General features: G+C 42.7%; 39 protein-coding genes (1 of these 39 running past the window's edge). 15 read left to right on the forward strand and 24 right to left on the reverse strand.

Translation table 11 applies throughout. The annotated features are described in order from the left end of the window. Positions 1-363 precede the first annotated feature (363 nt). From AC27HD_RS17455 to AC27HD_RS17475, 5 genes are all read right to left on the reverse strand, one after another. Complete coding sequence (locus AC27HD_RS17455) at positions 364-1,371, reverse strand: YhdH/YhfP family quinone oxidoreductase (protein WP_032096155.1); 1,008 nt, start codon at positions 1,369-1,371, stop codon at positions 364-366. Between the two features lie 108 nt (positions 1,372-1,479). Continuing rightward, positions 1,480-2,166 carry a 3-keto-disaccharide hydrolase gene (locus AC27HD_RS17460; RefSeq protein WP_032096154.1) on the reverse strand — a complete coding sequence of 229 codons (687 nt, stop codon included), beginning with the start codon at positions 2,164-2,166 and terminating at the stop codon, positions 1,480-1,482. Between the two features lie 30 nt (positions 2,167-2,196). After that, entirely contained in the window at positions 2,197-3,291 is a 1,095-nt protein-coding gene (locus AC27HD_RS17465) for a hypothetical protein (RefSeq protein WP_052010179.1), read from the reverse strand. 116 nt (positions 3,292-3,407) lie between these two features. Beyond that, positions 3,408-6,170, reverse strand: a complete 2,763-nt coding sequence (locus tag AC27HD_RS17470) for an alpha-L-rhamnosidase (protein WP_032096153.1) — start codon at positions 6,168-6,170, stop codon at positions 3,408-3,410. A 21-nt stretch (positions 6,171-6,191) separates the two neighbouring features. Beyond that, on the reverse strand, positions 6,192-7,901 hold the full coding sequence (locus AC27HD_RS17475) for a sulfatase family protein (protein WP_032096152.1): 1,710 nt from the start codon (positions 7,899-7,901) through the stop codon (positions 6,192-6,194). 355 nt (positions 7,902-8,256) lie between these two features. On the opposite strand from AC27HD_RS17475, the gene AC27HD_RS17480 reads away from it, so the two are divergent. The 6 genes from AC27HD_RS17480 to AC27HD_RS17505 all read left to right on the forward strand — a co-directional run bounded on the left by AC27HD_RS17480 (position 8,257) and on the right by AC27HD_RS17505 (position 18,274). Then, the gene (locus AC27HD_RS17480; protein ID WP_235207759.1) at positions 8,257-9,681 is read left to right on the forward strand and encodes a BNR repeat-containing protein; all 1,425 of its coding nucleotides are present in this window, start codon (positions 8,257-8,259) and stop codon (positions 9,679-9,681) included. A gap of 53 nt (positions 9,682-9,734) precedes the next feature. Continuing rightward, a complete protein-coding gene (locus tag AC27HD_RS17485; RefSeq protein WP_032096151.1) occupies positions 9,735-11,141 on the forward strand; it encodes a sulfatase-like hydrolase/transferase in 1,407 nt (468 codons plus the stop codon). 27 nt (positions 11,142-11,168) lie between these two features. After that, entirely contained in the window at positions 11,169-12,608 is a 1,440-nt protein-coding gene (locus tag AC27HD_RS17490; protein WP_487107427.1) for a BNR-4 repeat-containing protein, read from the forward strand. A gap of 91 nt (positions 12,609-12,699) precedes the next feature. After that, on the forward strand, positions 12,700-13,941 hold the full coding sequence (locus AC27HD_RS17495) for a glycoside hydrolase family 88/105 protein (protein ID WP_487107429.1): 1,242 nt from the start codon (positions 12,700-12,702) through the stop codon (positions 13,939-13,941). A gap of 83 nt (positions 13,942-14,024) precedes the next feature. Continuing rightward, the gene (locus tag AC27HD_RS17500; protein WP_487107431.1) at positions 14,025-16,814 is read left to right on the forward strand and encodes a family 78 glycoside hydrolase catalytic domain; all 2,790 of its coding nucleotides are present in this window, start codon (positions 14,025-14,027) and stop codon (positions 16,812-16,814) included. A gap of 41 nt (positions 16,815-16,855) precedes the next feature. Then, complete coding sequence (locus AC27HD_RS17505; RefSeq protein ID WP_487107433.1) at positions 16,856-18,274, forward strand: sulfatase family protein; 1,419 nt, start codon at positions 16,856-16,858, stop codon at positions 18,272-18,274. 48 nt (positions 18,275-18,322) lie between these two features. On the opposite strand, the gene AC27HD_RS17510 is transcribed toward AC27HD_RS17505, so the two are convergent. From AC27HD_RS17510 to AC27HD_RS17535, 6 genes are all read right to left on the reverse strand, one after another. After that, complete coding sequence (locus AC27HD_RS17510) at positions 18,323-18,817, reverse strand: YgjV family protein (RefSeq protein WP_487107435.1); 495 nt, start codon at positions 18,815-18,817, stop codon at positions 18,323-18,325. 71 nt (positions 18,818-18,888) lie between these two features. Continuing rightward, positions 18,889-20,271: an NAD(P)(+) transhydrogenase (Re/Si-specific) subunit beta gene (locus AC27HD_RS17515; RefSeq protein WP_487107437.1), complete on the reverse strand. Its 1,383-nt coding sequence runs from the start codon at positions 20,269-20,271 to the stop codon at positions 18,889-18,891. 13 nt (positions 20,272-20,284) lie between these two features. Then, positions 20,285-20,569 carry an NAD(P) transhydrogenase subunit alpha part 2 gene (locus AC27HD_RS17520; RefSeq protein ID WP_487107439.1) on the reverse strand — a complete coding sequence of 95 codons (285 nt, stop codon included), beginning with the start codon at positions 20,567-20,569 and terminating at the stop codon, positions 20,285-20,287. A 2-nt stretch (positions 20,570-20,571) separates the two neighbouring features. Beyond that, positions 20,572-21,729, reverse strand: a complete 1,158-nt coding sequence (locus AC27HD_RS17525; RefSeq protein ID WP_487107441.1) for an NAD(P) transhydrogenase subunit alpha — start codon at positions 21,727-21,729, stop codon at positions 20,572-20,574. Positions 21,730-21,905: 176 nt separating this feature from the next. Next, positions 21,906-22,220 (reverse strand): L-rhamnose mutarotase, encoded by a 315-nt coding sequence (gene rhaM / locus AC27HD_RS17530; RefSeq protein ID WP_487107443.1) that lies wholly within the window; start codon positions 22,218-22,220, stop codon positions 21,906-21,908. Between the two features lie 3 nt (positions 22,221-22,223). After that, positions 22,224-23,132 carry a DUF4861 family protein gene (locus tag AC27HD_RS17535; protein ID WP_487107445.1) on the reverse strand — a complete coding sequence of 303 codons (909 nt, stop codon included), beginning with the start codon at positions 23,130-23,132 and terminating at the stop codon, positions 22,224-22,226. A gap of 339 nt (positions 23,133-23,471) precedes the next feature. On the opposite strand from AC27HD_RS17535, the gene AC27HD_RS17540 reads away from it, so the two are divergent. The 5 genes from AC27HD_RS17540 to AC27HD_RS17560 all read left to right on the forward strand — a co-directional run bounded on the left by AC27HD_RS17540 (position 23,472) and on the right by AC27HD_RS17560 (position 31,949). Next, a complete protein-coding gene (locus AC27HD_RS17540; protein ID WP_487107447.1) occupies positions 23,472-26,540 on the forward strand; it encodes a TonB-dependent receptor in 3,069 nt (1,022 codons plus the stop codon). A 471-nt stretch (positions 26,541-27,011) separates the two neighbouring features. Continuing rightward, on the forward strand, positions 27,012-29,951 hold the full coding sequence (locus tag AC27HD_RS17545) for a TonB-dependent receptor (protein WP_487107449.1): 2,940 nt from the start codon (positions 27,012-27,014) through the stop codon (positions 29,949-29,951). Positions 29,952-30,272: 321 nt separating this feature from the next. Beyond that, positions 30,273-30,614, forward strand: a complete 342-nt coding sequence (locus tag AC27HD_RS17550) for a helix-turn-helix domain-containing protein (protein ID WP_487107451.1) — start codon at positions 30,273-30,275, stop codon at positions 30,612-30,614. Next, positions 30,607-30,960, forward strand: coding sequence for a HipA N-terminal domain-containing protein (locus AC27HD_RS17555; protein WP_487107453.1), 354 nt, complete (start codon positions 30,607-30,609; stop codon positions 30,958-30,960). The genes AC27HD_RS17550 and AC27HD_RS17555 overlap by 8 nt, the downstream gene beginning before the upstream one ends. Beyond that, positions 30,957-31,949, forward strand: a complete 993-nt coding sequence (locus tag AC27HD_RS17560; protein WP_487107455.1) for a HipA domain-containing protein — start codon at positions 30,957-30,959, stop codon at positions 31,947-31,949. The genes AC27HD_RS17555 and AC27HD_RS17560 overlap by 4 nt, the downstream gene beginning before the upstream one ends. 67 nt (positions 31,950-32,016) lie before the next feature. Here the strand turns inward: AC27HD_RS17560 and AC27HD_RS17565 are convergent, their stop codons facing one another. Together AC27HD_RS17565 and AC27HD_RS17570 are read right to left on the reverse strand one after the other, a co-directional pair. Beyond that, positions 32,017-33,435, reverse strand: coding sequence for a sugar porter family MFS transporter (locus AC27HD_RS17565; protein WP_032096136.1), 1,419 nt, complete (start codon positions 33,433-33,435; stop codon positions 32,017-32,019). Between the two features lie 11 nt (positions 33,436-33,446). Further along, positions 33,447-34,679 carry a XylR family transcriptional regulator gene (locus tag AC27HD_RS17570; RefSeq protein WP_487107457.1) on the reverse strand — a complete coding sequence of 411 codons (1,233 nt, stop codon included), beginning with the start codon at positions 34,677-34,679 and terminating at the stop codon, positions 33,447-33,449. Between the two features lie 173 nt (positions 34,680-34,852). Here AC27HD_RS17570 and xylB point away from each other — a divergent pair, with 173 nt between their 5' ends. Together xylB and xylA are read left to right on the forward strand one after the other, a co-directional pair. Continuing rightward, on the forward strand, positions 34,853-36,313 hold the full coding sequence (gene xylB / locus AC27HD_RS17575) for a xylulokinase (RefSeq protein ID WP_487107459.1): 1,461 nt from the start codon (positions 34,853-34,855) through the stop codon (positions 36,311-36,313). 72 nt (positions 36,314-36,385) lie between these two features. After that, the gene (xylA, locus tag AC27HD_RS17580) at positions 36,386-37,705 is read left to right on the forward strand and encodes a xylose isomerase (protein WP_487107461.1); all 1,320 of its coding nucleotides are present in this window, start codon (positions 36,386-36,388) and stop codon (positions 37,703-37,705) included. A 79-nt stretch (positions 37,706-37,784) separates the two neighbouring features. Here xylA and AC27HD_RS17585 read toward each other — a convergent pair whose 3' ends face one another. Further along, on the reverse strand, positions 37,785-38,099 hold the full coding sequence (locus tag AC27HD_RS17585) for a cupin domain-containing protein (RefSeq protein WP_487107463.1): 315 nt from the start codon (positions 38,097-38,099) through the stop codon (positions 37,785-37,787). Between the two features lie 53 nt (positions 38,100-38,152). Further along, the gene (locus tag AC27HD_RS17590; protein WP_487107465.1) at positions 38,153-40,312 is read right to left on the reverse strand and encodes a multiheme c-type cytochrome; all 2,160 of its coding nucleotides are present in this window, start codon (positions 40,310-40,312) and stop codon (positions 38,153-38,155) included. A 221-nt stretch (positions 40,313-40,533) separates the two neighbouring features. On the opposite strand from AC27HD_RS17590, the gene AC27HD_RS17595 reads away from it, so the two are divergent. Then, on the forward strand, positions 40,534-41,172 hold the full coding sequence (locus AC27HD_RS17595) for an RpiB/LacA/LacB family sugar-phosphate isomerase (protein ID WP_487107467.1): 639 nt from the start codon (positions 40,534-40,536) through the stop codon (positions 41,170-41,172). A gap of 51 nt (positions 41,173-41,223) precedes the next feature. Here the strand turns inward: AC27HD_RS17595 and AC27HD_RS17600 are convergent, their stop codons facing one another. The 9 genes from AC27HD_RS17600 to AC27HD_RS17640 form a co-directional block, all read right to left on the reverse strand. Further along, positions 41,224-42,588, reverse strand: a complete 1,365-nt coding sequence (locus AC27HD_RS17600; RefSeq protein ID WP_269520661.1) for a TrkH family potassium uptake protein — start codon at positions 42,586-42,588, stop codon at positions 41,224-41,226. Then, the gene (locus AC27HD_RS17605; protein WP_487107469.1) at positions 42,588-43,241 is read right to left on the reverse strand and encodes a potassium channel family protein; all 654 of its coding nucleotides are present in this window, start codon (positions 43,239-43,241) and stop codon (positions 42,588-42,590) included. Before AC27HD_RS17605 ends, AC27HD_RS17600 begins: the two co-directional genes overlap by 1 nt. Positions 43,242-43,245: 4 nt before the next feature. Next, complete coding sequence (locus AC27HD_RS17610; RefSeq protein WP_487107470.1) at positions 43,246-43,938, reverse strand: response regulator; 693 nt, start codon at positions 43,936-43,938, stop codon at positions 43,246-43,248. Then, positions 43,935-44,936, reverse strand: a complete 1,002-nt coding sequence (locus tag AC27HD_RS17615) for a sensor histidine kinase (RefSeq protein ID WP_487107472.1) — start codon at positions 44,934-44,936, stop codon at positions 43,935-43,937. Before AC27HD_RS17615 ends, AC27HD_RS17610 begins: the two co-directional genes overlap by 4 nt. Positions 44,937-45,090: 154 nt before the next feature. Then, positions 45,091-48,258 (reverse strand): TonB-dependent receptor, encoded by a 3,168-nt coding sequence (locus AC27HD_RS17620; protein ID WP_487107474.1) that lies wholly within the window; start codon positions 48,256-48,258, stop codon positions 45,091-45,093. A 503-nt stretch (positions 48,259-48,761) separates the two neighbouring features. Next, positions 48,762-50,948 (reverse strand): sulfatase, encoded by a 2,187-nt coding sequence (locus AC27HD_RS17625; RefSeq protein ID WP_487107476.1) that lies wholly within the window; start codon positions 50,946-50,948, stop codon positions 48,762-48,764. A gap of 532 nt (positions 50,949-51,480) precedes the next feature. Continuing rightward, the gene (locus AC27HD_RS17630) at positions 51,481-51,828 is read right to left on the reverse strand and encodes a hypothetical protein (protein ID WP_487107478.1); all 348 of its coding nucleotides are present in this window, start codon (positions 51,826-51,828) and stop codon (positions 51,481-51,483) included. 295 nt (positions 51,829-52,123) lie between these two features. Next, entirely contained in the window at positions 52,124-53,263 is a 1,140-nt protein-coding gene (locus AC27HD_RS17635; protein ID WP_487107480.1) for a DUF1501 domain-containing protein, read from the reverse strand. A 2-nt stretch (positions 53,264-53,265) separates the two neighbouring features. Next, positions 53,266-54,564: a DUF1800 domain-containing protein gene (locus AC27HD_RS17640; RefSeq protein ID WP_487107482.1), complete on the reverse strand. Its 1,299-nt coding sequence runs from the start codon at positions 54,562-54,564 to the stop codon at positions 53,266-53,268. A gap of 325 nt (positions 54,565-54,889) precedes the next feature. Here AC27HD_RS17640 and AC27HD_RS17645 point away from each other — a divergent pair, with 325 nt between their 5' ends. After that, on the forward strand, positions 54,890-57,671 hold the 5' portion of the coding sequence (locus AC27HD_RS17645) for a TonB-dependent receptor (protein WP_487107484.1). The gene runs 248 nt beyond the window's last position; the window shows 2,782 of its 3,030 coding nt (coding positions 1-2,782); the start codon lies at positions 54,890-54,892; its stop codon lies off the right edge, out of view.

The following is a 57,671-nucleotide window of genomic DNA, read 5'->3' on the forward strand; positions in this document are numbered from 1 at the left end:
CGGATAAGCTGACGTTTGTTATCTGCTTACTAAAAGATTCCAATTTGCTCACAGCTGCCAATAAATTTGCAATAAGCTCTTAACGTCTTCGGTATTGTCTGAAGCTGAACTTCGCAAATTAAGATACGCTGCTAAGACTCAGAAGTGGCAGTAATGATCGTAAAGTCGCTGTAGTTGTGATCATTTCATTAAAAATGAAGCAATAATAATTCTGATGTAGCGAGGAAACCACCGATCGGATTCACCGAAATACCTCGATGGTAAACGCACTTCAGGCAATTCTTTTCATTGATAAATCGTCAACCATAGTTTCGGCGCTACCCGTTAAAGCGATTGTGCAGCAATCAGCTTTCTTTGTTGAGTTCACGCGTCTTTTAAATTCACAACATAGCGCCCAACTACTTGTCCGTTAAAAAAACGGTCGAGGTACTCTGGCGTATCGTGTAACGATATTTCTTGATAATAGCTTTCTAAGTTAGGCAGTTTCATGTCGGTCGCTACGCGCTTCCAGATATGTTGCTTGTCTTCAAGTGGAATATAAACCGAATCTACGCCTAATAAAGAAACTCCTCTCGTGATAAATGGGATCACACTCATCGCTATTTCAGGCGATGCAGCAAGGCCGACAGACGCTACTCCACCACTAGGTTTAACCTGCTTGAGTAGACCGGTTAAGTAATCCCCTCCAAGAGTATCAATTGCGTGAGCCCATTTGGGCTTTCCAGCAACCTCGTCTTTCACTTCCAGTACAACATCTCTATGAAGAACTTCACTGGCACCTAATGACTTCAGTTTCTCAGATTGTTCAGGTTTACCTGAAAAGGCAACAACGTCATAGCCAAGGTGAGAGAGAAGGGCAATACTAATGCTGCCAACACCTCCCGTCGCGCCTGTTACACCCACGTGGCCATCACTTGGCTTAGCCCCCATCTTTTCTAACTTTTGAATACACAGTGCCGCTGTTAATCCACCTGTGCCATAAATCATGGCTTCTTTTAGCGTTAACGAATCTGGGCAGGCGACGGCCCATTTAGCTGGGATAGCTATTTTTTGGCCAAGGCCTCCAGGTGTATTCATTCCCAAGTCGTAACCAAATACAAGAACCTTATCACCCACACTGAACGTACCCGACGTATCATTTACTACCACACCTGCCGCATCGATACCGGGCGTGTGTGGAAAGTTTTGGCTAATACGCCTGTTGCCACTGGCTGACATAGCGTCTTTGTAGTTTAAAGACGAATAATGTACATCTATCAGCAATTCATTTTGTGGAAGTTGGCTAATTTCTCGTTCTACGATTTTTTTGCTAAAAGTATTATCGCTGTGCTCTTCAACAAGCAAAGCCTTAAACGTGTTCGCATTACTCATTACTTTTCTCCATAAATACTGTAAAAACCGCCTGCCGGTGCCTTCAACTTATAGTCGCAGAGATACTAAATAAAAGTAGCAGCGCAACTACTTACGTATTTCAATTATTTACAAAGTAGTAATCGTAATGTTCCTAAAGCGCACAATATTACTTTCATCTCTGCTTTCTTTATAAGCTTTACTACCGTGGTGCTGAAATGCAATGACACCCTTGCTGTCTTTTACATCTTTAACATGGGTGGTTAGTATGCCATTAATAAAAATTTTTATGTCGGAGCCCTTGCACACGATTTTGACCTTATTCCATGCCAAGTGACTATAAGCTTCACCTTGTTCTTTGCTCCACTCACCTAAGAAGTTAGTAACAAAGTCTTCGTCAGGATAAGAACGGGTAGGGTGGACTGGGTACAACCATTTTCTGCGACCCTGATCGAAGAATCCTCCTGTCCACTTTCTTTCACTGGGGTCGATATCTACTTGATAGCCGACAATTTGTTTACCTTTGTCGGTTTCAATAATTTGTCCTCGAAAAATAATGCCCGAATTACTGTATTCAGAGGTGTCAGGCATTTTAACTTCTGCTTCAAGGATAAAGTCTTCGTAAACCTTTTGGGTTGAAAAGAACCAGTTTTTTTCGGATATCAGATGTAACTCACCATCAACAAACCTTGCTTCACCGTCATCGTATACGTTGTTGAAGTTAGATAGTGACTCATCTAACAAAGGCTGAGTTGACGAGCATGCGCTCAACATTAAAAGCGCGGTAAATACACTGAGTAATTTGGGGTATTTCATTATGAACTCTCTAGTAAGTGCGTAAATAAACTATTCATGAAACACCAGCCCGCGCCACCTGCCTCTTGCGTAAGCTGTGCCGTCATTCTCTGGTATCTTTCCATTGGTCACTGCTTTCGCTTGAACCGTGATGATGTCGCCCGGTTTCAACGTGAGTGGACCTAGGTCAAAGTAGTTTTCCTGATAATCAATCGTAGTTTCTTGGTTAGTGAAATTACCGATTTCGTTGTCATTCAATAGCACTCTGTAAGACGATTCCCCGTCAATTTCACCGACGGTTACCAATGTCACTTTTTTAAAGGTACGACTGGTTTTGTCCTTCTTTTCCCACATTTTTTTTGGCACTTCAAGTTTGGCAGTAGCCCACACATTCCTGTACTGTGTTTCTCTAGCATCAATACCTAGTGCACTATTTTTTTTGTCGTGATAGAAAGGGACGTCGCCAACTGACTTAAAGGTTTGGTGAGCGTTTAAGATGAGACTATATTCTTCTATGCCAACAAAGGTTTCTTTCAAGGACTGGGCTGAGGCATATCGCCTAGTCTCATTTGGCCCAACGCCTTTTGGCTTATAATCCGCGTGTTGAGTCAGAATAATTTTGTCTAACTCGAACCCATCTTCGCGCATAGATATTGTGACGTTGTGTATTCCACTTTCAGGTATATCTAGCCAAATCGTGTTTGGTTGTCCGCAGTGATTGTCTTTTGCTCTTTGATTAGAAGACCATGTCCATTGATGTTTGCCTTCGCATAGCTGAAGTCTTTGGCTGCTCGAGGGCCATGTGTTATTCAGCCCTACATGTAATCCATTATCTTCGCTTCCCGAGCTGAAGGCCCTCGCCCAAACGAAGTACTTACCCGGAGTGTCAAAATAGACAGGATAAGTTAAAACAGCCATCTTACCGGGTTCGCCGGAAAAGTTGGTGCCATGCACTAAAGGCTCGTTATGGTTTGTTCTCGTATCAGGCAATAGTTCAATATATGCATTGTTACTAGCACCCTCCACATGGATTTTGTCACTATCTGCAAAGCCATGGGTGCTATCGCTTTTTCGATTAAACACAATCCAGCGTCTTGTACTTGCGTTGTGTTGAGAAGAGTAATGCTCTGCTTCTATTACGGCCATTTTGTTTTCTGTGACAATAATGGAGTCGTTCACGCTTGCTAGGCTATTCGGTGTAATAAAGAGCAAGAAACATGAGCAAGCTGAAATGTGCCACTTTCTTATCAATTGGGATGTTATCACTGTGCGCCACCGTGTTTTTCATCAATAATCAGTTGGAATTGATACTGGCCAGCCTTTAGGCCCTTCCACTTTTTAATAGGCTCATTTTTTGCGTTTGTAGCCGCGACAACTGAATAATGCGCGGGTGGAACGAACTCAGCGCTAATATTAAACGGAACGGTCACCGATACATCAAAACCGTCACTCGTCATTGTCCAACTTACATCGATATCTCCGCTAGGCGTAGGTATAGAGCCTTCAGCAAAGCCGAGTTTCGATGTGAGCTGAGGTGAAATTATTGCTTTTTTAAAGCCTGGCAACTGTGGCTTTACCCCAAGAATACCCTCATAAAACCATCTTGAAATAGTGCCGTAAGCGTAATGATTTAACGAATTCATACCCTGTGGGTTAAATCCCTCTTCTAACGAGTATGAATTCCATCGTTCCCAAGTGGTGGTAGCGCCATTATTAATTGAGTAAAACCATGACGGGTAGGTTTCTTTAAACAACAACTCATAGACTAAGTCGGTACGTCCAGCCTCTTGCAGAACATCTGCAAGTAATGGCGTACCGAGAAACCCTGTTCTTAAGTGTGTGTCGGCGCTCTGAAGTAAAGAAATTAGTTTAGTTTGTGCAATGTTCACTTCGCTTTGAGGAAGTAGGTCAAATGCCAGCGCAAGCAGGTAGGCCGTTTGTGTTTCTTTGCCTTTTATTACGTTTAGATCTTCATCAAAAAATTCCGCTCTAAATGCTTTTGCTAGTGTCTTTTGCTTAACTTCATAGCGCTTTGCATCTTCATTGAATCCGAGCTCTAGTGCTGTTTTTCTCGTGAGCGCTACAGAGCGAGCAAAGAATGCTGTGGAAATAAGTGAGAAGTCAGTATCTCCCCGGTTGGCGCCTTTCCCTTCTGCTTCGGGGTAGGGTTGTAACCAATCGCCAAAGGTCATCATGCTTGAGATATTGTTTTTAGCTTGGCTGTCATGATAGTTAATCCAAGACTTCATGGATGGGTAGCTATCTTCTAAAATCTTTTGATCGCCAGTCATCATGTAGAGCTCCCAAGGCAGGATTGTGGCAGCATCCCCCCATCCCGACGACGTCCAGTTTATCCACTTTACAAAGGGCACATAAAGTGGAACAAACCCATCTTCGGTTTGCTCTTCACGCAAACTATTTAAGTAAGCAGACCAGAATCCGTAGACATCAGCCATATACATAGACGGCGCAATAAACGCGTTGGCGTCACCTGTCCAACCCAGTCTTTCGTCGCGCTGTGGGCAGTCTAAAGGAATATCAAAGAAGTTCCCTTTTAGCCCCCAGTTAATATTTTCAAACAGTTTATTTAGCTTAGGGTTGGCGCTTAAAAAGTTATTGTATAAATCAATATCAGAATGTTGAACGTTAGCGACAATCCAATTTTTTACAGGCGCTTTAGTTTCGTCAAAACCCGAAATTTCAACAAAGCGAAACCCGTGAAAAGTAAAAGTAGGAGTGTATTCAGCAATGCCATCTTTAGCAGGAAGGAAATAGTCTGTGGAATGTGCAGAGCGATAGTTATCTGTATAGAAGTCACCTTTGTGTAACGCTTCGGCAAATCGTAGCGTCACTTGTTTACCCTGTTTTACCGGTAACTTGATAGATGGCACGCCGACCATGTTCTGGCCAAAGTCAAAGATGACCGTGTCCTTACTGACTTGTTTAAATGATAGCGGTGTTAATTTGTCCACATTGCGAACCGGCAAATGACGCTTAGGGCGCAAAAGTGTGCCTGGTGTTGATGCATCGGTAATGACTGTCCCCCATTCACTGTCATCATAATCTGGCATCGACCAGCCTTGCATTTCATAAGTTTCGTCGTAACGCTCGCCATCGTAATTACTGGCAAATCGAATTGGGCCAGATTGTGTTGCTTTCCATGAGTCATTCGTCGTAACGAGCCGCGTAGTATTGTCTGAATAGGTGATTTCAAGTTGGGCTAAAAATCGCGGCGGCTTCGAATGGTCGGTTTCCTTCAGATCTGCAATTCTGCCTGAGTACCAACCACCTGCGATAATTGCTCCAAGCGCATTGTCTCTCTTTGTAATCAGCGTGGTTACGTCGTAGGTGAGTGTCTCGATGCGTTTTTCGTAAGGCGTCCATCCTGGGGGCAATGCATCGTTTGCGGTTATATCTTTACCGTTTAGGTAAACCTTAAAAACGCCTTTAGCGGTTACGTATAACCTTGCTTCAAGCACTTCTTTCTCTACAGAGAATTGCGTTCTCAAATATTGCGGTGTCGCCAATGTACTTTGAGAAGGGGAAAGTGAAGATTCTGTATCTTTTGCGCCTATCCACGAGGCTTTCCAGTCAAGGTTCTCGAGTAAACCCATTTCAATGTGAGCCACGTCGCTCCATTGTGATGCTATATTGTTCTCATCCCAAAACCTCACGCGCCAGAATACTTTCTCTCTAGAGGTGATTTTTTTGCCTTTATACTGCACCCAAGACATTGCCGATGATTTTATTTTTTCACTGTCCCATTTATCTGGATTTGTTAATAATCCTTCAGGTGTTGAGGATACCTGTATCTGATAGGCAGATTGTTGGGTCGATTTGCTGTTACTGATAGAGGGCTTCCACGAAAAACGGGGGGAGGCTTCGTAATACCCAAGAGGGTTAACGAACCCTTCACCTACTTTCAGTGAGGTGGGTTTATCGTTTTCAATAACAGAGTGAGAAGAGCAGGAGACTGCAAAGATAACCGTGAGTACGGCAAACCAGAATGTTCTAACAACACACATTTTTCTAATTCCTTTATTTTATTAGTCTGCATCGATAGCTAAGGATGTTGGGGCGCTTTCGATATACCCAGGCCTATGCGCGATGGCTTCTAGGATACCTTGTTTGATCGGAAGTTCTTTTTGATAGATTTGCCAGTGTGGTGATGTCTCATCGTTTTTCATACGATAAGAGATAAAAGCGCCGTTGGTTTCGCTTGTTATTGTAACTTTTCCATTTTGTACTGCTATTTTCGGCGCTTCGGTAGTTGGCTGAGACGTTTTACCGTTCCATAATTTGTCGATAAGCTGACGTTCTTTCATCGATGGTTTATCTCCGATGTCAGCTAACCATAGTTCTAAAGCATCCCCCATTTCTTCTCGCTTAGTTTTGTAGTTTTCAATATACGCAAGGTTAGATAGTTCGTGAGGATCGTTACACACATTAAAAAGTTCATGAGCATCCTTTTCTTTTCGAAACCATTGGCTCTGTGCTTTATTGAGTGCATCATCTTTCTGTAAACGAAGAAGTTCACGCATGCTTGGTATCTTCTCTCTGTAGGCGACAGGGAGATAGTAAGGCTCATTAGGTCGATAGTTTCGAATGTACTTATAACAATTATCTCTTATAGCTCTGATAGTGTCGGTGAAACCGTCAAATCGGTCTGCGGCGGCATAAATGTACTGTCGCTCATTTGATGTATCTAGGAAGGACTGGCCGTGCATATATTCGGGTATGGAAATACCCGCCATAGCTAACGTTGTTGGTGCGAAGTCGACAAATGACACGAGTCGTTCATCGATGGTCCCTGCTTTATACCCCTTGGGAAAGCGAATTATGAGTGGGACTTTCAAGCCGCTATCATAGATGAGTCGTTTTTGCCGAGGCATAGGGCCGCCATGGTCGGAGTAGAAAACAATAATGGTGTTTTCCAATAAGCCATCGTTTTTTAATGCGCTTACTATCGCGCCTATCTGCTTGTCAGTTTCAGCTAGGTTGTTGTAAACCTTCCAAAGGTCATTTTGTACTGTTGGTGTATCGGGTAGATACGGCGGTACGGGGAATCTCGTTGCCTTATCTATGTGGATAGGGGTATTTTCTTTATTCGTTTTGATTCTGTGATCATTAGGCAGAAGTGCAATTTTTTTTTCGTCGCTGGAAAAGTAGTGGCGCTGTTCTAACTTTCTAATGCCGTATGGTTCAAATAGGCCAGACTCATGTGTGGTAGTGAAATTGAAAATGGAAAAAAAAGGTTTATTACTCGGTTTGTTGCGCCAATGAGCGAAAATCCCATTTTCGTCCCAAGCCGTTCTTGGTGCTTTAAATTGGTAGTCTGTTTTATAATTATTAGTTGTGTAATATCCCGCTTCCCGCATCAACTGACTTAACATCTTCGTATTTACAGGGGGCACAGCCTCGTACTTAGGAAGTCCGGTTTCAGCGGTATTAGAAGACGTTCTCATGTTATTTGCACCAAAGCTGTTGGGGTAAAGCCCAGTTGCTAGTGCTGCTCTGCTCGGTGCACATACGCCAGATGTAGAAAAGGCATTATTATAGACAACACCCTCACTGGCTAGTTGTGAGATGTTCGGTGTACTAATGGTATTGTCACCGTACATAGGCAGTAGGGGACTCATATCTTCAATAACAAGCCACAAGATATTAGGCTGCTCAGTATTTGCCGTAACTGAATGGCTTACTATAAGCAACACAATCGCAACGACCTTGGTCAGTTTCAACTTCATGTTGTGCATTGTCGTTCCACCTTTTTACTAATTTTGCTCGAGCAAAGCCTGCGTAAGTATTACTGAAAAACACTTGCGACATCTTATTTTCAGCGTTCCGATGTTAACATTGTTTTAATCATAAATGTAAACAATAAGTCAAATCCAATCTTTATTGTGCCCGTTAGGAATATTCTTGGTTTACAAATAGCGATTACACACATTATTTATTAAATGAAATTGATGCTGTTAAACGCGTTTGAAGCCCTGTTTATGATATGTTTTTTATTCTATCTTATTGCTTTTCAATGACTTTAAAGATGGTAGGGGAATATTTTAGTTTTGCCGGTCACATCTTTTATTTTGTGAGTGAAAAAGATTGTAAATGACCGTTAATTTGTTTAGAGTTATTGAAAATATTAACGACATATTAACGTTTTGGAGTTGTTCAGTGATGCGATTGAAGTCATTGCTACTACGAGCCATTCTCGGCGGGCTCGCTATGTCCTCAGGGGGAGTGGCTGCGCAAACTTTCGATAAAACGGGCTGTTTCGAGGTTGAGGCGATTGATCGAGTTTGGTCAGGGCATCGAGTTGCGTTTGATTATGTTGGTAAAGGCGATCAGCAAATAGTGGCCTATTATGATGCTAGTAGGCAGATGAGTGTCGCTTACAAACCCTATCCAACCGGAAATTGGATTTATCAAAAGTTAGACAGCTACCTGGGGTGGGATAGCCATAATAGTGTAGTGATAGGTCTCGACGAAGAGGGATATATCCACATCGTTGGTAATTTGCACGTTAATCCGATTGTCTATTTCAAAAGCGAAAAGCCATACGATGTCAGAAGCTTAAAGCGCGTCGACTTCATGGCGGATGAAAAAACGGAAAGTCGTATGACTTATCCGGAATTCTTTAATGACGCTGAAGGAAAGTTATACTTTAAGTATAGAAATGGAAGAAGCGGAAGTGGCAATGAAATCTATAACGCCTTTAATGCCCAGTCTGAAACATGGCAAAGGCTACATGACACTCCTTTAGTAGATGGGGAAGGAGAGCGAAATGGCTATTTTTGGGGGCCAGTGCTTGGACCAGATGGATATTTTCATCTTTCATGGGTTTGGAGAGAGACACCCGTAGCAGCCTCTAATCACGATATCTCCTACGCGAAAAGCAAAGATCTCGTGAGTTGGCTGAATTCTGATGGGACTCCAGTGTCACTCCCCATGAAACTTAACAATAGCGAAGTCGCGGTGCCATTACCGCAGTTTTCTGGCATTCTCAATGGTCACACGCCCATCGGCTTCGATAGTAAATCTCGCCCTTTAATTTCATATCAAGCTTATGATGAAAATGGTAACAGCCAACTCTTCGTTGCGCGAAATAACAAAGGAAAATGGAAGAGTTATCAGGTGTCTGACTGGGAAGACTCTCGCCAAGAACTTAATTTAACGGGTGCGCTTCCAACCACTTTAACAGTTAAAAAACCAGCTGTACTTCTTGAAAATGGAGACGTTGAAGTGTACGCCGATTTAAATGGCACCTCCTATGCTTATACCCTTGAAGCAGAGTCACTAAAGGTAAAGTTAGAATCTACCGGACAACAGATTCCAAAAGAACTACTCGCATTCGATACCGCTAATAATATGCCCTTATACACGCGGGCAATGAAACAAATGAACGATAATGAAGATTTCCCAAGCGCTGGAAAACGATTCTACCTTGCATGGGAGGCGCTGCCGCCTAATCGTGATAAAGGTAGAGCTTTCATCCCCCAGCCAACAACATTAACCGCACATTGCCTAAAGTAATTCGCAGACATCAACGTAATCGGTTTAATTTTAAAATTTTATTAGGAAATACCATGAACAAATTTCGGTTTAGTCTCATAAGCGTAATTGGTGCTTTATTCACATCGCTTTCTTCTAGTGTAGTAGCACAAGACAAGCCAAACATAATCTTCATTCTTACTGATGATTTAGGCTTTAATCAGGTCGGAGCCTATGGCAATACCCCAATTAAAACGCCTAATCTCGATGAGCTAGCGTCAAATGGCATTCGCTTCGATCAAGCTTACGCAGGGAATACCGTGTGTTCACCTTCTCGGGTGTCTCTTTTCACTGGAAGAGATGGTCGCATAATGACAAACAACTCCAATACTGTGCAATTAACAGAAATGGATATAACCCTTGCGCATGTTTTAAAACATGGCGGTTACGATACAGCGCTTTTTGGCAAGTATTCTATTGGTTCACAGATGGGGGTGACCGACCCCTTAGCGATGGGTTTTGATACTTGGTACGGCATGTACTCAATTTTGGAAGGGCATCGTCAATATCCTCAAATATTGTGGAAAGACGGGCAAAAGATCCGCATTCGTGAAAATGAAGGCGGTAAAAAGGGTGCTTATGCTCAGGAGTTATTTACTAATCAAGCTATTGACTACATTAAGCAGCCGCGAGAAAACCCTTTCTTTATGATGCTTGCCTATTCTTCACCGCATGCAGAGTTAGGTGTCCCAGAAAAGTTTAGCGAGCAGTACACATTTACAGAAACGCCATATACAGGCATGAAAGGTGGTAATCCAGCTGACAAATACGCGGCTTACTACCCAGAGCCTGTTGACAAGCCTAATGCGACATTAGCGGGCATGGTATCAGCACTTGACCACTACATTGGTCAAATCGTTGAACAGTTAGACGAAATGGGTGAGCTAGATAATACGCTAATCTTCTTTACGTCTGACAATGGCCCGCATGATGAAGGTGGCGCTGATCCTCAATACTTAAAAGCATCAGAACCCTATCGTGGAATGAAGCGAGATTTGTATGATGGTGGAATACACGTCCCCATGATTGTCCATTGGCCAGAGCGCATTAAAGCTGGCCGCACTGATGACACGCCTTGGCTGTTTGCCGATGTAATGCCTACGGTTGCGGAGCTAGCAGAAGTAAATTTGAACATGGTGCCTAGAGTCAAAACTAACGGTAAGTCTATTGTGGGATTGTTGAAAACCGAACCTAATGAGATGGAAGAACGCATTCTGTATTGGGAGTTTTCGAAGCAGGTAGGCGATCCTAACTCTGGCATTATCGGTGATACTTATCAAGCAGCACGCAAAGGGGAATGGAAAGCGGTTCGCTATGGTTTCGATGCACCATTGGAACTATTTAACATTGAAGACGATCCTGCTGAGTTACGTAATCTTTCGAAGAAAAATCCAGGTGTCGCTAGTGAATTTTTAGCGCTGTTTGAAGAAAACAAAGATTAGTGTAAAGCGATGATTAGGAATGACACGATGTTAAAAGGTCAATTTGTACTTAAAAAAACGCAGATAGCACTCAGTGCAGCATTGATGGGCAGTGTATTGTTAACGGGTTGTGTTACTCAAAAGAGTAATACGGAATCTAATGGCCCTAAAGACACGCAGGTCTCATATGTTGAGTATTTTGCTGATAACGCAGTGGGTAACCCCCTAGCGATCGTGCAGCACCCGGCGGCTATACATAAAAATGGAATAACTTACGTATCATATCAAGGCCCAAAAGAAGATCCATTTGTTGCTACCTACAATCACAGTACCAAAGAATGGTCAGGCCCTTTTAAAGCCGGGACTAGCGAGTTAGGCCGTCGTGATGGGGGCAAAAAGTTCGATAACCACGGTAAACCAACCATGCTTATTGATGACGAAGGCTATGTGCATATATTTTACGGGGGCCATGGTGGCCACTCATCCAATGGCAAAAATCCTCTTGGGAATACACACTTTGGCGCGAACAAACACGCGGTTTCTAAAAAACCTTACGACATTACTCAATGGGAAGACTTAGATAACATCACACCGTTTGGGACCTATAACCAAGTCGTTAAAATGGATAATGGTGACATTTATCTATTTTTCCGCCATGGCGCTCACCGCAGCGATTGGGTTTATCAAAAGTCCGTGGATAACGGTCGTACTTTTTCCTCTCCAGTCTCATTTCTTAAGCATAAAAGAAGGACTGACATAGAAGCGGTTGATAGTTGGTACGCGTGGGTCGGAAAAGGTGAGGGCGATAATCTTATTGTGTCATATGACTACCACGTATGCTGGGACGGTGGTGCCGGGATCAATGGACGCGGACATACAACAGAGCGCCACGACGTCTACTTCATGAACTTCAATACCAAAACTAATCAGTGGAGCAATGTAGAAGGTGAGCCCCTAGCCTTACCGGTTACTAAAGAAGTTGCTGATGATAAAACGTTAGCAATGAAGACCGGCGCACTTTGGACGTTTAACGGCACCTCACACCTTGATAATGAAGGTCATCCACATATAGCAATTAACGCTGGTGTCGATAGGGGGGCGAAAACAGGTGGTCCCAAGCAAACAAGGCATGTGTGGTGGGATGGTAAGCAGTGGTTGGGGGGGAATAACATTATCGAAGGGTATCAAGGCGTGTCTCGTGGCGACTTTAGGGTGACAGATCCCAGCGATATTCGCTATTTAGTCACCTATGAAAAAGAGGGTGATGCCGTTTTGTCTTGGTGGGATAGCGACGAAGATGGGAATGCATTTTCAGAGGGTTCCACCGTACTTAGAAAAAACAATGCAACTTTCGCTATTTCGGCGCTTATCGAGAATGCTCATCCTGAAGCACAGATGCTGGTGGCTGAAAAAGAGAGTGATGAAAATATAAAAATTTATTTGGTGGGTGAAGATGGCCCGGTACCAAGAGCGCTGAACAATCTTTAATCATTAAAAAATTCGGCTATGTAAATCATTATTCATATTTCTTTATCAGGAAATATGCACCTAGCCGCAATAATTAGTTGAGAACGAATATATGAATCACACAAAACTGAAATTATCCGCTGTAGCGTTGACATTGGCGTTAGGGTTAAGTGCATGCTCTGGTGAGTCACCTGAAAAACAAGTGCAGAGTGCTGAATCTGAGCGAATGAAAGCGGTAGATGTAGACAAGAGTATGTCGATGCAAAGCATTGAATCTACGGCAAAGCGAATTGGTGAAAGTGCTGCGAATTGGCAAATAGCGCAATTTGGTAACTTGGATTATATTCCTGAGTCTCATCGTGCAAAGTCAGAAAATGCGAAGTTTTGGATCCAAGCTTCATTCTATATTGGTTTAACACGGTGGATTGACGCTACAGACGACAAACAGTTAGAGAGCTTCGTCAAACAAGTTGCAGAAAAAGAAAACTATGAACTTATTCTTGAGCGACCATATCATGCAGATGATCATGCTATTGCTCAGACTTATCTTTGGTTAGCGGAACGTGCTGGTGTTCAAGAGGCCTACATGCCTACTAAAGAAGTATTCGATATGATCTTAAGTAAGCCTCCTCAGGTTGGGTTGAACATGGGAGATTCTGAATCGAGCTCTGGCAAATATCACTTAGAAGGGAACTGTCAACTCCGATGGTGTTGGGCTGATGCTCTGTTTATGGCTCCTCGTGCTTGGGCACAAATGACCAAGGTTACTGGCGACCCTAAATACCTTGAATATGGAAACAAAGAATTCTGGGCTGCCGCTGATTATCTATTCTCTGATGAGTATGGCTTGTTCTTCAGAGACAGTCGATACTTCGATGCAAAAAGTGATAACGGTGAGCCAGTTTTTTGGGGACGTGGAAACGGTTGGGTTTTCGCTGCTATTCCTATGATCATAGAAGAACTACCTGAGGGGCATCCTTTTAAAGACCGCTACATCGAGCTTTATAAAAAGCACGCTGAAGGGCTTATGGCGCTTCAAAAAGAAGACGGCTATTGGCCTGCGTCATTGATGGACCCTGATAAAGTGAGAACACCTGAAGTAAGTGGTACCGGTTTTATTACCTTCGGCTTAGCGTGGGGTGTAAACAATGGGATTCTCACCGACCAGCGTTCAAAAGATGTTGTTGAAAAAGGCTGGAGTGCCATTACAAAAGCGGTGACTGACGATGGGCGGGTGAATTGGGTTCAACATGTAGGAAAGAGTCCCGACCCCGTAAAAGAATCTGATTCGCAGCTATATGGAACAGGTGCGGTGCTATTGGCGGCCTCTGAAATGCTAATTTGGAATAAGTAAAACGGTTTTACTGCTGCCTCTAGTCTAGACGTTTTAGCTAGGGGCTTTTTTTTGCAGCATTTCTTTACTACAAGGAATTTGTCATGCGTTCTTTTCTATACGGTCTTACCTTCGTTGTTTTGATGCTTACTGGTTGCAACGTCACTTCTCAATCAGCTACTTCCCGCGCAACTGCCTCTTATCCCACTAATTTATCAGTAGAAGGGTTGAATGAGCCATTAAACATACACGCTGCTTCTCCGTCACTCTCTTGGCATTCAAATGTTGATGAGCAAACACATTATCAGATAGCAGTGGCAAGTTCTGTCTCCCTGTTGCAAAACGTGGCGCCTGATTTATGGGACAGTGGAAAAGTTCCAACTTCACGTTCACTTAACATAATGTACGATGGAGAAAAGCTTAACAGTAGGCAAAAGGTATTTTGGAGAGTAAGAGTATGGTCTGCGCAAGACCCTGACGTTTCTGCGTGGAGCGAGATTGCTGCATGGGAGATGGGTCTTACCGACAACGCTGATTGGTCTGCAAAGTGGATAAAAGCGAGTCAACGTGCGACTGCAGAAGTGACTCCACAGGTTGAACAATGGGTACAATATGCAGCTAGCGCGCAAAATAAAGAGAAAAAACGTTCAGACTATATTGTAGAACAATTAAGAAAGCAGCCAACCGCAGGTTTATATCGCCATGAGTTTGGCATTAGAAAAAAGGTTGTGAGTGCTCGCCTTCATAGCACAGCTGCTGGCTACTACGAAATGTATATTAATGGCGAGAGTGTTGACTCCCGAATCATGGATCCAGGGCAGACTGACTACGAAGAGCGTATTTTATATAATACAGATGCCGTTGAGAGTCTATTGAAGCAAGGAAATAATGTTATTTCAGCGCATCTAGGTAGCGGGTGGTACAACGAAGAAATAGCCTTTTCATCGCCAACAAAAAACCTCACTTACGGCGAGCCAAAATTTATCGCTCAATTGGAAATCAACTTTGACGACGGCTCATCTCAGTTCATCTCAACGAATGAAAAATGGAAATATCATCCATCGCCCGTCTTAAAAGAAGGCCTATTTTCAGGGGAGCTGCATGACCAACGAAGACATGTTAATAAATGGCAAACAGCAAGCGATGCTGTTCTATCCTCTGACTGGCAAGACGTTGAAGTGTTATCCGTTTGGCCAACAAAAAATCTTGAGCCTCAATTAATACCGCCGGTCAGGCTTAAAGATAAACTGCAGCCGGTTCGTATACTGTCCCCAAAACCGAATGTGTGGGTGTTCGATTTCGGTCAGAACTTTACAGGCGTACCCGAGCTTAATATTGAAAAGTTAAATCTTAATTCCGGCCAGGGGGTTTACTTGCGATACGCCGAGTGGATTGATTCAGAGGGAAATATCAGCCAAAAAAGCGGAGGTGCTGCACCTAAGTTAAAGCAGGCTGATGGTTATATTGCAGCAAAGAAAAACCCTCATTTGTGGCGCCCAACATTTACATGGCATGGATTTAGATACGTAGAAATAACAGGTCTCAATAAACCGCCATCTTTAGAGTCAATAAGCGCTTACTTAGTACGAAGTGATATCCCAGTTAGCGGGCAGTTTTCAAGTTCAGACGAATTAATTAATAAAGTACATAAAATGGCACTGTGGGGCTATCAAAGTAACCTGATTAGTGTGCCATTCGACTGCCCTATAAGAGAGCGAGCTGGCTGGACAGGTGATGCTCACGCCGCACTTATTACCGGAAACTACAACTTTAATATGGACAATTTTTGGGATAAGTATCTTGGTGACTTTAGAACTTCGCCTTTCATTGCCCCTACGGTTGTTCCTGGTAGGCGAGCCCACGGAGGCAAGTTTGACTGGGCTGTTGCAGAAGTCATCATCGCGTGGGAACACTATCGCCACCATGGAGACAGGTCTCTTCTTTTGAAACAATATGAGAGTTTAGAAGAGTATATGACTGCCGGCATTAAAGAGCTGGATAACAACATGATTAGATCTGGCTACGGAGACTGGTGCGATCCAGTCGTTAAGCCAGGAATGTCTCGCGTTGGTGGTCGCTGTAATCCACAGCACACTAGTCATATTATCACTAGTTCTGCATTGTTCGCCCATTCCGCAGATCTCATGTCTAAAATATCTGAAGCTCTTTCAATGGATGAAAATACCAAACGCTATGGTGAACTATTCGAACGTTTAAAAGAACAGTTTCATTCCGAAATGTTTAACGACACATCAGGACACTATGGGAGTCAAACTGCGGATGCGATGGCCCTGGAATTTAAATTGGTACCCAATGAATTACGTCAATCGGTCGCGGATAAATTAAATGATGATGTTGTTAATAAGTGGTCTGGTCACGCCTCTGTCGGCGCTTTAGGTCAAACATACCTTTACCGAGCGTTGAGCGACCATGGATACGTTGATACGGCCTTCAATATATTCAAAGCAGAGGGCTACCCTGGCTACTCCTATTTAATTAATGAATTGCACGCCACTACGTTGTGGGAAAGAAAGGGCGGTTTTGTTAATAAAGAAGTACTTACGCTAGATGATGCGCCCGGACGTTCTCTAAATCATCCTTTCCATGCGGGATACGATGGGTGGTTTTTCGAAGGCTTAGGTGGTATTCGACCATTGAGTGACAGTGTTGGATTTCAACACTTTATGCTCAAGCCTGTTTTTCCATCAAATTTGGAATCCATTGATACCAGCTATACCACCGGCTATGGCGAAATTAAAAGTAAATGGCAGCGACGGGATAAAAGCGTTGTCTGGGATTTCGTTATCCCCAAAAATACAAAGGCAACGGTGTACCTTCCAGGCGGTGCTCCAAAAATCTATAAACCAGGCAACTATTCACTAGTGGTTAAGTAGTGTTATTTAGACTTCACGGTTAACAACAACAGGATTCGAAAATGCTAAAACGGAATAAGAAAACGAAGAGCCAGTTAAGTGTGATTGTGGGCTACGTAGCTGTACTTTTATCACTTGCAGGATGTGTGAGCAAACCCGAAGAGACAATGTTGAAAGCAGAGCCTTTACAAAGTACTCCACCCAATATTCTGTTAATACTATCTGATGATCATGCGTGGAACGATTATAGCTTTATGGGGCACGAAATTGTTCAGACGCCAAACTTGGATAAGTTAGCACAAGATGGCGTAACGTTTACTAAAGGTTATGTACCTACCTCACTTTGTCGGCCATCATTAGCGACAATAGCCACAGGTCTTTACGCGAGTCAGCACGGTATTACAGGTAACGACCCGTCGCGAGAAATTTCTGGTGGGAAAGAGGGGAATGAGTACCTTCAGCAGCGTTCAGACATTATTGCCAAAATCGACGACGTACAAACACTCCCAGACCTGTTAAGAGAGAAAGGATATGCCTCTTTACAGACAGGGAAGTGGTGGGAAGGAAGTTTTCAGCGCGGTGGATTTGATGAAGGTATGACCCGAGGCTTTCCTAGCCCAGGAGGGCGCCACGGTGATGAGGGTTTGAAAATTGGCCGCCAAGGTGTAGATACCATCACTGACTTCATCGACCGAACAAACGAGGCCGATAAGCCGTTTTTTGTTTGGTACGCTCCGTTTATGCCGCATTCCCCACATACTCCCCCAAAGCGAATACTATCGAAATACGCAAAATACGACTTACCGGAGTCCATTGCTAAATACTATGCGATGATCGAATGGTTTGACGAAACGAACGGCCAGTTATTTGACCATCTTGAGAAGCGTGGACTAACTGACAATACCTTGATTGTTTACGTTTCGGATAATGGCTGGGTAACTAATCCAAAGCAGACGGACAGATTCTTGCCGCAGTCGAAACAAAGTCCCAATGAAAGTGGTGTACGCACACCAATTATTTACTCATTACCCAACTCATTCAAATCGGAATTCAGACAGGAAAGAGTCAGTAGTATAGACATTGTGCCCACCATCTTAGGCGCAGTAGGGATTTCTGTACCTGAGAAACTGCCAGGTCTTAATCTCTACGATAATTTGACTTCTGGAGAGGAGATAGAAAGAGAGACCATCTTTGGCGAGGGCTTTGCGCACGATATGGATGATTTAGACGATATAGAGTCAACACTGCTCTATCGCTGGGCAATCAATGGTGATTGGAAGCTGATCGTGAGTTACGACGGTAAGAATGTCAGTTATCAAAAGTATCACGATAAATTCTTAGTTGGGCCAAGACTTTACAATCTCGCTGACGATGAGTTCGAGCAAGTTAATCTAGCTAAGCAGTATCCAGACAAAGTGAAAATGTTAATGAATGAAATTAAGGGTTGGTATTCATTGGAAAAGCGAAATGTCATCCAATAGGTAATTCTGTGGCCTGTAGGTGCTTACTTACAGGCCATTCTAATTCTCTTATTTAAGATCTTTTTGTAGCCGATAAATCGTGATGCTGTTCGCGATTATTACACTCACTTCAAGCAAAACCCCGCCAACAGAGCCCAAATAGACATTGTTTGTAAGCCAAAAGAATGCACCACAAATAAATAGTTTTCTCATTAGGATGCCGTCAGCATAGAAAATTGCATAGGTCCCAAAGCAAGCACCGAAAATAGGGCAGAGGTCTATAGGCTGGTGGACGTTGAATGCACCCCACACAATATTTATTACGATAAATAAAGCGCCAATATATCTGTGATTGGCTTTTATCGAGATGATAGTACGAAAAAAATTTAAAAAATTCGCTATGGTCCCAGTTACCGAGCCTAAAAAGAAAAAGTGTGCGGTTTGAAATGAAAACATCACTATCAAGCTTAGCTTTAATTTGATGTCGCTTTTGTGGGTAAAGGAGTAAGTAGCCACTAAAAAGGCAAGTACGCCAAATATCTGACCGAGCAATTCATAAGACATGATAATGATGTACTCTTAGGAAGAATAAAACTGGGCTCAAAAAATACGCACGAGCCCAGAAGCTGTGTGACTTAATCGCCAAATTCTCGGATTAAGCTGTTGATTGTTTCCTTGGCGTCACCCAAAATCATGCGGGTGTTATCTTTGAAAAATAGCGGGTTGTCCACTCCGGCAAAGCCTGCATTTGCCGAACGTTTTAACACGAATACTGTTTTGGCTCGGTATGCTTCAATAACAGGCATACCGTATATTGGACTACCTTTCATTTCTTTTGCTGCAGGGTTGACTACGTCATTAGCGCCGATGACGATAACGACATCATAATTTTCCATGCGGGGATTTACATCATCCATTTCGTAGAGCTGATCGTATGGCACGTCTGCTTCTGCAAGGAGTACGTTCATGTGGCCTGGCATGCGCCCTGCGACGGCGTGAATGGCATAGTCTACGGAACATCCATTTTCCTCTAATAACGTATGCAACTCTCGCACTGCATGCTGAGCTTGGGCAACCGCCATTCCATAGCCAGGCACTACCAGTACCGCCTGAGCTGCTTCTAGCACATAGAATGCATCTTGGGGCGATAAAACCTTAATTTCGCCCGTGATCACTTCACCTTGTTCAATGGGTTTTGAAAAGCCGGATAGTAGAACATTCATCAGCGAGCGGTTCATGGCTTTGCACATGATATTAGTTAATATTAGACCAGATGCGCCAACTAACAGGCCTGTTACTATCAAAATGGTGTTACCTACCGCTAGACCGGCTGCGGTTGCTGCAATACCTGAATAGCTATTGAGTAATGCAATAACAACCGGCATGTCAGCACCACCTATTGATATAGTGGCCCAAAGTCCGAAGCTTAATCCTATAGCAATGATTATGTATAACCATAAGGTATTAGCGGGATCGGTAACAAACATATAGCCGACGAGGACCATTGCCACTAGATGCAAGATACTGAGTTCTCTTAGCCCTGTAAAAATGAGTGCTTTTGATGATAATTTGCCAGAAAGCTTGCCCCAGGCTATTACAGAGCCGGAGAAAGTTACACCGCCGATAAGAAGTGTTAACAGTACCGTAATGAAAACAAAGCCGCTTGCAGTAACAAGCATTTGCTGTGACATGCCGCTTACTGTAGCCCATCCAAGTAATAGCGACGCCGCGCCACCAAAACCGTTGAACAAGGAGACCATTTCAGGCATCTGGGTCATCTGTACACGTTTAGCTTTCCATGCGCCATATAGTCCGCCAACAAGTATCCCCAACGCTATAAAGTGGTAGCTAATTATCTGTTGGTCTAGCAAAGTGACTATCACGGCAATAAACATACCTACTGCTGAGACGAGGTTGCCTTTGCGTGCAGTCGACGGGTGACTAAGTAATTTCAATCCAAAAATGAAAAGCCCAGCAGAGGCTACATAGGCAAGGTTTATAAGTATTTCTAAAGTCATATTTGCCATTCTCTTAGCTATTGTCTTTTTTCTTAAACATGCCGAGCATGCGATCAGTCACAAGATAGCCACCGATGACATTGATGCTGGCCAACGTAACCGCGGCTGTACCTAAAACGGTTGTTAACACGCTATTATCTGCGCCCGAAGCAACTAGCGCCCCGACTAGAGTAATTCCTGAAATAGCGTTAGAGCCTGACATTAATGGGGTGTGCAGTGTAGCCGGCACTTTACGAATTAATTCAAAGCCGAGAAAAGCAGCGAGCAAAACTATAAAGAGTAAATAAATGATTTCCATGATTAAGCGCCCTTGTATGCGTTTATCAGTGTTTCGTTTGTAATCTTTCCGTCATGGGTTACGACAGATGAGGCGAGAATTTCATCATCAAATGACACATCAAAGCGTAAGGGGTCATTTTTTGTGAATTCGTCTAGAAGATTAAACACATTATTGGCATACATGTCGGTTGCAGCTCGTGATACTTCTTCACTCCAGTTTCCAGAACCAATAACTGTGACTTGATTGATAACTGAAATTTTACCTGGCTCTGAACCTTCGACATTACCCCCTGAGAGTGCAGCCATATCGACCACAACGCTTCCCGGCTTCATCAATGAAAGTGTTTCTTTATTAATCAGCACCGGAGGCTTGCGTCCAAACAATTGGGCAGTTGTTATGACAATATCCGACGTGGTTATAGCGTCTTTTTGAGCGTCTGCTAAAACACGTTTTTGCTCATCAGTCAGTTCTTTGGCATAGCCGTCTTTTGTTTGTCCGGTCTCTCCAATATCGACTTTTAAGAATTTACCGCCCAATGATTCCACTTGCTCTGCAACCACGGGACGAGTGTCGTAAGCGAGCACGTTCGCTCCTAATCTTTTTGCGGTTGCAATTGCTTGCAACCCAGCAACGCCGGCACCGATTACAAAAACCTTTGCAGGCTTAATAGTGCCTGATGGAGTCATCATCATTGGTAATATTGAAGGAAGGTAGTTCGCTGCCTTCATCACCATAACGTAACCTGCGAGACTTGCTTGTGAACTAAGCGCATCCATTTTCTGTGCTCGAGAGCTGCGGGGGATCATTTCTACCGAAAGAGTCGTTAAATTGGACGCCGCCAGTTTGCTAACAAGCGGTTGTTGAAAAAACGGGTCTATATGGCCGATAACGAGTGTGTTGGCTTTCAGTGTCGTAACTACATGTTCACTAGGGCTATTTACACATGCTAATACGTCAACTTCGCCAGCAATGTCGTTGGATGTGGCAACGATCTTGGCACCTGCTTCCTCAAAATCGCTGTCTGTATAATGCGATAGTAAGCCAGCGTTACTTTCTAGGTAGACGGCAATACCTTTTCGAACGAGTTTCAAAACGGTAGCAGGGGTAGCGGCGCATCGCCGTTCAATGTGCTCGTGCGATGACGATTGCTGAGCTTCGTTTAAAATTAGGATTTTCAACTATATCTCCTTTCCTAAAACATTGAGGAGAATGAGAAATCTCATTCAGTATACTTTTCTGTCGTTTACTGATGCGTTTAAATGAAACCCTACTGGAGCGTCGAACAAGAGTATGCGGCCGGTGTCGATATTATTGTTGGATTGACACCGAAGCTACTTTCTTTACTAAAGGGATTTTAGTCTAAGTGAAATACGCGTTTGAGATCCGTCGTCACAGGAGAATTGTCCTCATGGGTATCCATTATATCTGCCATATAGTTCCACCATTTTTTTACAATAGGCTTAACGGGTAAATCATCCATTGAATGATTGTCGTCCCGTTTCAAAACCGCAAAAAGCTTGTTTGAGCTCTCCTCATAAAAAATGCTGTAGTCTGAGACTCCGGCTTCTTTCAGCTGCACAGCGAGCTCTGGCCATATCTCATCGTGGCGTTTTTCATATTCTTTTTGGAAGCCAGGTTTCAGCGTCATTACGAATGCAATCTTTTCCATATTTTATCTACCAAAATTGCTAAGGTAAGTCTGCCATTGCGCTGTGGTTGTTATTTCACCTGCACCTTCCCAGCCATAACCTGCGTGATAATTTAATGACCCATCAGACGACGATTGCGTTACTAGCCAAATATGACTGTTGTCTTTTATTTTAGATGGGGTATGAATGATTTTTCTCACTTTAGCGGGATCTATAAGTGCGCCAGTGCCCAAACCTTGACCGTCTATTATTTCCCACGCAGCAACCCAGCCATCTTTCTCGCTTTGATAAACTGTTGCGTTTTCATCGTGCGTTGCTACTCCTATTGCAATAGGAATTGAGGCAGGCTTACCGTTAAGTGAAAACGTAGAGTCGACTTGATACATCCTAGAGCCAAGCGTTAGCGAAACGCTCTTCTTTTCGTTTACCAGTCCAATGGGTGTTTCAAACTCGTAATAGAGGATGAACCGTACCTCTTCCGCGTTATTTTCAAGTATTTCATATCGCGTAAAGCTGTGAGCATAGTAAGGCGTTTCATTAATCCAAACCGCAGAACCGCCAACGCCCCGACTTATGCCCGTGTGGTATGGGTCGTAGCCTTCACCACGGTCTTCATGATAAGACTTACCTGCAAAATGCATGGCGTACCACTTGTCTATAATCGAATAATCGACTTTTTTGAGCCAAGCGTCGACGCCGCTTGCATGGCCGGCTAGTGGGGCTGCTGGTCCGTACACTCTGAATGCGACTTTATCATTTTCCCATGCAAAGTCATCACGCCTTTGTGGGACAAACTTTGCGTATGACTTTACCTTCGTTTGTTCGACATTACTTTCATTAACCTTAGCCACTGAAGTCTCAGATGAGCAGCCAATTGTCGCTAGCCCCATCAGCATTGAAAGTGCAACACACGTTTGCTTATGATTAAACATTAACATCTCCTGAAGAACTCGGTCTAAGTAGTATGACAAACCGAGTCTCTAATGAAGCGCTAGATTAACCTTAAAAGCCAATAAATTAGCGCCTTGATTGTTTGTGATGGATATTGCACCAAAGTGACCATTAATGCAACATTATAGGTTGCAGAAAAAACTCCTTAAAATGCTGATTTTAATGTAAGTCAATGAAAATAGATTGTTAGCGCAATAGCTGTCGATTAATTCACACTTCCTAATATTAACCTGTCATTAACAATTTGGTTGATAGTGATTAACTTGTGATCTATTGTGATTGCGTTTTGATTGACAATGATTGTTTAAGGGAGAGTATGGATGTTGAAATTTACTGCTAAAAAATTGCAAGTAGCCGTTGCAGTGTCATCTGCTATTGGATGCTTATCGAGTAATGCCTACGCACAAGACATTGATTCAGCCGCCGATAATCGGAAAGAAACTGAGGTTATCGAAGTAAGAGGTATAAGGAGTGCGTTGGCCAGTGCACTTGCGGAAAAGCGCTCTGCTGATAGTATTAAGGAAGTTATTCAAGCTGAGGATATAGGTAAGCTTCCTGATCAAAACTTGGCAGAAGTATTAGAAAATATTACGGGTGTTCAGATTGATCGTACTGCTGGTGTTGGCACTGGTGTTCAAATTCGCGGTACAAGTGCAAACCGAGTAGAAATAAATGGCGTTTCGACTGTTGGAAGCGGCAATGGCCGTTCAGGTATTAGTTTTGATGATTTGCCCGCAGCACTTATTTCGTCTTTAGAAGTCATAAAGGTTCCGTCAGCTGAAACTATAGAAGGCTCTGTTGGTGGAACAATAAACTTGAGAACACTTCGCGGTTTAAGTCTCAAAGAGCAGTTAATATCTGTGCGAGCGCAGGCAGAAAACAGCGATTTAGCAGATGCGACATCGCCAAGAGTCTCGGCTACGTTTGGTGATAGCTATGATACTGATTATGGTCGAGTTGGAATTGTACTAACTGGTAGCTACGCTGAGCAGCAAGTGGCCTCTTTTGATCCCCGTTTTGATAGGGATAGAGAGGTCTTACCGGACTCTGGAAGTGGTAGTGCAGAAGCATTCCCGTTTTTACGAGCACAGTTTTTAGACCAAGTTATATCTCGGTATGAATATGAAACAAAGAATTTTACTGGCTCTATAGAATTTGAGCCCGTAGACGATCTTAAGTTCTATTTCGATGCTACGCTAAATAGACAAGAGCGCGCCCAAAAAAGCTCTCGCGCATTTATCTCTGGCACCGGCGGGGCAGCTGTTGTCGATAACACAAACAATACTTCATTTGAAACAGTCAACTTAGGGACAATTGACGGACCTAATGGACCTTTAAATTTAGGTGAAGTACAGGCGGTGCTTACCGGAACATTAGGTGTGGGCGTAGATGGCAATAATAACAATATTGACCCAAACCTGAGAACGAGTGTTAATACTGGTTCACGTTTCACCGATAGCGACGTCTTCGCTACGGGGTTCACATGGCTCCGGGATAGGTTAAAGCTTTCCTCTGAAGTATCTTACTCGAGTTCAGATTCATTTTTCCCCCGTTTAAACACAACATTGGACTTCATTAATCCCAATGGACCGCAACCTAGTGAAGGGCTTAGCATAGACAACGGTGTACCGGTTGAGTTTGATGCATCTGATCGCACGTTACAATTCGGTATTGCCCAAGGAGCAGAATTCGGGCCTTCAGACCAAGATCTTCTCAATCCAGCGAACTATGCGCTAAGAGGAGTTGGTGTTGGTAGAAATACACAAGAAAACGCTGAAACTGCATTTAGAATTGATGCGGACTATGATATTTCCGACCTTAATCCCTATTTTTCAGGAATAAAAGCGGGTTATCGCTGGAATAAGAACACAGCGTTAAGCAGTGACATCAATACCGCATCAAATTTTTCAAATCCAAACACGTCGTTCTACCGACCAACTGCTGATTTATTCTCTAGCATTGTCAGCGCAGGTCCCTCTAACTTTAACGATGCTGACGGTAGAAGGTTGTACATTGAGAATTATTTGACCATTAACAGCGATTTGTCTTTTTCAGATCCAGATGCGGTTATCAACGCTCTCAATGAATCAATCGAGGAGAATAACGCGCTTCAAATTGCCAATGGTAGTATAACGGAGGGCTATCCGCTGCTGTCTCAGCCTGAGCTGCAGCTAGACTCCTTTTTTGATATTGAAGAAGAAACAAGTGCATTGTATTTACAAGGCGACTATTTCTTTTACATTAACGATATTACCTTTCGCGGAAATGTGGGCTTGAGGTACGTTGATACAGAAGTGACCTCCGTGGGCAACAATATAGAAAATGGAGAAGTCACCGGTCTGCGTGAGGAAACTTCTTCATACGAGTATTTCCTTCCACGATTCAATATAGTGTCTGAAGTTATTGATGATGTCGTCATACGTGCAGGTGTTGCAAAAGATATACGTAGACCGAACTTTGATAACCTTTCTACGTCGGTTAACTTTCCGGGTGGTGCCGGTGCAGCTGTTAGAGTCGGTAACCCCGCTTTAACCCCAGAAGAAGTAATATCCTATGATTTATCTGCAGAATATTACTTTTCAGAGTCTAGCTTTGTTAGCGTTGGCCTATTCCACAAAGAGCGAACAGACATCTTTGCCGCGGTTCGGGATAATCCGGAAGAGCCAATTGGTGATAATGGTCAAATTGAGCGGGACATTACGGCGCCCTGTGAAGGTGGCGGTATTTATAATCCAACGGTTACCGACCGGAATGTGTGGTCGTCAGTTCCTGGTACGGGAATATGCGTACCGCTTCAAACCACAATTAACTTGCCGAATGAAGAAACTCAAACAGGTGTTGAATTTGCGTTTCAACACGATTTATCAGCTTATGAAAAAGAGCTTGGATGGGCATCAGGTTTTGGGGTAATAGCTAATTATACCTACCAAGAATCGGGAGCAGGTATAGAAACTTTCCGTCCTGCAACGGGTGACGCTAACGCATTGAATAAGCTTTTGGGAAGAACCGATACCGATCAGTCTACTGCAACGCTCGCCGATGATATTGTAGAAGAACGCATTGAACTGGAGGATTTATCTCAAAATGCGTACAACATTACTTTGTTTTACGATAAGTATGACTTGAGTGTTCGTGCCCGATATACGTGGCGCTCAGCCTTCAAAACGGGAGATTTGATAAGCTTTGATATGCCTCGTATAGTGGATGACAGAGCCCAGCTGAACATGAGTGTAAGTTATGATATCAACGACACATTCACAGTGGGTCTAGATGGTATCAATCTGCTACGTGAGGATAGAACGGAGTGGTGTGTAAACGAAGGGGCATTGTTATGCGCTCAGGGTCTTACCGATAGGCGTATAGTCTTAGGGATAACTGCCAGCCTTTAAATACCCTATTAACAGTCTCCATTTAAATTTGCCCCTTACTTTATTGTAGGGGGCATTTTTTATTATTAAAAAAATTCTTTCAATACGCTCAAGTTTAGACCGCGAAAATTTAAACCTTCCCATGCGTTATCAGCGGCAAATAGCTGTTGTCTACTCAGTATCTCGGCTATCGCAATTTAACAACTCATTCAAAAGTAGCTCCTTAATCTCGGCGCCCCAATCTGAGTAAATGTAAGGGCTGTCAGCTTGTCTAAATTAATAATAGACTTATGATTTTTCACTATTGTGACTGAATGTGCTCATTTCTGATTCAAAAAGGTTGTGTTAATGATATTGTTAATTCGGTGTTAATTTCCCAATTTTAAGAAGCTTTTTTAGATTTTAAGATTTGCAAAGCACTGAAGTAAATAGTGTTTTTCCTTTCGGCGGAAGTTGACACTTATCTCATTTGTTAAATTTTAAGGATAAAAGATGAGTCACACAATAAAACATAGCTTAATTTATTTAGCTTGCGTGTCGGCGCTCTACATCTCTCATGAGTCTCAAGCTCAGGACACAGCGAAAGAGAAAGATGTTGAGATCGTTCAGGTACTTGGAATTCGTTCATCATTAACTGGCGCGTTAGATAAAAAACGTTCCGCCGACAGCGTTGTAGATTCTATTTCAGCTGAAGATCTTGGGAAATTTCCAGACCAGAATATTGCGGAGTCTCTACAGAGGATTTCTGGTGTCTTTATTGATAGACAATCCGGCGAAGGCTCAAAAGTTACAGTGCGCGGTTTCGGACCAGAATTTAATACAGTTAGGCTAAACAATAGAACCATAGCAACCATTGAGACTGGCGAGGTTGATTACTTTTTTTCTGACGTCAATCTTTCTAGGGCATTTGATTTTCAAGCTTTAGCTGCAGAGGTTCTAAGCGGTGCCGATGTCGTTAAAAGCCCAACGTCTGATATGTGGGAAGGCAGTTTAGGTGCCAGCGTTAATATGCATACTGCTCGACCTTTAAATAATATTGGCTTTCATATGACAGGTTCAGCACAAGCCCGGTATCAGGATTTAGGGGAAGAGTGGGGGCCTCGATTATCTGGGCTTATAAGTAACACATTTGCTGAAGATTCAATGGGATTACTCTTTGCGGTGTCTTATGAGGACAGAAAGACCAGGCTAGAGGAGCATCGCGGGGGAGCTTGGTCTTATTACAATGGCCCTACTGTTGATTCAGACGAACTTGTAGAATTTCGCTTTCCTCAAGAAATGGGGCAAAGTTTTACCATTGATGATAGAAAGCGTTTAAGTATTAATAGTACGTTTCAGTATGAGCCAAGTGCTGACATGGGCATGACAGTTGATGCTTTATACGTTGACTTTAAGCGAACTACAATGACTCAAGGTATTAACGCGCCGATGCAGTTTCCGTTTTTTTCCAATGTTGAAATTAATGAAAATGGCACGGCTACGTCGTTTGTTAAAACTTTTGGCCCTGTAGACTATCGCTTTGAAGAGGGGGGCGGCGATAGCGAAACTCTTGCATTAGGGTGGAATGGTTTTCTCTATTTGGATAATGGTGTGTCATTTAACGCTGATATTTCTTGGTCGCGTGCTACTGCACGAAATGATGCAACGAGACTACAAGCAGCGATAAAAGACAATAACCCATGGAATGACCCGCTATCTCCTGGAAGCGTTGATGACCCAAAAGCTGGTGAGACAAGTCCAGACTTCGAGACAAATATTATCACTTGGGAAAATGGGGATGTTCCGTCTTGGTCGACTTCTCTTGATTTAGCCGACCCTGCAAACGCTCGTGCTCACGTTGCGCTAACACCTTCTATTGAACTAGAGGATGAGGTTTTCGAGAGTAAATTTGATGTTGGATTTGAATTAGATTTAGGAGCAATTCGCGGTCTTCAAACCGGGGTGTTTTATAGTGATCGTAAAAAAGGCGCACTGCCTTTTAACTCGGGAATTTACAGGCCAAACGCACCAGAAGGACCTTTCGATCCGGGCTATAATTCCGCTGGTACCTTATTCTGGGATTCAAATTTTGTTGCTCCTTTTGACCCAACGGATGGAATCCAATCGCCATGGGAAGGGATTAATGTGCCCAATGGGCCAAGACCAAATATGGGTGGCCGATTCTTTTCATTACCAGTAGATATTTTCACACCTGTTTCTGTGGCTGGTTTACTTAGTGACTCAGGCGCTAGCTTTCCTACATCATTTTTATTAACTGACAAAGATGGTTACTGCGAAGCTGTGCGTCAAGGGTCAGGAAATAGCGATGTCTGTTCTTCTCAAGCCCGCCCTGACCTAGCACGTGATGTAGAGGAAACAACATATGGTGCTTATGTTAGATTAGATCTTGATGGAGAATTTAAGGCGTTTCCTTGGACTGCAAATTTTGGCCTAAGGTATGTAGAGACTGATACCACTGCTTCTGGCCCTTCGGTCGAGTTAATTAGAATTGATCCGGTAGATGCTGACGGAGCAACATCAGGTTTAGACTACGTGACGACAGAAAGACAAATAATTGAAAAGAAAAATTCGTACTCCAATTTACTCCCTAGTTTGAATGCGAAAATTTCACTGAGTGATAATGTAGATTTAAGAACAGCAGTAGCGAAAGTTATTACGCGACCAAATTTAGGTGATATTACTCCAAATCAAAGTTTTAGCGGTTTGTACGGATTATCTACACGTCGTTCTAATAATACTGATTTGCAGCCTTACGAAGCATGGCAATACGATGCTTCTTTAGAGTATTACGCCGACAACGGTAACGCCTTTTCAATATCACTATTCTATAAAGATATTGAAAGGTTTATCTCTGAAAGTACTGAGCTCGTTTCATCTGGTTTTAGCCATCCGGCTTTTGGTGAAATTATATTTCGTGATACTACAGATAGAAATCGAGAAGGTGGGTCTATTCAAGGCTACGAGCTCGCTGGCTTGATGTACTTTGATTTTCTTCCAGGTTTTCTAAGTAATGCAGGTATACAAGCGAACTATACCTTCGTAACTGGTCAAGACGACGAGGCGCTTGCATCGCCTCAAGGGTTACCTCTATCGACCGCTCCAGGAAACGGATTGGAAGGTTTTACACCTCATTCATACAATATAGTTGGGTTCTACGAAGATGATAACTTCTCTGCAAGAGTCTCATGGAACTGGAGAGACCAGTTTTTAGTGAAGCGGACTGGGCTCGCCGGTATCGCTGAACACTTTGACGCATATGGGCAGTTAGACTTAGGGTTCGGTTATGCATTAAGTGAAAATACAAAAGTCACGTTAGATGTGAGTAACTTATTGGATGAAAATACTATTAAGTTCGCAGATGTCAGAGAGCGTGTAATTCTGAATGAATACACCGGTAGGCGTTTCCTCCTTGGCGTTCGCTCTACCTTTTAATATATGAGAGATTCCCTTCAGGGCAATCCTGAAGGGAATGAGGTGCTAAAGACTTCCCCCTTGACAGAGTTCGCAGCTCGCAAATTGCCTTTTCAGTCCAATCTATTCCATGATTAATATCCACATTTAATGGTGATTAAAGTGGTAAATTAAGATAGTTATCATGTTTAAAAGTGAATAAATCTTTTCTAGTGAGCTGTATAGTGATTTTCTATAATATTATTTTAAATATCGCATTATATTGTGAATTTATTTATATAAGTCTATTATGAAAGGATAATTATGGTATTTATATTTAACATTCACCATTGAGGGGTCTTTATGACTACAAAGGATGGTACTGAAGTTATTCACAAAGCTTTGGCTGCATATCAGGTTAGGTTAACTGAGGCTACTAGCACGCTAGAAAAGCACTTAAAAGCGGCGCTCAATTCTGGCGATGTAGTAGGCGGTGTTGCCAGCTTTAATAGGATTTTAGATGAGTACACCAAACAACATCAGTTAGATTTAGGTACTGTAGCTATGTTATCGGGTGTTTCTAAAAATACGATGACTCGTCTTAAAAAAACCGTCGAGAGTTCGAGGTTGGAAACCATTGGCGCTGTTCTTGATGTAATGGGACTGGAGCTTGTTATCGCAAGAAAAGGAACTGAGAGTGAGTAAAATTAATCGTCAAGGGGCGATTTATGCCAATGAGGCTTTGGCCGGTTATCTCACTGAGTTTCACAACGAAGGTAAAGTCTCTTACAGATTTCAATACCGGCCTAAGTATCTGGAAAGCGGAGCTCCAATAGGCTTCTGCTTTCCGTTGCAAAAAGAAGCATTTGAATTTGATACTTTTCCGACGTTTTTTGAAAATCTATTAAGCGAAGGGTGGATAAAGATGTATCAAACCTCTAAAACGCAGTTAGATAAAAAAGATGAATTCGGTTTGTTATTACACAATGGAAAAGTCTTGATTGGTGCAATATCTGTCACAAATATGGAAAAGGACTTTATCGTATTATGAGGCCTCAATTAGGGCAAATTTCTTTAAAAGCAAATAGTGCACCCTATTCTCCTTCATTCTTGAAGAATATGTTCGGGTTAAGCCATCTGCCTGATACTGGATTATTGGTTAAAGGTGATCAAGAATCCTTTAATCGAGTTGCCCCCGAGTATTTAGATGGGCAGTCCATATCGGGCGTTCAAAAAAAGCTTTTTATGGACTTAGAGGGCGACTACCTTGTGCCAGTAAAAGGGCACGGACGATTTATCGTTAAGCCAGCGCCAGAGAATCTCGCGCATTTACCGGAAAATGAACATGCAATGATGCAACTGGCTCGTTTTTGTAAGTTCAATGTTGCTGATAACGCACTGGTTCCCTTCGAAAACGGCGAGTTTTGTTATGTAACTCGAAGGTTCGATTTAATGAAGGATGGACGAAGATTGTTTGTTGAAGATGCTGCAAGTATTTGCAACGTGCATTCTTCTAACAAGGGCAGCGATAATCTCTCATATGAAGGCATTCTAAGAGCCCTCTATGAAGCCAGTGGCCGTAACATGGCTGTTATTTATAATGGAGTAAGGCAAGTCTTATTTTCTTATCTTATAGGGAATAATGATCTTCACTGTAAGAACTTCTCCATGTATCGAAACCCCGATGATATGACGATAAGAATGCGAGACTTTACTCCGATTTATGATGTATTGTCTGTAGCTCCTTACAGGGAGTATTACAACGAAGACTTAACTCTTTGCGTTCTTGAAACTGAGCTAGATGCTGTTTTTAGTCCGTCATATGAGATCGCGGGGCATTATACATTCGAATGTTTCCTCACTCTTGCGACCAATCTTGGGTTAGTTGAAAGCGCGTCAAAAAAGCTAATTACCCAGTTGTGTTTAGATGTAGGTAAGTATTTTAAACCAGTTCTCGAAGCTTCCTCTAGCCCAGACAAACACATAATATCGAACCATATAAAAGAGAAGTTATCGAGGCTTGGTCGGTATATTGATTGATATCAGTTCAGCTTAAAAAAGTTGCCTCAAGCCTCCACCTTAAGCTGAACTTTATGTTGTGCGATAACTAGCCTTTCATATCTTCAAGTTCTAAGCCTTTCGTTTCATAGACAAAACGCACGACAAATATAATTGATAGCAGAGAAAACAATGCGTAAAGCCCATAAGCACCGGCAAGACCAATTCCTGCGAGCAACATTGGGAACGACCATGTTATAAGAAAATTCGTTGACCATTGAACTAATCCACTTACTGCCAGACCTGAACCCCGAAGTTGGTTCGGAAACATCTCCCCAAGCATTACCCACATTACGGGGCCCCAGGAAAAATTAAAGCAAAATACGTAAAGATTAGCTGCAATCAAAGCAACAGGACCCCATTCATTAAGGGCAAGTCTGCCATCGCTATTTTGCTCGGCATTTAAAAATGCAATTGTGAGGATCACAAGTGTGACTGACATTCCAATTGAGCCCCACTTTAGTAATGGTTTACGCCCAACCTTATCAATTATTGCTAAAGCGACTAGACAAGCAGCAATACTTATCGCACCGCTGATAACATTGATTAACAGTGCATCCGATTCAGAAAAACCTACGGCTTGCCATAAAACAGCCCCGTAGTAGAACACTACATTGATACCAACAAGCTGCTGAAGTGCAGCTAAGCCTATGCCTACCCACACTATGGATTTTAATTTACCTGTTGTTTTATCAACTAAGTCTCTTAATTGTGGTTTATGGTCTTTTGACAAAGAAGCCTTTATTTCTGCAAGTTTATTCGCACCTTGAGTACCATACAGTTTATTTAGTACAAAGCTTGCTTCATCGGTCTTCTGTTTCACCACGAGGAATCGAGGGCTTTCTGGAATGAATAGCAGCATAAAGAAGAATAGTGATGCAGGAGCAATCTCCATCCAGAACATCCAACGCCACGCTTCAAAATCTAGCCAAAGCATTTGCGTTGAGCCTGAAGCATAATCGGCAAGAAAGTAATTGCTAAGGAAAGCGGTGAAAAGTCCAGCGATAATGGCTATTTGCTGAATCGAAGCGAGCATGCCTCTATATTTTGCAGGAGATACTTCTGCAATATAAGCAGGTGCCATAACAGAAGCTGCGCCAACGGCAAGTCCCCCAATAATTCGATAAATCACAAACTCGAAACCACTTGTCGCAATTCCTGAGCCACAGGCACTTATCAAAAAGAATGTTGCTGCTATTAGTAGTAGAAACTTCCGGCCATACTTGTCTGCGAGTCGTCCTGCAAAGAATGCACCCACAGCACATCCTAAAAGCATACTAGATACGTTGAATCCCGTTCCTACACTTTGTGAGTTGAACGCGGCTTGAAGACCATCAACCGTACCATTTATCACACCGCTGTCGAATCCGAAGAGGAAACCACCTATTGTGGCCACAATAGTAATAAACAGAATGAATCCATTGTTAGAGGACTCGTTTGAAAGGTCAATTGTTGTCGCTTTATCCATATTATTTTTCTCTATTGGTCACGTTCTTGTCTAGGAGTTGTTGTCATCAAACTTTTTGATTCGCTCTCAAATTTATTGAGCTTTGATGCCTGGCGGTATTCAACCGGCGTCTGGTCGAAATGCTTTCGAAATAGTGCATACATATACTGAACAGACGGATATCCACAGTGTTTAGCAATTTCGCTGCTGTGTACCTCGGTTTCTCTTAACATTCTGCAAGCACGATCCAGCTTTTCATTGTGTATTTCAGTATGAATACTATGCCCACGCTCTTCTTTAAAACGAGTTTCTAAATTCGAACGTGAAATACCTATTTGGTCTAGTACCTGATCGACTTTTATCCCTTTGCAAGCATTCATTCTTATGAAATGAGATGCCTGCATCACAAGAGGATCTTTGATGGCTTTGAAGTCGGTAGATTGCCTTTCTGCTACCGATACAGGTGGGACTAATAGTTGCGTGACTTTTGGAGGGCTGCCGAGTAACTGCCGGTGCAGCAGCTTTGCAGCTTGAAAGCCCATTTCGAGGCAACCCTGCCTGACAGATGACAGGCTAACGCGGCTTAAAAAGCGTGTAAGTTCATCATCATCAATTCCAATTACTGCAAACCGTTCCGGAATTAAGAGTCCTAAATGATCACATGCCTGAAGTAGATGCCTAGCTCGTGAATCTGTGACTGCAACTATTCCGGTAGGTGTGGGTAAACTCTTGAGCCAATCTGTAAGGCGTTTTTGAGAATATTGCCAAGTTTCGGCTCTAACGGCGTGTCCACGATAGACGTAACATTCATATCCGTGGCGCTTAGTTATAGCAAGCATTGCTTGTTCACGCTCTTGAGCCCACCTTTGCCCTTGGCTAATCGGACTTCCATAAAACGCGAACCTCTCAATACCTTTTTGCCGCAAATGTTCGAACGCTGCTTCAACTAGCGCATAGTTATCTGTTGCAACATAAGGTATGCCAGGGTAGTTCTCTTTATTCTGATAGGAGCCTCCAACGCCCACTACAGGAACCTTAGTGTTCAACAATGTTTGCTCAATGGCGGGGTTGTCGAAATCTGCAATAACACCATCACCGTGCCATTCATCAAAATGCTCTAGTCGAGTTAAGAAATCTTCTTCTAAATATAAATCCCAGTCAGCATTAGATGTTTGAAGGTAGCGCCCAATGCCTTCAATTATTTGCCTATCAAATATCTTACTTGCATTAAGGAGCAGCGTAATACTATGCGCTTTCTCGAACATGTCAGGTTCCTACGTATAAACAAATTACGTAATAGTTATTATGTTTATTGGTTAAACGCATACTAAACCAGGATGTGGTAATTAACAAAACGATTACAAAATTTCGTAATTGATATAAACGCTTTTAATAACCAACATCAGTACATAAGTTCTTATTTGTATGAGACAAGCCGATGTATATAGGAATAGATCTAGGCACCTCCGGTGTGAAAACGGTGTTAATAAACGAAGGTGGTAAGGTTGTTACCTCGGTAACTCGACCCTTGAGCGTATCTATGCCTTATCCGCTTTGGTCAGAGCAGGATCCAAACGACTGGTGGGAAGCTACTTGCGACAGTTTAGATGAACTGAGCAAAGAGATTGATTTGACCGAAGTTAAATCAATTGGCCTAAGTGGCCAAATGCATGGCGCTACCCTGCTAGATGGTGAAGGGAATGTGTTAAGACCTGCAATATTGTGGAATGACGGTCGCAGTTCGGAGGAATGCGATGACTTAGGTAAGCTAGTTCCAGATTCGTCTATTCGCACCGGTAACCTCATCATGGCCGGCTTTACAGCCCCCAAAATTCTGTGGGTTAAAAAGAATGAACCTGAAATATTCTCTAAAATAAATAAGGTTTTGCTTCCCAAAGATTTTTTGAGATATCAACTATCGGGAGAGTTTGGCACCGATATGTCTGATGCTGCAGGGACTGTATGGTTGAATACTGAATCTCGTTGCTGGGACGAAGAGCTATTGTCAGCTTGTGGCCTTAGTGCCGATAACATGCCGATACTTTACGAAGGCAGCAGTGTTACAGGAAATTTGAAAGAGTCTCTTCAGCGTCGATGGGGAATGCACAATGTAGTACTCGCTGGTGGAGCAGGGGATAATGCTGCCGGTGCTATTGGATGCGGCATTTATGAATCTGGTCACGCCATGCTGTCGCTCGGCACATCAGGCGTTTATTTTGCGGTTACCGATCGGTTTACTGTAAACACCGCCCAAGCTGTTCATAGCTTTTGCCATGCTATCCCCAATCGATGGCATCTGATGTCAGTGATGCTGAGTGCCGCAAGTTGCTTAGATTGGTACGCTAAGCAGAGCGGTTATATCGATGTCGGTCACATGATTGATGACGTGCAATCACACACCAGCCATCTAGATACACAAACCCCAGTATTCCTTCCTTATCTGACCGGTGAAAGAACTCCTCACAACAACCCTTCGGCAAAAGCTGCTTTTTTTGGCATATCTGCATCAACTGAGCGTGTACACATGGCGCGAGCGGTTATAGAAGGGGTCTCTATGGCTCTTGCCGATGGCATAGATGCAGTGCATCAAAGTGGTATTGCTGCCACCTCTATAAGTCTTATTGGCGGTGGTGCGCGAAGCACATTTTGGCGTCAGTTACTTAGTGATATTAGTGGCTACGAGTTGGAATATCGTGAAGGAGGGGATGTTGGACCGGCTTTAGGAGCGGCGCGTTTAGCGCAATTAGCGGCCAACCCAAGTTTAGATATCTCAGATGTCTGCTTCAAGCCTACGCTAGAGGAAACCTATGTGCCGAACAGCGAGGTCCATGTTGACTACCTCAGTAAACGACAAAAATTTAGAGAACTGTACTACGCCGTTGAACCATTCTTCTCTTGAAATCAAGTTAAGAGTAAAAATTTAGAAACGACAGCTACGTGGCCATTCAGCGCGTACAAAAAAGGAAAAATGATGAGTAACTATTTTGAAAGCATACCTTCAATTAAATATGAAGGACCGGAGTCAACTAACCCTTTGGCGTTTAAACACTATAATCCTAAAGAGATTATTGGTGAAAAAACAATGGAAGAGCACCTTCGCTTTGCAACGTGTTACTGGCACAATTTCTGTTGGGACGGTGCTGACGTTTTTGGTGGTGGCACATTTAATAGACCGTGGCTTGCTGCCGGCGACCCAATGGAGCGAGCTAAGCAGAAAGCAGATGTGGCGTTTTCTTTTTTTGAAAAGCTAGGCACGCCGTTTTACTGCTTTCACGATATCGACGTTGCCCCTGAAGGCGATTCAATACAAGACTATATTCGAAACTTCGCTGAGATGACCGATGTTTTAGCTCGTAAACAAGAAGAAACCGGGATGAAGCTCTTGTGGGGAACTGCAAACGTATTTAGCCACCCTCGTTACATGTCTGGCGCAGCTACCAACCCTAATCCTGAGATTTTTACTCGCGCAGCGACACAAGTCTACCATGCCATGAATGCCACTAAAGCTCTCGGTGGCGCTAACTATGTGTTGTGGGGTGGTCGTGAAGGCTACGAAACTCTTTTGAACACAGATTTAAAACGAGAACGTCAGCAGTTAGGGCGATTTATGAACATGGTTGTCGAGCATAAACACAAAATTGGATTTGATGGCCTACTCCTGATTGAACCGAAGCCACAGGAGCCTACAAAGCACCAATACGATTATGATACAGCCACTGTTTATGGTTTTTTGAAAGAGTTCGGATTAGAAAAAGAGTTCGCAGTCAATATTGAAGGGAACCATGCAACTTTGTCAGGGCATTCATTTCATCACGAAGTGGCGACTGCCTTTGCACTTGATATTTTTGGTTCTATCGATGCGAATCGCGGGGATGCTCAGCTGGGTTGGGACACCGATCAGTTTCCTAATTCAGTGGAAGAAATGACGCTCATTTGTTATGAAATTTTAAAGAACGGTGGTTATACATCAGGTGGGTTTAACTTCGATACGAAGCTAAGGCGCCAAAGCTTAGACGCCGAAGATCTGTTTTTAGGTCACATAGGCGGTATGGACACGTGTGCGTTAGGCTTAAAGAAAGCTTACGAGCTTATTTCAAACGACGTGCTAGGCAGTAATGTAAAGAGTCGCTATGCAGAATGGAACTCGGTGTTCGGACGAGAAATTCTTGATGGAAATATGTCGTTAGAATCCTTAGCCGAGCACACTAAAGTGAAATCCTTAGATCCCAAGCCTATTTCAGGAAAGCAGGAAGGTCTAGAGAATATTGTGAATCAGATCATTTACAAATAAAGCTTTACGATAGTCAAAAAAGCTGCAAATTTGCAGCTTTTTTTATGAGGCGAAGACAGTTTTACTCCTAGCTAGGGTCTTACAAAAAATCTTCTCGCATCGGGCTAAACATATCAATAAGGATACCGCCCGTTTCTGTTGTTGTACCATGCTCAACATGTGGATCGATAGCACAGCTATCACCTGCCTTTAATACCGTTAATTCGCCGCCGATGGTGAAGTTAAACTCTCCCTCTTCGCAATAGACTATTTGGGTATGACGATGGCTGTGAGCGTAGCCCTCTGCGCCCTTCTCAAACCATACTTTGACGGCCATAGCATCATTGTTATAAGCAAGTATTTGGCGCTTAATGCCGCCTCCCATATCTTCGACTACACCTAACTTTTCAGACATTCAGTTTCTCCCTACAATAATGTTTAATTTATCTATATCACTAGCTGCATAAATTATTGGCGTTGCGCTTTTTCCAATTCTTTTTTAAAGTGCATGTATTCAATTCGAAGCCCTAATTGTTGAGAAAAATTTAGACCAAGTTGAAGCAATTCAAATTGATTATTCACTGCAGAAACCTTGTCTTTCAAAATTTCTATCGCACCTTTGGTGTCGCCCGCTTTGTCTAAAGCCAACATCAAAATGTACAAATAGTTACTATTGCTAGGCTCGATATTGTTGGCCTTTGTCAGGTGGATAATAGCAGTATCTATATCTTGGGCTCTTATCAAACGCATACCCTCAGCGTAATGCATTAACGAAGATTGAGGGTTAGCTTCCAGACCGTCTTTAAGTGTTGAGCCTTCTAAGTGATCCTTGCCCAATGAGCGATACAGATTGGCCAAATTAATGTGATTAGGCTCAAAGAAAGGGTCTCTTGATATGCCTGCTTTTAAGAATTCTTCTGCTTTGTCAAAGTTCCCTAAGTTCGCTTGAACTAAGCTAGCGTTTAAATTGCCCTCACCTCGCCATAGTGTCTGTTGTGATGACTCTGTCATTTCACTCAAAACAGTAGATGAAACGAGCGACACCTCACCTGAAGCGATCAGTTGCTCTGCCGAGGCAATTCTGATGGCTCTGAATTGGTCTTGAAGCAGAGGTTTTAAAAGTTGGGACCTTTTGTTTCTATCAACTAGAAATGAGATGTCTGCAAAGGCAAGTCGCACCAACGGGCTGCCGTCAGATGCTAATAACTTGGCGTAACTGTAGGGTAGGGCTTGAACAGTGTTAGGTAATAAAGATATAACGGTGGCTCGCTTAATGTCTGGAAGTGAGCTATTTTTTGCCAACGCAATGTGGCGATTTGCTGTTAAACGTTCACCACTTAGTAATCGCATATATTGCATTTCTGCAGGATGTGGAGAAGTTGGAGCGCCATGCCAGTCAATTAAGCTATCTTTAGCCCACTTTGCGCTCTTATCTTCATGGCAACCATTACAAGCATTTGGCGTATCGAATTTTTCACTTAAACTTGGTGTCGGAATATGAAAGCTGTGGTCTCGTCGTTCATCGACACCCATATAGGTATTCGTCGGCATATGACAGTTCACACACTGTGAACCTGCGGTATCGGGTTCGTGACGATGGTGCTTCACATCATCAAATGTCGATGATTTATGACATTGTAAACAAAGCCCGTTTCCTTCTACTTTTACTTTGGCAGTGTGAGGATTGTGACAATCATTGCAATTCACACCAGCCTCGAACATTTTACTTTGTAAGAAGGACCCATATACGTACACCTCATCTCGAATTTGCCCGTCTACATGATACTGAGGCGTTGACAACAAGGCAGGCTTGAACTGTGATAAAAACGGTTCAGATGGGGTGATCCCATCAGTGAGCGGCGTGCGAAGCGAATGGCAAGCAAAACAGGTATCCATAAAACGGTTGTCTCTTTCGGGACCTGCCCAAGAAGCGATATCGTCATTTTCGCCCAATAACCAGTTGCCAATATTTTTCTGTTCGTCTTTAGTAAGAGCAGAATGGGATGTTTTGCTTTTTTTGTAGTGACCGTTAGAAAGCTTACCGTGACATGATTGGCAAGAAACGTTCACTTCGTTCCAAACTGTTTTAAAGGAATCTCTTTCACTGTCGTAGTTTCTTTGTAAACCTGATGAGTGACAGTCTGCACACATCCCATTCCAATTCTGTAACGGTTGCAACCAATGTAATCTATCTTCCTGGCTAATTTCTTCATCGGGATAAATGGGATACCACCTTTGGCCACCAATTGATTTTTCTCTTGAATCCCATGCAAAAGGGAACACCTGCATTTTTCCGCTGTCAGTTTTGATAAGGTATTCTTGAAGAGGAAAGTGACCAAATACGTAACTCACTTCATAGTCTGTAGTGTGTTCGTTTTCTTCAAGCTTTATAAAGTACTTGCCGTCGCGCTTAAAAAATGTCGCTTTTTGATTGAAGTGCTCAAATACAAGATCGTCGAAATTACCTTTTACCGTTGCTTCTGAGGCTACATCCATGGCTTTACTATGATCCGATTTTAGCCAGTCAGATAATTGCTCTTGATGACACGAACCACACTGCTCAGCCTCACTAGCGAAAGCGTTAAGTACAATACCTGCGAGAATAACTAATAAGAGTTGTCGAAACATGAACTATTGATGCCAAAAACGATTATATCCAATCATAAAATATCATGGGAAGAGTGTGGATGCTAACAATTGATTAACCTTATCAACGAGTAATGGCACTTGGATTGTGAAGTTCTTCGAAAATTAACGTTCTTAGCCGCATGATTTTATCTCACTTGCTTATTAATGACTGTTAAAGATGTTATAGTGGGCGTGTCTTTCAAATTTACTCAGGAGTAGTCATGAAGATTGCATTAATGATGGAAAATAGCCAGGCGGCAAAAAATCCTGTAATTCTTAAAGAGCTAGAATCTGTAGCCGATTCACTAGGTCATAGTGTCCACAATGTAGGGATGAATAGTGAAACCGATCATCATCTTACCTACGTGCATTTGGGTATCATGGCCGGAACATTGATAAATTCTGGTGCAGTAGATTTCGTTATTGCTGGTTGTGGTACTGGGCAAGGTGCTCTGATGTCGTTGAATGCTCAACCCGGTGTGTTCTGTGGTTATTGTATCGACCCTTCAGATGCATTTTTGTTTAACCAAGTTAACAACGGTAATGCATTGGCACTTCCTTTTGCGAAAGGTTTTGGCTGGGGTGCAGAGCTTAATGCACGTTATATCTTTGAGAAAGCATTAACTGGTGAGCGAGGCGCTGGATATCCTGTTGAGAGAAAAGAGCCTCAGGTTCGCAATGCCGCCATCTTAGCAGATCTAAAAGCGGCGTTGTCGAGCGATGATTACGTCGATACGTTGAAGAAAATTGACCAAGAGCTTGTGAAAGTTGCTTTATCTGGAGAACGTTTTCAGAAATGCCTTTTTGAAAATGGCAAAGATGGATCAATAACGTCATATGTTAAGTCTTTAGTCTCGTAACTTTTGATTTAATAAGAGAAAGGCGTCATCTGACGTCTTTCGATGTATCTTTTATCCTACAGGAATAGTGCTGTTCGGGTATCTAATTGTTACCTGACGAGGGCTAGCTAGGAAGTACGCAATAGTTAATGGTCCCAAGCGGCCTATAAACATCAAAAAGATAATTACGACTGCACCAGCATCAGACAAATCACCCGTTAACCCCCTAGATAACCCCACCGTGCCGAGAGCGGAAATAGCTTCAAAAACTACATCTAGGAAATCAGCTTTTTCGGTTATTGATAGAATGAATATTGCTAACCACGATACCGCAGTTGAAAGAAGAGTCAGTGCTAGTGCTTTTCCTCTGGTCTCAGTAGATAGCGACCTTCCGAATATTGATGGCGAGGGGTCACGGCGCAAATAGCTATATGCTGACATGATTAGCACGACAAAAGTAACAAGCTTAATTCCGCTTGCTGTACTCATAGACCCTCCCCCTATAAACATAAGCAGAAGCGTTAGCCACGTTGTAGCATTTTCTAGCGCACTTATATCGATAGTGTTAAATCCAGCGGTTCGAGGCGTTACGGCTTGAAACCATGCCGCCCAAAATCTAGACGATGAGTCTAAACCACCAAGGGTATTGGGATTATCTTTTTCGATAAAGTAAATCAAAACTAGCGCGATGCCGTTGATGATAAAAGTGCTACTAATCATTAGCTTGCTATAAACAGAAAGAGGCCGCCATGCTCGCTTTTTGTTTAGATCTATCCATACGGAGAAGCCTAAACCACCAATGATAAATAAGGCAGTTATCGTGAGATTGATCACTGGATTTCCGACATACGAGGATAGGCTATTGGCGCTAAGGGCGAAACCTGCGTTGTTGAAAGCAGAAACCGTATAGAAAAATGCGTGAAACAGCGCTTCTCCGATAGGCTTAGTCTGTAACCAAAAAATCGATAAAATAATAAAGCCTAGCAATTCGATTATTAACGCAAACAAGAGCACTGATTTAGCGGTAGAAACTAGTGTAGATAGGTCCGTTTGATTAAATGCCTCTTTAATAGCAGATTGCTGTAAAAACGATATTTTGCTGCCTAGTGCAATTAAGGTTACTACTGCGAAGGTCATCAATCCAAGGCCGCCAATTTGAATCAATAGAGCAATGATAGTGAGCCCTACTTGAGTAAATACCGTTCCTGTATCAACAACGACCAATCCAGTGACAGTTACTGCCGACGTTGCAGTGAATAGGCTCTGTGAAAATGAAATAGGTTGAGTGGTCATGCCGGGAAGCAGTAGTAGCAAGGTACCAATCGCTATTACTGCTAAAAAGCTCAGCGATAAAATGAGAGGCGGTGCTGCCTGTATTTTGTAAGCGCTTTTTGCTTTTCTGGATATTGGGCGTTGTTGTAAGTTCCAGCGTGTCATTACTTCAACCTTGGGGCAATTCTGACTAAGGCCTCTTTAGGGCCGTATAAAATAAGCGTATCGCGCTCACGGGCAATAAAAGATGATGGAGGAGATTTTGTTACTTCTTGCTCACGTTTCAGTAGTAAACAATGAATTGAATTTTCAAACCCTTTAACTAACTGCTCTAAACTCGAGGGCTTAAAATCTAAAGGAAGGTGTACGTCTACAATATAGTTCCCGTGACCAACGCTGAGGTAGTCACTTACCATGGGGTAATTTAATGCCTGTGCAACCCGCGCGCCCATTTCCTCTTCTGGGTGTACAATTCGAGTAACCCCCAGTTTAGAAAGAATTGTGTGGTGCGCTGCAGTATTCGCTTTAACCCAAATATCTTTTACACCCAAGTTTTTAACGTGGAGTGTACACAGCAGGCTGGCCTGCATATCTTCACCTATTGCTACAAGCACGGCTTCACTTTGACAGAGGTTGAGTTCTTTCAATGCTCTCTCATCAGTAACATCGCATATAAGCGTCTGAGTTAGTTGTCCTGCGTATTGTTCAGCGAGTTTTTCGTCTTTGTCTATTCCCGTAACGGTATGCCCCATGTGTATAAGCTCAATGCTCGCTGTTAATCCAAAACGCCCTAACCCTATTACCGTAAAATGTGCCATAAGTTTACTCCGAATGATTAAATACAAACCGGTAGCCGTGGCCCGCGGAAGTCTCTATTGAAAATTGATTTGTGCTCAGTGATGAAAGTTTTTTTCTTAAGTGGCTAACCAAAATTCTAATGTAATGGGTATCTTCGCTATTGTAGTTCCCCCAAATGGTGCGCATAAGCACTGTCTGGTTGATGAAAATCCCAACATCCCTCGTTAAAACATCCATCAACAAGAGCTCTTTGGGTGTGAGCGAAACATGCGTCTTTCCAAAGGTTAACAACCCACTATTCAAGTCGAGGTTGAGGTCTTGAAAATTTCTTATGCGTTCAGCTTCAGGAATAACTGGCGTAATATCGCGTAGGAGAACCCTTATACGAGCAATCAGTTCCTTTATACTGAACGGTTTACTCACGTAATCATTTGCTCCTGACATTAAAAGCTCGACTTTGTCATCCTCTGAATGTCGCGCTGATAAAACCAAAATGGGTACACTGCTAGTCTGTCTCACGCGCCTTAGGATTTCTTTGCCATCCCCATCAGGAAGTCCAAGATCCAATATTATTAATTCAGGCTTTTCTTTTAGGGCAAGTACTAGTCCGTCTTGCACGCTACCTGATTCTTTGGTTTTAAACCCTTCAGCTTTCAAAGCGATACTTATCATTCGGCGAATGTGAGTTTCATCTTCAACAATGAGAACGGTATTCATGAAAACTGCTCGCTTAAATTAGGGATAGAAAGAATTGCACGACAACCTTGATCCAAATTTTGAAGTATCAGCGTTCCTTTATGAGCTTCCGCTATTCCTTTGGCCACATTGAGTCCAAGACCAATACCGCCCCTTCCAACATCACCATCGCGTGAAGAAGAGAACAGGAGGAAAGGTGATTCAGTATCGCCATTTTTAAGGCCAATGCCTGAATCCTCGATAGAAAAGTATGTGTTTTTCGCGTCGTTGCTAACAATCACTTTCACTGCTTGGCTGCTAAATTTAAGTGCATTGTCGATTATATTAAATAACGCTTGCTCCAAAAGTGGTCCGCTAGCAGTAACGTGCTCATTGCTATTTTTATAGGTAACGGAAATCCGGTTGGTGCTAAACCTAACTAAGAGGTTATCAATGATAAAGCGGATAGTGACTTTCTCTCTTCCTGCAATGAGTAAGTCGCTCTGAATTTTTGTGGCTTGAAGAATATTCTCGACATAGGTGTGTAAACGCCTGCTCTCAGAGATACTGCCTTTTATTAATTCTCGCTTATCTTCTTCAGGTAATGAGTGATAGTAAGAATCTAATGTTTCCATAGAGCCTATAATTGAGGAGAGTGGTGTACGTAAGTCGTGTGAAACTGAACGAAGTACATTCGCCTGCAATTGGGCCTTTCGAAGGGCTGTTTGTTGTTTCTTATAAAACGCAGTTAATTCACTTGTCAGAATGGCGACGACAATGAAAGTTGCCATATTAACGACATCGTCGGCATTGCTCATTCGAACTGAATACAAAGGTTCGGTGAAGAAAAAGTTGAAGCTCACGGCGCCAAACAGAGCCGCTAAAATACCGTTAAAGCGAGAAAATATAATTGCACAGGCAACAGAGCCAAGCTGCAAGATGAGTAGCGTACCACCTAACGGTAAAAATGAACTGCTTAGCAGCCAACTTACCAGAACAGCAGATACCATAATGGAGCATGTAACTGCGATATCGCGCATACAGTTAACTCAATTGTTCTTGTGAAAATACTTTGTTAAATGTATCAAGGAAGGGAAATGAAAACGCGTAAAATTTGCGTAAAATTTTGGAGGTTCTTGGGAAAACATCAAAGATGGCGAGGACTTTCGCCCCAGCCAACCTTACTTGCTAAAATTAAAATCTATAGTTAACAGCTAATTGATAGATACGACCTGTATACGTTAAACGGCTGATAGCACGTTCGTCTGTGCCTAAGAACTCCTCGCCAACTTCATCAGTTAAGTTGAAAGCACGTAAGAACAATTTAGTTTTGTCATTAAGCGCATATTGACCTACAAAATCCAATCGGCCTATTGCCTTTCTTGTACGGGCATTAGTACCTAAGAACGAGTTAGCGCCTCTAAGCGTTTGATCGTCACGCCAGTTGTACGACAAGCGTAAGCTTATTCCGTCATTTTCCCAGTAGGTAATTACGTTGAACGATTCCGGTGATACACGCGTTAACTCAATTTCACTGCCTTCTTGATCTAAGCTTGTGTAGTTAAATACACCACCAAAGCCGTTCCAAGGGTAAGGAAGAAAATCAAGCTTCTGCTGGATTGCAACCTCATAGCCTGTAACGGTAATTTTATCTGAAATATTGATAGGAGCAGTGATATTTACTTCTCTCAAGTTTTCGTTACCGTCATCGTCAATGATAGGTGTCGTTTGAATACAACCAAACTCTCGTCCATTAGTCCCAGGTGTGCGCTCTATGTCGCCCAGTAAGCGGTCAACAATGGGGTTTGTACCTGGCTCAGGACAAAAGCCTTGTTCAGAATCAAATAAGTTTGTGATCTCTTTCTTAAAGTAACCTACTGAGATTGCACTACCTTCGCGGTTATACCACTCTAGTGAAAGGTCGTAATTCTTCGCTTCATAAGGACGTACTGTTGCTGTCGGTAGGTCTAAACGAACCGTTTGGTTGCCGCCACGCAAAGCGGCAGTTGGACGCTGTGCAAGCAGGTTAGGACGAACGATACCTTCATAATAAGCACCTCTGAGCAACACATCATCATGAACTTCGAAAGTAATGTTCGCCATGGGAAGCGTATGTTGGTAGTCGTCATCAAAAGTAACCGGTGCCGCTATACCATTTCGACCTTGCTCATCCACTTGGGTTTCAAAGCCATCGAACGTGTTGTCGGTTTGAATATGGCGAACGCCAATATTGCCGCGATACGGAACTGATCCTAGCTCTCCGCCAAAGTCAGTCATGACATACATTGCTAAGATATCTTGGTCTGCAGCAAAGTTAAAACCAATGTTATTAGGTAGCCCAGTATTTCTGTCCTGTTGATCCCAAAACCCGGTTCTGTTGCGCTCTAAACCTGCAAATGGAGTGCTAAAAGAGGTCGCAGTGGGGATATTATTGACATCGGTCTCGATGCCTTGCTGTAACATATCCAATGCTAAATCATTGTCGATGGTCAACCATCCTGATGTGTTGTCAAATGTGCCTGGAATATTACCGCCAAAGTAATCACCTTGCTCAGAAGACAAAATGTTGTCAGTTAGGAAAGCATCAGAAATATTACTTGTATCGACGCCGGCTAAACCTTGTCTTTGGTCGATACTTTCAAGAGACTCTCTTGAGAACCTCGCGCCAAATTTTATAGTTTCAAAGTTAAGTGAGTTACCCAAACCAAAATCAACAAAACGTTCTGCGTTAAATTCAGCACTGCTAACTTCTCTAGATAAATCCCGAACGCGGCCTGTAATTCTGAATGCTAGGCGTCGACCTTGGTTAGCGTCAGATACTGAGTTAACACTTGACGAACTCAGGTTTGGCTCTTGCCATACTAAGTTGTTATAAACATATGGCTGATCGTATTCACCTTGAACAAAAATGTTATCTAAATTGCCGTTACCGGAATTTATAGAGCCATTAAAGCCAGTAGGAACACTGTCAATCCCATTTCGGCGACCATCGGCGTCTGTGAAATTGAAAGTGTCTCGCCAATCTTGATTAGATAAAAAGGTAAAGCCTACGTTTTGAAACTCATTGCTAGCCTCTGAGCGTGTAATCGTGCCGTCGAAAGCCCAATCGTCTGTGAAGTAGTCAGCGTAAAGAATAATACCTTCTGTTTTCTCTCTAAAAGTGGTCTTACGGTTTTCTGTTTGAAGAGAGCCATCCGTGAAGTCATAGTTAGATACTGCATACACTAAAGGAGCGCCTTCTTCGTCAGCAGTTCTATCGTAAGCAAACGGCGCTGTATCCATATCTAGTGTTACGCGACCATCGAAATTATCTCTGTCACGACGATTAGTATTGAAGCCTGGGCTGATGGTTGAAGCTTCCTTCGTTCCGTCAGCTAAGTCACGTTCTGAGAAGAGTAAATGCGCGCCAAGCTTAAAGTTTTCACTTACGCGGTACTCGATATTACCAGAAAACGAGATTCTATCGCCATCACTGTACTCACTTACGTTTCGAGCGCGCGCTGGCGCTGTAAGTTGTGCATCTTCAGCTAAGCCCCATTTCTCGCGATACTCGGCAATATTGGTGGCTCGCACATCGCCGTCCACAGTATCTACAGATGTATAATCGACAATATCAAAAGTATCTCGTCTAAATGTTTGTCCCGAACCAGCTAGCTTGAAAGCTACACCTAATTTCTTGTCCATAAGGTGTTTAACGCCAGAGATCCTAAAGTTTGGGTCTACATTACCCGTTAGATCCTCATAGCGTCCGCCTACACTTATTGATGCTGAACCGTCTTTCTTTGACAAGGCTTGCTGAAGCTTCTGATCGACGATACCGGCAATACCTCCAGCCTGAAGGTCTGCTGTCGGACTTTTAACAACGGTTACACCGTCGAAAATACTAGCTTCAAATGCTGCAAATGGATTTGGTTCGCCCACAGCATTAATGTTGCTTGCGCCCGAGGGCGTCGCAAACGATTGGCCCATTGCCGTTGTTTTTACGAACCCACTACCTAAACCACGAAGACTGATAGTACTTTGTCTGCCTTCTTCATCAGTGTTCAACTGAACGCCAGGAATAGCTTGAAGTGCCTCGCCAAAATCTAGTGCAGGCAAAGCATCGATATCAGTAGCTGAGATAGCATCAACGATAGATGCGGCGTTACGTTTGGTATTAAGCGCATCTTCAAGCGAGGCTCTTACACCAGAGACTTCAATAACTTCTACGCTTTCGTCTTGTTTTTTATCAGTGTTCTGCTGTGCGCTATTAACTGCCGTGTTAACTTCTTGCGCAAGCAATGTAGGAGAACTAATGGTTAATAAAAGTGCTGCTGTGTTGCCCAACAGCTTTCTATTTATATTTGATCTTGTATTTTGCATCGACCCATTCTCTTTGTTGTGTGATTTAAGTGTGTTTCTTAAATGTATTGTTAAATCTTTGTGAAGCCATATTAACCACATGAAACAGTCAAAACAAGTCATTTATCATCATTTGTAATGAAATTTAGACTATTCATTAGTCTAATACTGAATATTTTTGAGCGATATCGCTTCAGCGCTTTCGTCATTTATCTTCAAGGTTAAAATTTCTAAATGATTTTGTTTAAGTATTTCAGAGTGGTACAAAGAATATTGATAATTGTGATGTCCACGAGGTTGAGGTTTTTTAAATATCATTAACAATCATAAATAGTCACTTGGTGTTCGGCAGGATTTAACTGAGAGCAGATAGTGGAAACTTAAGTAACGTTACTAACAGAACTTTTATGTTATTTTTTTGTTGATCTCGAGAGCAGCGATATAATTTGAAGGACTTCCCGAACTCTATGATGTGTTATGACGAGATGAAAAAGCACCGAGTAAATATTGGTAATAAAACTGTTTTAAGCCTTGCTACCAAAATAACTTCTCGCACGTAAAAATATCCAAAGGACTGGTATTGACCAAAATATGCTTCCTCCATTGGAAGTGTCAGGAATTGAGCTATTATTTGGAGTATTATTTTCTGCCTTAGGCTGTGAGACTGAAATAGTTAATGTTTCGCTGTCCGTTGTATCGCCATCAGACACAGTTAGCTTTAGTGAGGCTTCTTTCCCGGAAAATGACTTAGGTATGCTAACTACGTAAGTACTCTGCGTTACATCCACAGCCTCATTCAGAGAAAGTGAGGCGCTTACTACTTGCAGGGAAAGCAGATCTTTATTGGTATCACTGAGTTTGTATTCAATGGACACCGAGCTACCAGCAGTGGCTGAAAGACTTTTGTAAGGTATGCGAATAGTGGGAGGGCTATTTACGGGTAGTATTTGCACAGCGATTTGCTTGCGAATTGTTTTAACGCTGTCCTGCGCAATAAATGCGAAACTGATGAATTGAGAAGTACTAACCACTGGAGCTATGAATGAAAGTCTATCTCTTGTTGCCTCAACATTGATATCTGGGCCCATAAATTGTTGATAGTCTACTTGGCTCTTTCCCTCGGTGTTTAATAGCTCCCATGACAAGGTGATTTTGTCGCCAGCACTAGCCTTACGCCGCGACGCGTTGATATTAAGCGTTAATTTTGAAGATACGCGGTCCTCGGGCAATCTATATTTGCTTGCCGAGTTACCAATACTATCGAAATCAAAAGCCCCTTGTTGATAGTCTGGATTTTGTAAAGGAAGCGCTGCATCCGTTAGCATAAGGTAACTTGTCAACAGACTGTCGAGTTCGTTGCGTTTATCGGTTGCTGCATTGGCCAAGTTTACCGTTTCGTCGATATCATCAACCATGTTGTATAGGGCGTGTCGGTGAGTCTCACCTTCGCCATAAAAAAAAGTCTTTATAAGTTTCCAGCCGTCATACATTACTGTTGCTGACGGGGGGAGCCAATCAGGCACACGCGGCATTGTTGGGTAATACGTAATAATGGGCCGCATATCAACGGTGTCGCCGGTCAAAATAGGTCTTATATCAGTACCATCTATTAAGTGCTCATTAGGTAAGTCAATATTCAGTCCCCTAAGTAGCGTTGGATAGAAATCTACTGTCTGAATTGGCGTTTCGCTTATTGTATTTTTTTGCGTCAACCCCGGCCAAATTATAAAGGTAGGAACCCGATTTCCGCCTGAATACTGCGTTGCCTTACCTCCCCTTAATGGAAAGTTACTCGTTGGGTGCATTTCACCTAATACATCATACATATTTCCACCATTATCAGAGGTGAAAACGATTATGGTGTCTTTCTCTATACCAGCATTTACCAATGCGCTGTATAAAATACCAATAGCGTCATCAAAATGTTTGATCATCGCTGCGTAGGTTGCACTGCGCTGGCTATTAAATGGTGAGCGCTTCTCTCTAAAATAGGTGACGTAATCAGCTTTGGCACTAAATGGAGCGTGAACGGAAAATGGCCAGAAGTTAACGAAGAACGGACCGTCTGCATGAGTCTCAGCAATCCACTGCTTTGCTTCTTTGGCGAGACGCATATCGATATGTTCTAGCGGTATATCTGGCTCAAGGTTGGGAGCAAATGACCAAGGTGCAAGGTACCCTCCAGTAGGGCTTGGACCGCTAAAATGAGGAATATCAATATCAAAGCCGTGTTCTAACGCGCTGTATGGAGAAGCACCAAGGTGCCATTTGCCAAAATGTGCAGTTTGGTAGTTTTTTGTTTTTAAAACCTTCGCGAGGGTTGGCAGTGAAGTATCTAACCGCGTGGCGGTTAACGGGGTGGTGGCAGGTTGATCACTTGGCCCCGCGGACTGTTCTAATGCGGTTAGTCTAACGGCTGTATTGTTTATATTGGGATTTAAAATATTATGGCGTGCTGGTGTTTGTCCAGTGAGTATTGACGCTCTAGTGGGTGAGCATAACGGACTATTACTAAAGGCATGCGTGAAGGTCATGCCCTTCTGAGCTAGAGCATCAATATTAGGTGTTTCATAAAATTTATTTGGTTGATAAATTGATGTGTCGTTCCATCCAAGATCGTCCGCGAGAATGAAAATGACATTTTTGGGTTGTTGGGAAAGAGCAGGCATGCACAGCATTAACAATCCAAAAAATATAAAAGCTTTGTGCATATTCACTCCGTTGATGCATTGCTGAAAGCTGTGCGACTCCTAACAATATAACCTATTTTGAATAATGGTGAGCAAAAAAGTAGCTCACGTTTTTGTTTGAGGCGTTAAGGATAGCCTAGTAAATTCGCGGTGTGCAGGGATTTACGTTTTATTGGTCCATTTGAGGCGTTGAGGTTAGCCCAGTAAATTCGCGGTGTGCAGGGATTTACGTTTTATTGGTCCATTTGAGGCGTTGAGGTTAGCCCAGTAAATTCGCGGTGTGCAGGGATTTGCGTTTTGATGGTCTATTTGAGGCGTTGAGGTTAGCCCAGTAAATTCGCGGTGTGCAGGGATTTACGTTTTATTGGTCCATTTGAGGCGTTGAGGTTAGCCCAGTAAATTCGCGGTGTGCAGTGATTTACGTTTTGATGGTCTATTTGAAGCGTTGAGGTTAGCCCAGTAAATTCGCGGTGTGCAGGGATTTACGTTTTATTGGTCCATTTGAGGCGTTGAGGTTAGCCCAGTAAATTCGTGGTGTGCAGGGATTTACGTTTTATTGGTCCATTTGAGGCGTTGAGGTTAGCCCAGTAAATTCGCGGTGTGCAGGGATTTGCGTTTTGATGGTCCATTTGAGGCGTTGAGCATAGCCCAGTAAATTTGCGGTGTGCAGTGATTTACGTTCTATTGGTCCATTTGAGGCGTTGAGCATAGCCCAGTAAATTCGCGGTGTGCAGGGATTTACGTTTTGATGGTCTATTTGAAGCGTTGAGGTTAGCCCAGTAAATTCGCGGTGTGCAGGGATTTGCGTTTTGATGGTCCATTTGAGGCGTTGAGCATAGCCCAGTAAATTCACGGTGTGCAGGGATTTACGTTTTGATGGTCTATTTGAGGCGTTGAGCATAGCCCAGTAAATTCGCGGTGTGCAGGGATTTACGTTTTATTGGTTCATTTGAGGATAGCCCAGTAAATTCAGGGGCAAGCAACTTAGAAATTCGAACCAAAATTAAGGCATGATCGCAAATATGGAATAATTGATGTCTGTTCATTTTGACGAGGGATATCAATGATAGCCTTTACATGGTAAACCCGTTGGGTAGGGTGTCTAAGACAGACGATTTTGAAAAACATTACAGCCTCATGAATTAATTTTTGGCTAGTTAAACTTTGATAGCTTCTCGAGCCTAATACACAGTAAGTTAGTCAAAAAGTCTATGTTCGTAAGGGGAGTGGTTGGGGAAAATAGATTTGATTTGACTCGGGCTTAGACTAAGGTGCTGTTTTAGTGCTGTGGCAATCCAAGAAATTGTATTCGTTGTTGGCAGTAAATCGCGGTTCTCAAATAGTTTGTATTCAGAAATGCCCGGCCATTCTCCACGAACGGAACCACCGAGGTGAGAACCCCCTGCAATAAACATACTACCAGCCGTGCCATGATCAGTGCCGCCTGTGCCATTTTCTCGCACAGTTCTCCCAAATTCTGATGTAACTAATACAAGAGTATTGTTCCATTCACTGCCTAGGCCTTTCTTTAGCTGTGCAATACCGCTATCTAGTTGTTTTAACTCTCTAGACAATTTCGCGCTTTGTGCCTTGTGCGTATCCCAGCCTCCGCTCTCTAACATTACAAACTGTATATTCGATTTTGATTTCATTATATCGGCACATTCGCTACACAATTTTGAAAACGAGGATTGACGGCTCCCCTTGTTATCGCCCATCAATGCATCTTTTATTTCCTTGCCTGCCGACAGTGATTTCGCGAGTTTTTCATCATATTGGTAGAGCGCAGCTAGATCATCGGTTAAGCTATCTATTGAATTATTAAATTTAGATGGATAAAAGTTACTGCCTCGTAGTGAATTTCTAAAAGCTAAAGGCATTGTCTTGGATATTGCTATACCTTCGGTGCCAAGGACATTCATCGCACGGCCAAGCCAGCCAGACTGTAAGTTTGCACTTGCCAATCCGCTTTCTAAGTAATCCTGACCATCAAAATGAGATCGGCCTTTATATCCAGTCGATGTCGCTACAACACACGATAGTTCTTTGCGCTTAAATAAATCGTGTAGATTGTAAAGAGACGGATGAAGTTTATAGTTATTGTCTACAGCAAAGGCATCGTCAAGCCCTGACATTAAATTTGGGCGCATCGATGATAGACTTTTCTCAAAGGCAGGTATCACCGTATGCAAGCTGTCCACAGCGCCTCGTTGCAATATCCAAACTACACGCTTTAATGATTTTGTTTTATCGGTCTGTTGAGCCGCAAACAAAGTAGGCGAGTGAAGCATAACGGCACCGCTCGCTAGAATTTTCAATAATGTACGCCGTTGCATCTTTATCTCCTCATAAATTCGGGACTCAAAAACAATAGTGCGAAAGCTCGGTCACGACTCTCTGCTCGCTTCATTAGTTGCTGGGTGTTTTTAGATAGCGCCGGCCCAAGAACATTATCTGCTATCGTCTTTACTTCTATGTTCTTATCTATACCTAGCGACGCTATCCAGTCGGCTCTAGCCATCAATCCATAACCACTGTTCCAGAAGTCTTCTGAGTCTGCATAGCCAGCAGGGCTTCCCGCTTTGAGTGGTGCTTGGCCCATATTTTTCAAAATACGAATAGAGCTTCCCTCTTTTACTGACTTAAGACCGAGACCTCTGCTCGTTGATATAAAAAACTCCCTAGGTGTTTTAAATTTTTCACTGTTGATAAGCCAAGCGTGTGGGTGGGTAACAAGCGCGGTGTAAACCGCTTTCAAATCTCCCTTAGTGTCTATCCAAGTCTCTTCGACATATTTGAGTAATGCAGGTGTGGGTGAGTCACTGACAACATGTTTAACCAGTTTTCCGCTTATGAATTTAGCGGTAGCTGGTTGAGATGCTATAAAATGAATCATGGCTTCACCTTGCTGTTGGTTGGTTTGATCAAATTTGCGACCAAGCAAGTTTTGCGAACCTGGCTCGTGGCCCGCTTTCCTAAAAGAAAAAAGCTCCCCTTCTGTTTTATCTGGATTCTTTATTCCCCAACCTGAGATGCCGTTAGCAAGCGCAATAACATCCTTTTGCGTATAACCGCCCTCTATGCCCAATGTATGTAATTCAAGTATCTCCCTGGCTAGGTTCTCATTCAGTCCTTTTCCCTTTTTACCCAGTCGAGAGTTTTGACCAACTGACTTTTCATTATTTAAATACGCTAGCATAACTGGGTGACGGTAAGTGGAAAGTAACATATCTGAAAACTTACCCAATAGGTTTGGTGCTATTGCCTCACGTTCTAATGTGCCTGATAGCGCAGTTAGGTATGCACCTTGAGCAGTAACGCTAAAATGGTTTGAGAAGAAATCCAGCATTCTCCACATAAATGGCTGTGTACTATTTATCGCATTGTTGAGCGTGCCTACTGCTAGTTGCCTATACGTGACTTGTCCATATTTCCTAGACTCTTCTTTTGATTTTTCAGAATCTTCTTTGCGCATTCGATTTAGCGTTATCGCTATAGAATGTGACGAGCCCCACATTCCAAATGAAATAGGGTCTATTTGGTTAAGTACGTAATCCAGTGGATCACTTGATGCTTTCTCTAGTTCACCTGGATGAGCGCCTAATCCGAAGCGGTTTGTTGCAACAACATTCTTCACTAGTGGGTTCATCTCTATAGATTATGGTGCGTTGAAATAATAGTACTAACTATGGAGAGTGTCTTCGTGTTGCGAATAACTTTACATTATCTTTACATAAATTAAGCAGCTGATACTAAGGCTAAATATAATTTTTTGTCGTGAAAAATACAATTGTTAATGATCGGTAATGAAAGTGTGTGATTGGTGTTGATAAATATTTACTGTAAATGATTTTTAGTGTATTGATCGCGAATTAAGCTAATAGTCCCGAGACCAGCAGTCTTGAAGGCTACTTATTGCTTAAAAGACCTATTCATTAATAACGTATTCAAAAGGAACGTTTATGCGTATCAAATTTCCAAAAGCAGGTAGAGTAAGTGGTACTGCCTGTATACTATTTTCTATTGGGTCCCACTCTTTATTTGCTCAAGATCTTGAAAAAAGCCCAAGTTCATCTAGTGGTTCTAGCGATGATAATACTGAAATCATTGAAGTAAGAGGAGTTAGGTCGTCGCTGGAAACTGCACTTAATACAAAAAGAGAAGCGCCTTCAGTTGTTGACATTATTTCAGCCTCAGATATCGATAGCCTGCCAGCATTAGACTTAGGTGAAGCACTACAAGCCATACCTGGTATTCAGTTGAATACTGATGATGGCCAACGCAATTCTGAAATTAATCTTCGAGGCTTGTCGGGAGGTTTTGTAAAAACTACTGCTGAAGGTCAATCTTTTGCTACGCCGAGCCGTAGCGAGGGCGAAGTGGGAGGTTCAAATCCATTCGGATCTTTTGAAGCAAGTGTTTTTGATGGTGTAACTGTTATTAAATCTCCTACTGCAGACATACAGGAAGGCGGTATTGCTGGAACTGTAGATCAGAAGCTACAGCAAGCTCTTTCCAAAACGAGTGATAAGTATTCTGTTAACTTAGGTGGTCGCTATGAAGAATTGACTGACAAATGGAATCAACAATTCAGATTTTCAGGTGTAAAACATCTAATTGAAGATAAGTTGGGCATTGCATTTAAGCTAGCCGGCTCTGAACAAATCTATCGTCGTGATACTGCGAACTATACTCAGTACTCAACATTAAATGAAATAGTGACACCTTCCCTAGCTGAGTATAAAGCCACACACGGTCTAGATGATAATGCAGTTATAAGAGCGATTACAAGAGCGGGTCAAGTTTCTGAAATTCAAAATGGTGACAGAATATCTGCAACAGCGAATATTGAGTATCGTGTAACCGATGACTTTAAACTCGGTATGCACTTTCTTTATACTAAACGCGACCTTACTGAAAGCAACTTTGAAGATGTCTCGTTTTCCGCAAGAAACCAAGTAGATGTAGCTAGTCAAGCGATAACGCCATTAGGCAAGCCAATTCAACTCAATAGCGAAGAAGATGGTACACCCGTATACGCTGTATCTCATGTACTAATAGAAAACGCTAACTGGGCGCCGGCTAACCGCCTGATGTCTTTTACCGAAACGGCCAAAGGAGCAATACTTTACGGCGATTATCTTACAAATGATTGGATACTGGATGGAAAACTCACCTACTCCGAGTCACTTAACGAGTTCCAAAACCAAGGGCTAGATGTTCGACACACCACGAGACCAGGGCAGTATCGCGACCCCAATACGGGTGTAAGAACAAATTGGGCACCAACCGGTATCGATGTTGAGATAAACACAGGTAACGGTGATTTATCAAAAGCTTTCACAAATGCATCTGGATTTAATAATTTCGACTACAGCGGCGTATGGTCCAATGTAGACTTATCTGGCTTCAGCAGTCGATTAGATCCAAATAGTATAGGCTTTCGAGACGTAACGTTTTTCGTAAATGGTCGAGTAGATCGCCCAGAACGAGAGTTTAATAGCGCTGAATTTAATGCAAAGCGCTTTTTCGATTTGGGAAGTGACATTAGCAGACTAACTTCCCTAAAATTTGGTGTTTATCAATCCCAAGAAGAGCTAGTAAACACCGATCTGCGAATCGGTGCCGGTGGAATTAACACGCGTGCTTTAACGGAGGAGAATATTTTCAACGATGTGTTATTTGTGGATGCCCAGAACCCATATTTCAATGGAGACTTCCCAGGATACTTCGGCTCAGGACAAGGCTGGCGGTCCCTAAACTCTCGAGGGTTAAAGACGCTTCTTCAAGATGGTCTAGAGAATATTGAAGGGGGTGTTATTGCCGACCCAACAGGTTTCTATGTAAGAACTCAAAATGGTATTAACCAATTGTTTGCTGATAATTTTAGCGTCGAACAAAAGATTCAGGCAGCTTATGTTATGAGTGAGTTCGACGGGGAGATAAGTAATTACAGCTATTCTGGGAACATCGGCATTAGATACGTCAAGACAAATAACGATATTGTTGGAGCAGGGTTAGAAAATGAATCCCTTGTGGTTGTTCAGCGCGACACTGATTACTCACATACGTTACCGTCCTTTAATTTAGCGTTAGAATTACATGAAGACGTTATTTTGCGGGGCGCATTTTATGAAGGAATTGTTCGGCCGAATTTACGCTCTCAAACACCTTCATCCTCACTGACTAACACTCCCTCTAGAGTCCAATTAGAACTCCCTAGCAGTGACGTAAAGCCATACACTTCGGATAACTACGATCTTTCTCTCGAGTGGTACAACCGAGACGGAAGTGCCATTTCAATAGGCGCTTTCAAAAAAGAAATAACGGGACTATTTCAACGGGAAACTATCTGTCCAGTTGGACAGGAGCTTCTATTTGGAAATGTTTTTGGTGAGCTGGAGTCTATCTCTGTGGCGGGTCAGTCATTGCCGTTATGTCAAGAAATCGCACCATTTGTAACAGAAAATGGAGAGGTGCTCGATAAAAGAACCGTTACTGTTAATCGTTCATTCAACAGCGATGATGTTATATCTGTTAACGGCTATGAATTGGCTGTTCAGCAAAAACTAGATTTTTTGCCATATCCTTGGAATGGTTTTGGTGGCGTTTTCAATTACACATACGTTAATACGGATCAGGGAGAGAGTACACGGATGACAGGTATTGCTCCGCGGTCTTATAACTTGATTGGCTATTGGGAAGATAGAGATGTAAGTATACGCCTGGCCTATAACTGGCAGG

The sequence above is a fragment of the Alteromonas sp. 4NS20-0143 genome (genome assembly GCF_057542855.1).

What these genes read in the sequence shown, in the direction of transcription:
- AC27HD_RS17520 (WP_487107439.1), bottom strand. Translation starts at nt 20,569, where the DNA reads ATGGAAATCATTTATTTACTCTTTATAGTTTTGCTCGCTGCTTTTCTC.
- AC27HD_RS17500 (WP_487107431.1), top strand. Translation starts at nt 14,025, where the DNA reads ATGCGTTCTTTTCTATACGGTCTTACCTTCGTTGTTTTGATGCTTACT.
- AC27HD_RS17545 (WP_487107449.1), top strand. Translation starts at nt 27,012, where the DNA reads ATGAGTCACACAATAAAACATAGCTTAATTTATTTAGCTTGCGTGTCG.
- AC27HD_RS17465 (WP_052010179.1), bottom strand. Translation starts at nt 3,291, where the DNA reads ATGGCCGTAATAGAAGCAGAGCATTACTCTTCTCAACACAACGCAAGT.
- AC27HD_RS17620 (WP_487107474.1), bottom strand. Translation starts at nt 48,258, where the DNA reads ATGCAAAATACAAGATCAAATATAAATAGAAAGCTGTTGGGCAACACA.
- AC27HD_RS17550 (WP_487107451.1), top strand. Translation starts at nt 30,273, where the DNA reads ATGACTACAAAGGATGGTACTGAAGTTATTCACAAAGCTTTGGCTGCA.
- AC27HD_RS17505 (WP_487107433.1), top strand. Translation starts at nt 16,856, where the DNA reads ATGCTAAAACGGAATAAGAAAACGAAGAGCCAGTTAAGTGTGATTGTG.
- AC27HD_RS17480 (WP_235207759.1), top strand. Translation starts at nt 8,257, where the DNA reads ATGACCGTTAATTTGTTTAGAGTTATTGAAAATATTAACGACATATTA.
- AC27HD_RS17535 (WP_487107445.1), bottom strand. Translation starts at nt 23,132, where the DNA reads ATGTTTAATCATAAGCAAACGTGTGTTGCACTTTCAATGCTGATGGGG.
- AC27HD_RS17475 (WP_032096152.1), bottom strand. Translation starts at nt 7,901, where the DNA reads ATGCACAACATGAAGTTGAAACTGACCAAGGTCGTTGCGATTGTGTTG.
- AC27HD_RS17455 (WP_032096155.1), bottom strand. Translation starts at nt 1,371, where the DNA reads ATGAGTAATGCGAACACGTTTAAGGCTTTGCTTGTTGAAGAGCACAGC.
- AC27HD_RS17605 (WP_487107469.1), bottom strand. Translation starts at nt 43,241, where the DNA reads ATGGCACATTTTACGGTAATAGGGTTAGGGCGTTTTGGATTAACAGCG.
- AC27HD_RS17585 (WP_487107463.1), bottom strand. Translation starts at nt 38,099, where the DNA reads ATGTCTGAAAAGTTAGGTGTAGTCGAAGATATGGGAGGCGGCATTAAG.
- AC27HD_RS17565 (WP_032096136.1), bottom strand. Translation starts at nt 33,435, where the DNA reads ATGGATAAAGCGACAACAATTGACCTTTCAAACGAGTCCTCTAACAAT.
- xylA (WP_487107461.1), top strand. Translation starts at nt 36,386, where the DNA reads ATGAGTAACTATTTTGAAAGCATACCTTCAATTAAATATGAAGGACCG.
- AC27HD_RS17595 (WP_487107467.1), top strand. Translation starts at nt 40,534, where the DNA reads ATGAAGATTGCATTAATGATGGAAAATAGCCAGGCGGCAAAAAATCCT.
- AC27HD_RS17510 (WP_487107435.1), bottom strand. Translation starts at nt 18,817, where the DNA reads ATGTCTTATGAATTGCTCGGTCAGATATTTGGCGTACTTGCCTTTTTA.
- AC27HD_RS17630 (WP_487107478.1), bottom strand. Translation starts at nt 51,828, where the DNA reads ATGCTCAACGCCTCAAATAGACCATCAAAACGTAAATCCCTGCACACC.
- AC27HD_RS17470 (WP_032096153.1), bottom strand. Translation starts at nt 6,170, where the DNA reads ATGTGTGTTGTTAGAACATTCTGGTTTGCCGTACTCACGGTTATCTTT.
- AC27HD_RS17460 (WP_032096154.1), bottom strand. Translation starts at nt 2,166, where the DNA reads ATGAAATACCCCAAATTACTCAGTGTATTTACCGCGCTTTTAATGTTG.
- AC27HD_RS17610 (WP_487107470.1), bottom strand. Translation starts at nt 43,938, where the DNA reads ATGAATACCGTTCTCATTGTTGAAGATGAAACTCACATTCGCCGAATG.
- AC27HD_RS17600 (WP_269520661.1), bottom strand. Translation starts at nt 42,588, where the DNA reads ATGACACGCTGGAACTTACAACAACGCCCAATATCCAGAAAAGCAAAA.
- AC27HD_RS17560 (WP_487107455.1), top strand. Translation starts at nt 30,957, where the DNA reads ATGAGGCCTCAATTAGGGCAAATTTCTTTAAAAGCAAATAGTGCACCC.
- xylB (WP_487107459.1), top strand. Translation starts at nt 34,853, where the DNA reads ATGTATATAGGAATAGATCTAGGCACCTCCGGTGTGAAAACGGTGTTA.
- AC27HD_RS17515 (WP_487107437.1), bottom strand. Translation starts at nt 20,271, where the DNA reads ATGACTTTAGAAATACTTATAAACCTTGCCTATGTAGCCTCTGCTGGG.
- AC27HD_RS17635 (WP_487107480.1), bottom strand. Translation starts at nt 53,263, where the DNA reads ATGCAACGGCGTACATTATTGAAAATTCTAGCGAGCGGTGCCGTTATG.
- AC27HD_RS17485 (WP_032096151.1), top strand. Translation starts at nt 9,735, where the DNA reads ATGAACAAATTTCGGTTTAGTCTCATAAGCGTAATTGGTGCTTTATTC.
- AC27HD_RS17590 (WP_487107465.1), bottom strand. Translation starts at nt 40,312, where the DNA reads ATGTTTCGACAACTCTTATTAGTTATTCTCGCAGGTATTGTACTTAAC.
- rhaM (WP_487107443.1), bottom strand. Translation starts at nt 22,220, where the DNA reads ATGGAAAAGATTGCATTCGTAATGACGCTGAAACCTGGCTTCCAAAAA.
- AC27HD_RS17615 (WP_487107472.1), bottom strand. Translation starts at nt 44,936, where the DNA reads ATGCGCGATATCGCAGTTACATGCTCCATTATGGTATCTGCTGTTCTG.
- AC27HD_RS17495 (WP_487107429.1), top strand. Translation starts at nt 12,700, where the DNA reads ATGAATCACACAAAACTGAAATTATCCGCTGTAGCGTTGACATTGGCG.
- AC27HD_RS17540 (WP_487107447.1), top strand. Translation starts at nt 23,472, where the DNA reads ATGTTGAAATTTACTGCTAAAAAATTGCAAGTAGCCGTTGCAGTGTCA.
- AC27HD_RS17570 (WP_487107457.1), bottom strand. Translation starts at nt 34,679, where the DNA reads ATGTTCGAGAAAGCGCATAGTATTACGCTGCTCCTTAATGCAAGTAAG.
- AC27HD_RS17490 (WP_487107427.1), top strand. Translation starts at nt 11,169, where the DNA reads ATGTTAAAAGGTCAATTTGTACTTAAAAAAACGCAGATAGCACTCAGT.
- AC27HD_RS17625 (WP_487107476.1), bottom strand. Translation starts at nt 50,948, where the DNA reads ATGCACAAAGCTTTTATATTTTTTGGATTGTTAATGCTGTGCATGCCT.